Below are 57,051 nucleotides of genomic sequence, written 5' to 3' on the forward strand. Positions count from 1 at the left end.
CAGGCCCGCCGCCAGGGTCTCCAGTTCCTTGGCGGTGATCGCCAGGTTCGACACCACCTCACGCTGCTCGCTGTTAGCCAGCGCAATGCTCTGCAGGTTGCTGCTGAGCAAGGTCGCGGTGCTGCTCTGCTCCTGGGTGGCGGTGGTGATGGCGGCAAACTGCTGGCCGGCCGAGCGGCTCTGCTCGTCGATGCGCGCCAGGGCCGAAGCCACGTCGGCATTGCGCGACAGGCCTTCCTGCATCAGTACATTGCCGTGTTCCATGGTGCTGATGGCATTCCCGGTTTCCTGCTGGATGCTCTGGATCATGCCGGAAATTTCATCAGTGGCCTGGCGGGTGCGCGAGGCCAGGTTGCGCACTTCGTCAGCGACCACGGCAAAGCCACGGCCTTGCTCGCCCGCGCGGGCAGCTTCGATGGCGGCATTCAGCGCCAGCAAATTGGTCTGTTCCGCGATCGACGTAATCACGCCAACGATGCCGCCGATTTCCTGGGAACGCTGGCCCAAGGTGTTGATCACCGTCGCGGTGCTGTTCAGGGCGGTGGCGATATGTTCCAGGGACGACGAGGCCTCCTGCATCGAGGCACGCCCGATGCGGGTCTGCTGGGCATTTTCCTGGGCCAGACGCTCGGTGCTGCCCATGTTGTCAGCGATATTCAGGGAGGTGGCGCTGAACTCTTCCACCGCGCCCGCCATGCTAGTGATCTCGCCGGACTGCTGTTCCATGCCTTCATAGGCACCGCCAGACAAACCGGACAACGCCTGGGCACGGCTGTTGACCTCTTCAGCCGCCTTGCGGATGTGCGAAACCATGGTCGACAGCGCTTCGCCCATCTGGTTGAAGCTGCGCGCCAACTGGCCGATTTCATCATGGCTGGAAACATTCAGGCGTGCGCTCAGGTCGCCTGCACCGAGCGCTTCGGCTTGGCGTACCAGGTCACTCAGGGGCGCGAGCTTGCTGCGCAACAGCCACACGGTGGCGCCCACCGCCAACAGCATGGCCAGCACGCTGCCGATGACCAAGCGCAGACCGACGTCCCAGGTCACTGCACGAATCTCAGCCTTCGGCATGCTCGCCACCACCGCCCAGGGGCCGCCCTCGAACGGTACCGAAACGCTGTAGAAATCTTCGTTCTTGTCGCTCCAGAAGCGCCCTTCACCCGGCTTCTTCGCCAGGTCGAGCATCACCGGAATGGCTTGATCCAAGGCTTGTACACCGGCCGGCGGCACCAGCCAGTGCTTCTGTTCATCCAGCAACGAGAGGGAGCCGGTCTGGCCGATACGGAAGCGCTTGAGATTGTCGAACTGGGCTTTCTGCTCGTCGGTGTAGTCGAAACCGATGAACAGCACCGCAATGACTTTTCCGCTGGCGTCACGCACTGGGCTGTACTGGGTCATGTACGAGCGATCGAACAACACTGCCCGACCGATGTAGGTCTGTCCGCTGAACACACGCTGGTAGGCCGGCCCCTGGCGGTCCAGCACAGTGCCGATGGCGCGGTTGCCATCCTGCTTGGTCAGGGACGTGCTGATGCGGACAAAGTCATCGCCGCTGCGCACGAATACCGTGGCCACGCCGCCGGACATGTCCTTGAATTCATCCACTTCGCTGAAGTCGTTGTTCAGCAACTGGCTGCCCAGGTAGAGGCTCGGGGTTTGCACACCGGCCACGGCGACTGGCTCGTCTGCACGCACGCTCAAGCCGGCGCCGAAGCGCTTTTCAAACAGCCCGCTCAAACGCTGGGTGCTCTCGCGCAAGGTGCTGTGGAAGGTATTGAGTTGGTCGGCGAGCAGGCGCGCCTCGCTGGCCAGGTGTTCCTCGCGGGTGGCGAGGTTGGCGGTGTCGAGGGAGCGTAAAGCGAAAACGGTACTGCCGCTGATAACGACAGCAAGAATCACGGCCAATGCGAGGCCTAACTGGGAGGCGATCCGAGCGCGAGGTTGAGACATGACAGCTCCTGAGCCGAGGCCAGGATCATCCTGATCTCTTAGCGCTGCTCGGCGAATTATCTGGTGGGAAACGTAAGTGCACGATAGTTCCAACACCCCTACTTCGGCGGAGTTTTACAATACTTGAGCGATTCACAGGGGTATCGCGCAAACGATTGCCGTACACATGCCAAACCCTTCATTCGAGGCGGGCCACTTCGGGCAAAACCATCGCATGCACCTCGCCCTGGAGAAACTCCGCCAAACGCCGCAAGCGCTCACCACCGGGCCGGGTTTTCGGCCACACCAGGTAATAGCTTTCCCCGCTGGCGACGGCCGTTGGCCAAGGCAGGCTCAGGCGTTTCTGGGCGACGTCCTCGGCCACCATCAGCAGGTCACCCATGGACACCCCGTAACCCCGCGCGGCAGCGATCATGCCCAACTCCAGCGTGTCGAACACCTGCCCACCCTTGAGCGAAACCCGGGACGCCAGCCCCATGCGTTCCAACCAGTAACGCCAGTCGCGACGGTCCGGTGTCGGATGCAGCAGTTCGGCCGTTGCCAGCCGCGTCACGTCCCAGGGGCCGTCATCCAAGAGATTGGGCGCGCCCACCGGAATCAGCATTTCGGCAAACAGGTAACTGGCCTCCCAGTCTGCGGGAAAGTGCCCGTTACTGAGCAATACCGCGCAATCGAACGGCTCCTGGTTGAAGTCCACTTCATCGATGCTCATCCACGCACTGGTGAGCTGCACCTCATTGCCCGGCTGCAAGGCCCGAAAGCGACTCAACCGCGCCAGCAGCCAGCGCATGGTCAAGGTGGACGGCGCTTTCATACGCAAGATGTCATCTTCGGCATTCAGGGTATGGCAGGCGCGCTCCAGGGCGGCGAAACCTTCGCGCACGCCGGGCAGCAACAAGCGCGCCGCCTCCGTGAGCTGCAGGGTGCGGCCGCTGCGCTGGAAAAGCCGGCAGGCGAAATGCTCTTCGAGCGTACGAATATGCCGGCTGACCGCACTTTGGGTAATGGACAGCTCCTCTGCCGCGCGGGTAAAGGAGTGGTGACGAGACGCGGCCTCGAACGCCCGCAGGGCGTAAAGCGGAGGAAGACGACGGGACATTCTGAAAGCTCCGACAGCGCAATCCGCAAACCCTACCAGAATAGGCCAGGTATGAGTTTTAATCATGCAAACGATCGCTTTTATCCTTTTGTGCAATGCGCCCAAAGCGCCGAGAATCAGCCCTCTCCACCCCCCTGACCTGTCGAGTGTGATGATCATGCAGCATCCGGTACGTACCGAACTCTGGGCCATTCTGCGGCTGTCGGGGCCGTTGATTGCCTCACAGTTGGCGCACATGCTGATGGTGCTGACCGACACCCTGATGATGGCTCGCTTGAGCCCCGAAGCCCTGGCCGGCGGTGGCCTGGGCGCGGCGAGCTATTCGTTCGTGGCGATTTTCTGCATCGGTGTAATTGCGGCGGTGGGCACCCTGGTGGCGATCCGTCACGGCGCGGGCGACATCGACGGTGCCACCCGGCTGACCCAGTCCGGGCTGTGGCTGGCGTGGTTGATGGCCCTGGCGGCGGCGCTGCTGCTGTGGAACCTGAAGCCAGTGCTGCTGCTGTTCGGCCAGACCGAAACCAACGTGCAAGCCGCCGGGCAATTCCTGACCCTCCTGCCATTCGCCCTGCCCGGCTATCTGAGCTTCATGGCGTTGCGCGGTTTCACCAGCGCTATCGGCAAAGCCACGCCAGTGGTGGTGATCAGCTTGTGCGGCACGGTGGTCAACTACCTGCTCAACCATGCGCTGATCGAAGGCATGTTCGGCCTGCCGAAGCTCGGGCTGATGGGCATTGGCCTGGTAACGGCCATCGTCGCCAATGGCATGGCGTTGGCGCTGATGTGGTACATCCGCAGCAACCGGACCTACGCCGCCTACCCCCTGAGCACCGGCCTGCTGCGTCTCAATACCCACTATCTGCGCGAGCTGTGGCGCCTGGGCCTGCCGATCGGCGGCACCTATGCAGTGGAAGTCGGGCTGTTCGCGTTTGCGGCGCTGTGCATGGGCACCATGGGCAGTACGCAGTTGGCGGCGCACCAGATTGCCCTGCAGATTGTCTCGGTGGCGTTCATGGTCCCGGCGGGGATGTCCTACGCGGTGACCATGCGTATCGGCCAGCACTATGGCGCCGGGCGGTTGTTGAGCGCGCGCCTGGCCGGGCGGGTCGGCATAGGGTTCGGCGCCATGGTGATGCTGGGGTTTGCCGTGGTGTTCTGGCTGTTTTCCGACCCGCTGATCGGGCTGTTCCTCGACCATGACGACCCGGCCTTTCACGAGGTGATCGTGCTCGCAGTCAGCCTGCTGGCCGTTGCGGCCTGGTTTGAGCTGTTCGACGGTGTGCAGACCATTGCCATGGGCTGCATCCGTGGCCTCAAGGATGCCAAGACCACCTTCCTGGTGGGACTCGGTTGTTACTGGCTGATCGGCGCGCCATCGGCCTGGTTGATGGCGTTCACGTTAGGCTGGGGGCCGACCGGCGTGTGGTGGGGCCTGGCGCTGGGCCTTGCCTGCGCGGCGGTGAGCCTGACGTGGGCGTTTGAGGCGAAGATGAAGCGGATGATTCGACAGGAGCCGGAAAGACAAGCTGGTTTCCAGACCGCACAGACGCACTAAGGTCCCACATTTTTAGATTGTGGTTTATTCAGCCCAACAACGCCTGCTGGCCCTTGCCAAACGTCAGGTACTCCACCAGCTCGGCCAATGGCAACGGTTTACTGATCAAGTAGCCCTGGGCTTGATCGCAACCAAACAGCCTCAAAAGCGCAAGCTGCTCAGCGGTCTCCACGCCTTCGGCCACCACTTCCAGGTTGAGGTTGTGGGCCAGGTTGATCATGGCGTGAACCAGCTTGCGATTTTCTTCGCGCTCTTCCATGCCGCCGACGAAGCTCTTGTCGATCTTCAACAAGGCAATCGGCAGGCTGTTGAGGTGCACGAACGATGAGAAACCGGTGCCGAAGTCATCCAGGGAAAACCGCACGCCAAGGCGGCCGAGGGCGTCCATGGTCTGTTTGACCAGGTCGCTGCGACGCATCACGGCGGTTTCGGTCAACTCGAACTCCAGCCATTGCGCTTCCACGCCACGCTCGGCAATCAGCCGACTGAGTGTCGAGAGCAGTTGGCTGTCCTGAAACTGGCGAAACGACAGGTTGACCGCCATATGCAACGCCGGCAGGCCACGTTCGCGCAGGTCCTGCATGTCGCGCAGGGCGCGGGAAATCACCCAATACCCCAACGGCACGATCAGGCCACTCTGCTCGGCCAGGGGCACGAACTCGCTCGGTGGCAGCAGGCCACGCTCGCCGTGGCGCCAACGCACCAAGGCTTCCAGGCCAACGATATGCCCATCGTCCAGGTCCAGGCGCGGCTGGTAGTGCAGCTCCAGCTCATCGCGGCGCAGCGCACGGCGCAATTCGCTTTCCAGGTCGGCCAGGCTGCGCGCGTTGCGGTTGATGCGTTCGTTGAAGATATGAAAGGTACAGCCCTGGGTGCTTTTGGCCTGCTGCATGGCGATATGGGCGTGCCACATCAACGGGTCGGCCCCGGCACGGGCGCGGGCATGCGCCACGCCCAGGCTGCAGCCGATCAGCAGGCTTTCACCGTCCACCCAGTAAGGCTCGGCCATGACTTCGGTGATGCGCTCGGCCATCCACTCGGCGCGCTGGGGCGCACGGCGGGTGTCGATCAGCAGCGCGAACTCATCGCTGCCCAGGCGCGCCAATTGGTCACCGGCTTCAAGCTGGCTCTTGAGCCGCGATACCACCTGCAGGATCAAGCGGTCGCCGGCCTGATGACCGAGGGCATCGTTGGCGTGACGGAAATTGTCCAAGTCCAGGTGACCGAGGGCCAGGCCGCGACCTTCGTTATCCGCCAACCGCGCCGCCAGCAAGGTCTGGAAACCCTGGCGGTTGGCGATACCGGTGAGCGGGTCCTGTTCGGCCAGGCGCTGCAACGTGTTCTCCAGTACGCCACGCTCGCGCACATGGCGCAGGCAGCGGCGCAAGGTATCGGCGTCAAGCGCGCAATGGACCAGCCAATCGCTGACACCGAGCGGCGCAACCAATGGTTCCTGTTCCAGCAACAATACACACGGCAAGCTGCACCGGCCCGGGCCGGGTTGCAGAGGGGGCGTGGTCAAGAGCACCGCACCGTGGTCGTCGTCGAACAGACGACTCACCGAGTCCCAGTTGGGCGCGCTGATCAGCACAGCCCCGTCGCCCATCGGCGCCAGGCACTCGCGCAACAACGCTGCCCACTCAGGCTCATCGGCCAGCAGCAGCAAACGCAAGGGTTCGACAGGCGTAGACAAGCTAGCTCCCTAGACTCTGCAAGAATTCGTTGGCGGTGGCATTATGACGTGCGGTCTGACAATGACCAATGCCTGACAAATGATAGGTGCTATCAAACACGCAGACTGTGAAAAATAGTCGCAATACCCCGCACATCCTGCGGCAAAGTAGCAAAACCGGCAAATTTAGATCGAGTGGTACGTCACACCGTCGATCCAGGGCAGCAGAAACTTGCCAGCCTGTTAAAATGCCCGCCCTTTTGAACGACGACTCCCCGAACTCTGTATGTCCCGACTCAATCCCCGGCAGCAAGAAGCCGTGAACTACGTCGGCGGCCCTCTATTGGTGCTCGCCGGTGCTGGCTCCGGCAAGACCAGCGTGATCACCCGCAAGATCGCGCACCTGATCCAGAACTGCGGCATCCGCGCCCAGTACATCGTCGCCATGACTTTCACCAACAAGGCGGCGCGGGAAATGAAAGAGCGCGTCGGCACCCTGCTCAAGGGTGGCGAAGGCCGTGGCCTCACCGTGTGTACCTTCCACAACCTCGGGCTGAACATCATCCGCAAGGAACATGCGCGGCTGGGCTACAAGCCGGGCTTTTCGATCTTCGACGAGGCCGACGTCAAAGCCCTGATGACCGACATCATGCAGAAGGAATACGCGGGCGACGACGGCGTCGACGAGATCAAGAACATGATCGGCGCCTGGAAAAACGACCTGGTCCTGCCCGCCGAAGCCCTGGAAGCCGCACGCAACCCCAAGGAACAGACCGCCGCCATCGTCTACACCCACTATCAGCGCACGCTCAAGGCGTTCAATGCGGTGGACTTCGACGACCTGATCCTGCTGCCGGTCAAACTGTTCCAGGAACACAAGGACATCCTGGAAAAGTGGCAGAACAAGGTGCGCTACCTGCTGGTGGACGAATACCAGGACACCAACGCCAGCCAATACCTGCTGGTGAAACTGCTGATCGGTACACGCAACCAGTTCACCGTGGTGGGCGACGACGACCAGTCGATCTACGCCTGGCGCGGTGCGCGCCCGGAAAACCTGATGCTGCTCAAGGATGACTACCCGTCTTTGAAAGTGGTGATGCTGGAGCAGAACTACCGCTCCACCAGCCGTATACTGCGCTGCGCCAACGTGCTGATCTCGAACAACCCCCACGAGTTTGAAAAACAACTGTGGAGCGAGATGGGCCATGGCGACGAGATTCGCGTGATCCGCTGCCGCAACGAAGACGCCGAAGCCGAGCGCGTGGCCGTGGAAATCCTCAGCCTGCACCTGCGCACCGACCGGCCTTACAGCGACTTTGCGATCCTGTATCGCGGTAACTACCAGGCCAAGCTGATCGAGCTGAAACTGCAGCACCACCAGGTGCCGTATCGCCTGTCGGGCGGCAACAGCTTTTTCGGGCGCCAGGAAGTGAAAGACCTGATGGCCTACTTCCGTCTGATCGTGAACCCGGACGACGATAATGCCTTCCTGCGCGTGATCAACGTTCCACGTCGGGAAATCGGTTCGACGACCCTGGAAAAGCTTGGCAACTACGCCACTGAACGCAAGATCTCGATGTACGCCGCCACCGACGAAATCGGCCTGGGCGAACATCTGGACACGCGCTTCACCGACCGCCTGTCGCGCTTCAAACGCTTCATGGACAAGGTACGCGAGCAGTGCGCCGGTGAAGACCCGATCAGCGCCCTGCGCAGCATGGTCATGGACATCGACTACGAAAACTGGCTGCGCACCAACAGTTCCAGCGACAAGGCCGCGGACTACCGCATGGGCAACGTCTGGTTCCTGATCGAAGCCCTGAAGAACACCCTGGAAAAAGACGAAGACGGTGAAATGACCGTTGAGGACGCCATCGGCAAGCTGGTGCTGCGCGACATGCTCGAGCGCCAGCAGGAAGAGGAAGACGGCGCCGAAGGTGTGCAGATGATGACGTTGCACGCGTCCAAGGGACTGGAGTTTCCCTACGTGTTCATCATGGGCATGGAAGAGGAAATCCTCCCGCATCGCTCCAGCATCGAAGCCGACACCATCGAGGAAGAACGGCGCCTGGCCTACGTGGGCATTACCCGTGCGCGTCAGACACTGGCCTTCACCTTCGCCGCCAAGCGTAAGCAATACGGCGAGATCATCGATTGTGCCCCCAGCCGCTTCCTCGATGAGCTGCCGCCGGATGACCTGGCCTGGGAAGGCAACGACGACACCCCGACCGAGGTGAAGGCCGTTCGCGGCAACAGCGCCTTGGCTGATATACGCGCGATGTTAAAGCGCTAGAATCGACTACTTTTTAATCTACTTTCGGCGCCTGTTGCGCTAACAGAGGAAGCTTTCCGTGGAAGCACTGCACAAGAAAATTCGCGAAGAAGGCATCGTGCTTTCCGATCAGGTACTCAAGGTTGATGCCTTTCTGAACCACCAGATCGATCCGGCGCTGATGAAACTGATCGGCGACGAATTCGCCGCGCTGTTCAAGGACTCGGGCATCACCAAGATCGTCACCATCGAAGCCTCGGGCATCGCCCCGGCGATCATGACCGGCCTGAACCTGGGCGTGCCGGTGATCTTCGCACGCAAGCAGCAGTCCCTGACGCTGACCGAAAACCTGCTGTCGGCGACGGTGTATTCCTTCACCAAGAAAACCGAAAGCACCGTGGCAATTTCCCCACGCCACCTGACCAGCAGCGACCGCGTGCTGGTCATCGATGACTTCCTGGCCAACGGCAAGGCCTCCCAGGCGCTGATTTCGATCATCAAGCAAGCCGGCGCGACCGTCGCAGGCCTGGGCATCGTTATCGAGAAGTCGTTCCAGGGTGGCCGTGCGGAACTCGATGCCCAGGGTTATCGGGTTGAATCGCTGGCGCGGGTGAAGTCGCTGGCGGGTGGGGTTGTGACCTTTATCTGATTCAACACAGCTCAAAATGTGGGAGGGGGCTTGCTCCCGATGGCAGTGGGTCAGCCAACCTTTTTGGTGACTGATACACCGCTATCGGGGGCAAGCCCCCTTGTGTCTTGAGTCAGGATTAGACTGAGGGTGAGAGCGGTGAGTAGCAAGCTGAATGCCCCGAGTGCTTAAAGCACGTGTGGGAGCCCACGCTGCTACTCACCTCTCCGCTCTGGACATGAGCCCGAACAGTTGAACGAGCCCACCTCGAACAGTTACAAGCGTGGGCCAAGCCAGAGCGCTCTCACTCTAAGTGTAAGAGGATTTGGCCATGTTTTCCTGTTCTGCAGGCATTGATGTTTCCAAAGACAGTCTTGAGGTTCGGATTCATTCACTTGAGGCTGGGGTAAGCTGTTCCAACACTGAAAGAGAGTTACCGGCGTTGATCGGTTGGCTAATGCTTTACCAGGTTAATCGCGTGTTGGTGGAAGCCACGGGCGGCTACGAGCGCAAAGTCGTCAAAGCGGCCCAGGCTGCCGGCCTTGAGGTTATGTGCGTTAACCCCCGTCGCGCCAAAGAGTTTTCCAGAGCGATGGGTCAAAAAGCCAAAACCGACCCGATAGACGCAAAGTCTCTGGCGCACTATGCAGCCATTCTAGACTCGCCAAGTGCCCGAATCACAAGCCCGGAACACGACAAGCTGCGCGCGTTGGTCCAGCAGCGGGAACATTTTGTTCAGCAAAGAGATGACGACAGACGACGCCTGAAAACTGCTTCCTGCGATGCGGTAAAGCCTGCATTGCAGAGCCATATCGACTATTTGAACACGGCAGTGGAGGCGATAGATCAACTAATTCGTCAAAGTGCGAACGAGCTAGATAGCGAAAAGGTGGCTCGACTGTGTTCAGTCAAAGGCATCGGGTTGGTTACTGCCACCAGTCTTATGGCTTACCTGCCCGAGCTGGGAGAAATTGGCGGACGCCCTATCGCAGCATTAGCGGGACTCGCTCCGTACAACAACGACAGCGGAAGGCATAAAGGTGCACGTCATATCAGTGGCGGAAGGTTTTCAGCTCGTCGCTCACTTTACATGGCCTGTTGGGTGGTCATCCGGGACCAGCCAGAATTCGGGACTCGATATAAGGCGCTACGTGATAAAGGGAAATGCGCCAAAGTCGCGTTGATCGCCTGTATGCGCGTTTTGTTGGTACGCCTGAACGCGATGCTGCGCGACCGTACTGAATGGATAGAGCGCACCGCTTAGCGCGGTAGCAGCTATTTCGTTCAACATCGCACGGCCAAAGGCTGTGGGAGCTTTGCTGCCTATGAGAAATGACTTCTGAATTGAATCCATTAAGACAGTTGCTCCCACATTTTGTCTGATGTTGGCTTTTAGTGCGCGGTGGCCTGAAGGCCGGCGAGTAACAGGCGCTGATACAGATCCTCTTTCAACCCCTCCGGCTGATCCAACCGCATCCGCTTCAAATGTTCGGGAAACGCTTCCGGCTCCGGCGCATCCAGCGCCGCCTTGCCCAGTTCCAGTATCTCCGTGAGCTTGAATTTGCTCTTGAGCCAATTCAGAGCACGCAACAGGTCCCGCTCCTCATCCGTGAAATCACTGCCCAACGGGTATTCCGGGAACAGCCGTCGATGCTTGGCTTGAATCGCCTGGAGCCGCTGCGGTGTGTTGTCGGCAAAACGCGGGGCCAGCTTGAAATCCTTGGGCAGCTTGCCGGCTTTTTGCGCCTGTTCGATCAAGCCTTCCTGGAAGCGCGAGTCCGTGATATTGAGCAACGCCTCGATCACCTGGGCATCCGTCTGACCGCGCAAATCGGCAATCCCGTACTCGGTAATGACGATATCCCGCAGGTGCCGGGGAATGGTGCAATGGCCGTACTCCCAGACGATATTCGAACTGACCTCCCCGCCGACTCGCGCCAGCTGCGCAGGATCAGCACCGAGCGCGCGCCTTCCAGCGCATGGCCCTGGGCAACGAAGTTGTACTGCCCGCCCACGCCGCTGAGCACGCGGCCATCTTCCAATTGGTCGGCCACACCGGCGCCGAGCAAGGTGACCATGATCGCGCTGTTGATAAACCGTGCGTCCTGGCGCTGTAAACGCTTGAGCTCTTCCTGGCCGTACAGCTCGTTGATATAGCTGATGCGGGTCATGTTGAATGCCAGCCGCCTGGCGTGGCTCATCTCCTGCAAGCGCTGGTAGAAACTGCGCGGGCCGAGGAAGAAACCGCCATGGATCGAGATGCCATCGGGCTGCGCCGCATCGTCGAGCAGCCCGGCGTTGGCCTGCTCCTGGGTTGCCACATCCGGGTACACCTTGCGCCGGATGATTCCGGCATCGGCCAGCACCAGCAAGCCGTTGACGAACATTTCGCTGCAACCGTAAAGGCCACGGGCGAATGGCTCAACGCCGCCCTCACGGCTGATCAAGGGCGCCCATTGATACACATCCAGGTCGGTCAGCAACAATCGATAGGCTTCATTATCGGCCTGGCGCGCCAGTAATGCGGCGGTCAGCGCGTCGCCCATGGAGCCGATACCGATCTGCAAGGTGCCGCCATCACGCACCAGCGTGCTGGCATGCAGGCCGATAAAGTGGTCCTGGAAGCCCACCGGCATGTTTGGCGTGGAGAACAGCGTGGTGCTGTCTTTCTCATCGAGCAGGTAATCGAAGGCGTCCATGCCCAACTCGGCATCGCCGGGCATGTAGGGCAAGTCGCTATGGACCTGGCCGACGATCAGGATCGTCTCACCCGCTGCGCGCCGCTTGGCGATCATCGGCAGCAGGTCAAGGGTGATATCCGGGTTGCAGCTCAGGCTCAGGCGGTCGGGGTGCTCGGCGCTGCTGGCAACCAGTTGCGCCACCAGGTTCAGGCCAGCGGCGTTGATGTCCCGCGCGGCATGGCTGTAGTTGCTGCTGACGTAGTCCTGCTGCGCCGCAGCGCTGTGGAGCAGGCTGCCGGGCTGCATGAAGAACTGCTGCACACGAATATTCTTCGGCAGGCTGTCTGCGTGCAGGTCAGCGAGAAAATCCAGCTCGGGGTAATCGCCAAATACTCGCTCGATAAAAGGTTCGAGAAAGCGCTTCTGCAACCCGTCGCCTATCGTCGGCCGGCCCAGACTCAATGCGGTGTAGATCGTCAGCGCGCGCTCGGGCAGCTTGGCGATACGCCGGTAGAGCGCATTGGCGAAGAGGTTGGGTTTGCCCAAACCCAGGGGCATGCCCATGTGGATATGCGCCGGCAAGCGCGCCAGTACGTCGTCAACTGCTTGCTCGATTGAACACAACTGCACCATCCGACTGCTCCCGAACATTCCATGAATTGGGGTTGGACCGAGCTTGCCGGGTCTTTGCTGCAATGAACAGCCACGAAACGCAAATCGCGGGCACAAAAAAGCCGCCCGTGAGCGGCCTTTTTGGCGAAGATCGACGGGTTAGAGCCCGGACATCTTCTTGATCGCACCCTTCAGATCGTCATCCGAGCAGTCAGCGCAGGTGCCCTTGGGCGGCATGGCATTGATGCCCGTGATCGCCTTGGCGAGGATGCCGTCAAGGCCGCCCTGGTGATCGGCGCGCTCTTTCCAGGCGGCGGTATCGCCAACTTTCGGCGCTCCCAACAAGCCGGTGCCGTGGCAAGCATTGCAGTGCTTGGCGATGATGTCGTCCGGGGTTCTCGCCCCACCGCCGCCCGCCGCTACGGCGACCTCCATGCCCTTGCATTCCTGGCCCTGGACACACACCTGGCCCACAGGCTCCAGGCGCTTGGCGATGTCATCGTTGGTCGCCGCTTGAGCGCTGACGGCCCATAGGGCCAGTACGGTTGCTGGTGCAGCCAGCATTTTCATAATTAGGTTCACGCGTTCACCCTCAATGGTGGCTATTCACGCCTGCGGCCACGGTTTCACAGGCGGCGAAAGTATAGCGGTTAGCCCGCCCGGCCGAAACAACCCTATTAAATAAAGGGAGATTCGGCCTCACGGTGTACAGCTGCGCGAACCTCTGCAACGCTGGCAGGGCGCCTCTGTTTTAAAAGTTCGCGGGTGTGGCTGCGCTGATAAGTCGCGCCGGCACGTCGAACGGATTACGAAAACGATGGGGCTTGGTACTTTCAAAGTAGTAGCTATCGCCTGCTTCAAGCACAAAAGTTTCAAGACCGACCACCAGTTCCAAGCGCCCTTCCACCAGAATTCCGGTTTCTTCGCCTTCGTGGGTGAGCATTTCTTCGCCCGTGTCGGCGCCTGGCGGGTAGATTTCGTTGAGGAACGCGATGGCCCGGCTCGGGTGCGCTCGGCCTACCAGCTTCATGGTGACTGCACCGTCAGAGATGTCGATCAGCTCATTGGCTTTATAGACGATCTGCGTCGGTATTTCCTGGAGGATCTCTTCGGAAAAGAACTCGACCATGGACATGGGAATGCCGCCCAGGACCTTGCGCAGGGAACTGATCGAAGGGCTGACGCTGTTTTTCTCGATCATCGAAATGGTGCTGTTGGTGACGCCCGCACGCTTGGCAAGCTCGCGCTGGGAAAGACCTTTGAGTTTACGGATGGATTGCAGTCGTTCGCCGACGTCCAATGCAGGAGCCTCCTAGGATTCAGGCTTTGTTGTAATTGAGCGTTATCATGGCGACAGCGTTCAGTATTTACAACACTTGGGCCTAAATCCCGGACAGCTGTATTCGTACCGGGCGATCAAGCGCCGCAATAGAGCCTTGGCACCCGGCGCAGGTTGCAGAAGATCTGGTAAGGGATGGTATCGGCAGCGGTCGCGACTTCGCTGGCGAGGATGTGCTTGCCCCACAATTCCACCGTGGAACCCAGGCCCGCCTGGGGCACATCCGTCAGGTCGACGCAGAGCATGTCCATGGACACCCGGCCCAGCAACTGGCTGCGCTGGCCGGCGACCAGCACCGGCGTGCCCGTAGGCGCGTGGCGCGGGTAGCCATCGGCGTAGCCCATGGCAACCACGCCGATACGCATCGGCTTGGGTGTGACGAACCTGGCGCCGTAGCCTACCGGCTCGCCGGCTGGCAGTTCGCGCACACAAATGATCTTGGACTCCAGGGTCATCACCGGTTGCAAGCGGGCAGCGATGGCCTGGTCGTCACCAAAGGGCGTGGCGCCGTACAGCATGATGCCTGGGCGCACCCAGTCGCTGGGCACACTCGGCCACCCCAGGACGGACGGTGAATTGCGCAGGCTCACCTCCGCCGCCAGCCCTTGGCGGGCCGCTTCGAATACCGCCACTTGTTCGTTGCTGCTCACGCAATCGAGCTCATCGGCGCGGGCGAAGTGGCTCATCAACACGATCTTTGCGACGTTGCCGCTGGCCAGCAGGCGCTTATACGCCTCCTGGAAATCCTTGGGATGCAGGCCGACACGGTGCATGCCCGAGTCCAGCTTGAGCCAGAGGGTCAACGGTTGGCTCAGCGTGGCCTGCTCGATCGCCTCGAGTTGCCACAGCGAATGCACCACGCACCACAGGTTTTGCTCGACGATCAGCGGCAGCTCGTCGGCTTCGAAAAAACCTTCCAGCAGCAGCACCGGCGCACGTATGCCGGCGGCGCGTAGTTCCAGGGCCTCTTCGATGCACGCTACCGCGAACCCGTCAGCCTCGGCCTCCAGCGCCTGGGCCACGGGCACCGCGCCATGCCCGTAAGCATCCGCCTTGATCACGGCGAGGGCTTTGGCCCCGCTGACTTCGCGGGCCAGTTGGTAGTTGTGGCGCAGGGCTTGAAGATCGATCAGGGCACGGGCAGGACGCATGGCGGCAGGCTTCTAGGCGGCAGAGTAAAAAAACCGGTGCCGACCAACAACGTCGGCGCCGGGAGAGGGATTCAGGTTAAGGCAGCGCAGCCACGACGGACAGCTCTACCAGAATGTTCGGCTCACACAATTTGGCTTCAACCGTAGCGCGAGCGGGCGCGGCGCCTTTGGGCAGCCACGTGTCCCACACCGCGTTCATACCGGCGAAGTCGGCATCGATGTCCTTCAAATAGATGGTTACCGACAGCAACCGGGTCTTGTCGGTGCCGGCCAGGTCCAGCAGACGCTCGATGTTGGCCAGGGTTTCACGGGTTTGCTGCTCGATGCCGGCATTCATGTCGTCGCCGACCTGGCCTGCCAGGTACACGGTGCCGCTGTGAACAACGATCTGGCTCATGCGCTCATTGGTGAGCTGGCGCTGGATTGACATGTCTTGCAGACTCCTGGTGGTTGCCGTAACGGGAAATAGCGAGGCCTTCGGCGCTGATCTGCGGGGTTTTCTTCGCCATCAGGTCGGCCAGCAAACGGCCGGAGCCGCATGCCATGGTCCAGCCGAGGGTGCCGTGGCCGGTATTCAGGAACAGGTTCTTGAATGGGGTGCCGCCGACAATAGGTGTGCCATCGGGCGTGGTCGGGCGCAGGCCGGTCCAGAAACTGGCTTGGGCCAAATCGCCGCCCTGAGGATAAAGGTCGTTGACGATCATCTCCAGGGTTTCACGTCGGCGCGGGTTGAGCGACAGGTCAAAACCGGCTATCTCAGCCATGCCGCCGACGCGGATGCGGTTGTCGAAACGGGTGATCGCGACTTTGTAGGTTTCGTCGAGGATCGTCGAGGTAGGCGCCATTGCCGGGTTGGTGATCGGCACCGTCAGTGAATAGCCCTTGAGAGGGTACACAGGCGCCTTGATCCCCAGCGGCTTGAGCAGCTTCGGCGAATAACTGCCGAGGGCCAGCACGTAGCGGTCGGCGGTTTCCAACTTGCCGTCGATCCACACGCCATTGATGCGGTCGCCTGCATGATCGAGGCGCTGGATGTCCTGTTCGAAACGAAACTCAACGCCCAACTGCTCACACATCTGCGCCAGGCGCGTGGTGAACATCTGGCAGTCGCCGGTCTGGTCGTTGGGCAGGCGCAGGGCACCGGCGAGAATATCGGTGACGCTGGCCAGGGCTGGCTCGACCCGAGCGATGCCGGCACGGTCAAGCAACTCGAAGGGCACGCCGGACTCCTGCAACACGGCGATGTCCTTGGCCGCACCATCGAGCTGGGCCTGGGTGCGGAATACTTGGGTCGTCCCCAGGCTGCGCCCTTCGTAGGCAATCCCGGTTTCAGCGCGCAATTCGTCAAGGCAATCGCGGCTGTACTCAGAGAGGCGGACCATACGCTCCTTGTTCACCGCATACCGGCTGGCGGTGCAGTTGCGCAGCATCTGTGCCATCCACAGGTATTGGTCGATATCGGCAGTGGCCTTGATTGCCAGCGGCGCATGGCGCTGCAGCAGCCACTTGATCGCCTTGAGCGGCACGCCCGGCGCGGCCCATGGCGACGCATAGCCTGGGGATACCTGGCCGGCGTTGGCGAAACTGGTTTCCATGGCGGCAGCGGGTTGGCGGTCGACCACGACGACTTCAAAGCCGGCCCGCGCCAAATAATAGGCACTGGTCACCCCAATGACGCCGCTACCCAAGACCAGAACGCGCATTTTTATATCCTCACCACGGGCTGAGCCGCTGACGTGTGTTATTCGAGCAATGATGGACGCAGTGTAAAAAACAATCGCCAGTGCATTTCACTATATAAATGCCTATATTTGGCGACAATTCTCGGCACAAACCGTTTTAACAGAGGCGTATCCCCTATGCGTACCAACACCCAGACCAAGCGGGAGCTGGACAAGATCGACCGCAATATCCTGCGCATCCTGCAAACCGATGGGCGCATTTCGTTCACGGAACTGGGCGAGAAGGTTGGGCTGTCGACGACGCCGTGCACCGAGCGGGTACGCCGGCTGGAGCGCGAGGGGATCATCATGGGCTACAACGCGCGGCTCAATCCGCAGCATTTGAAGGGGAGTTTGCTGGTATTTGTCGAGATCAGCCTGGATTACAAGTCTGGCGATACGTTCGAAGAGTTTCGCCGCGCCGTGCTCAAACTGCCCCATGTGCTGGAGTGTCACCTGGTGTCCGGGGACTTTGACTACCTGGTGAAAGCGCGGATTTCCGAAATGGCTTCGTACCGCAAATTACTCGGCGATATCCTGCTCAAGTTGCCCCATGTGCGCGAATCCAAGAGCTATATCGTGATGGAAGAAGTGAAGGAAAGCCTGAACCTGCCGATTCCGGACTGACTGGCACAACTCATTCAAATGTGGGAGGGGGCTTGCTCCCGATAGCGGTGGTTCAGCCAGCCTGTGTGTGCCTGGTGTATCGCAATCGGGGGCAAGCCCCCTCCCACATGGTTAGACCAGTACTTGCCGGGTGCTCGCCATGTACTCATGGATCTGCTTTTCCACCCGTGGGTGAATCAGCTCCACGGGGCGCCGACCATTCGGGCATGGCAGGGTCTTGGTGGTGCCAAACAGCCTGCAGATCAACGGGCGCTCGTCGTAAACCGTGCAACCGTTCGGCCCCAGGTGCACACAGTTCAGCTCCTCCATCGCAGCTTCCTGCTCGGCGGCCGTCTTGCGTGGCAGGCGCGACATTTCCTCGGGCGAGGTGGTGACCGGCCCACAGCAGTCGTGGCAGCCAGGGACACACTCGAACGAAGGAATCTGTCGGCGCAAGGCGCTGACTTTCTGACTGTTGCAACTCATCGACACCTACACCCCACCGCGAACAGGCCTGGATTCTGCCGTAAAACGGCGCGCACAGACAGCTCCGTCGGACCGTTGTATCCTGCGTCAAATTTTCCAAACAGGGAGGCCCCCATGACCGCCAGCGCCCGGCACACCGCGTCCTACTACGCCGCCAGCAGCGTGCCGCACCCCGATTACCCGGCGTTGACGGGCGAGGTGCGCGCCGATGTCTGCGTGATCGGCGGGGGGTATTCCGGGCTCAATACCGCCCTGGAACTGGCCGAGCGCGGCTTCAGCGTGGTGCTGCTGGAAGCGCGCAAAATCGGCTGGGGCGCCAGCGGGCGTAACGGCGGGCAATTGATTCGCGGCGTCGGCCATGGCCTTGACCAGTTCGCCAATGTGATCGGCACCGACGGCGTGCGCCAGATGAAACTGATGGGCCTGGAAGCGGTGGAGATCGTGCGCGAGCGTGTCGAACGCTTCCAGATCCCCTGCGACCTGACCTGGGGCTACTGCGACCTGGCCAACAAACCCCGCGACCTGCAGGGCCTCGCCGAAGACGCCGAAGAGCTGCGCAGCCTGGGTTATCGCCATGAAGTGCGCCTGCTGCAAGCCAGCGAAATGGCCAGCGTGATCGGCTCCGACCGCTATGTGGGCGGGATGATCGACATGGGTTCCGGGCACCTGCATCCGCTGAACCTCGCCCTGGGTGAAGCCGGCGCGGCGCAGCAGCTGGGCGTGCAGTTATTCGAGCAGTCGCAAGTGACGCGCATCGACTACGGCTCGCAGGTCAAGGTGCACACCGCCCAGGGCCAGGTACAGGCCAAGACCCTGGTACTGGCTTGTAACGCCTACCTCAACGACCTCAACCCACACTTGAGCGGCAAAATATTGCCCGCAGGCAGCTACATCATCGCCACCGAGCCCTTGAGTGAAGCGCAAGCCGCCCGCCTGTTGCCGCAGAACATGGCGGTGTGTGACCAGCGGGTAACGGTGGACTATTTCCGCCTGTCCGCCGACCGCCGCCTGTTGTTCGGCGGCGCCTGCCACTATTCCGGGCGCGACCCGAAAGACATCGGCGCCTACATGCGGCCAAAGATGCTGCAGGTATTCCCGGAACTGGCCGATGTGAAGATCGACTACCAATGGGGCGGCATGATCGGCATCGGTGCCAACCGGTTGCCGCAGATCGGACGCCTGGCGGATCAACCCAATGTGTATTACGCCCAGGCCTATGCCGGCCATGGTCTCAACGCCACACACCTGGCGGGCAGGTTGCTGGCCGAAGCCATCAGCGGCCAGCAGCAAGGGCGCTTCGACCTGTTCGCCCAGGTGCCGCACATGACTTTCCCTGGCGGCAAATACCTGCGCTCGCCGCTGCTGGCCCTAGGGATGCTCTGGCACCGCCTCAAGGAACTGGCCTGATCAATCGCGCCAGAACGGTTTCAAGCCTTCATGGCGCGCCTGTTCTGCCGTCAGGCCCACGTCGCGCAACTGCTCGCGGGTCAGCGTCAGCAACGCCTTGCGGGTATGACGGCGGCGCCAGAACAGGCTCCAGCGATTGTCGGCAGGCATCGACAACGTCCGCTCCTGCGCTGCTTCCAGTTCCTGGCCATGTAATGCCAGCCGTACATCGCTCATGCCGTTCATTCACTGTCCCCTCGTTAGCGTGCCGCCTTGAGTGACTAGAATGAGCGCGCGGGCAAAACCAATACAGATTCAGCCTCCCTTTATTAAACCCATACAGATGCTGCTATTAACGGCTGAATCCTGTATTTTCCTCCTATCTGTATTGGTCTCCTGGGAGTGACCGTCGTGACTCTGTACGTCAACCTCGCCGAATTACTGGGCACCCGCATCGAACAAGGCTTCTACCGCCCCGGCGACCGACTGCCCTCCGTGCGGGCCTTGAGCGTGGAGCATGGGGTCAGCCTGAGCACCGTGCAGCAAGCCTATCGATTGCTAGAGGACAACGGCCTGGCGATGCCCAAGCCCAAGTCCGGCTATTTTGTACCGGTGGGCCGTGAACTGCCGGCGCTGCCCGAGGTAGGTCGCCCCGCCCAGCGGCCGGTGGAAATTTCCCAGTGGGACCAGGTGCTGGAGTTGATCCGTGCCGTGCCGCGCAAGGACGTCATACAGTTGGGCCGTGGCATGCCGGATGTATTGTCGCCGACTATCAAGCCATTGCTTCGCAGCCTGGCCCGCGTCAGTCGCCGCCAGGATCTGCCGGGACTGTATTACGACAACATCCTTGGCTGTATGGAATTGCGCGAGCAGATTGCGCGACTGTCATTGGATTCCGGTTGCCAACTGACTGCCGAAGACATCGTCATTACCACAGGCTGCCACGAGGCCCTTTCCACCAGCATCCGCGCCATTTGTGCGCCCGGCGATATCGTTGCGGTGGATTCACCGAGTTTTCACGGCGCCATGCAGACCCTCAAGGGCCTGGGCATGAAAGCCTTGGAAATCCCCACCGACCCGATCACCGGCATCAGCCTTGAAGCCCTGGAACTGGCGCTGGAACAGTGGCCGATCAAAATCATCCAGCTCACCCCCAACTGCAACAACCCCTTGGGCTACATCATGCCGGAGGCGCGCAAGCGCGCACTGCTGACCCTGGCCCAGCGCTTTGACGTGGCGATCATCGAAGACGATGTGTATGGCGAACTGGCCTACAGCTACCCGCGCCCGCGCACGATCAAATCCTTCGACGAGGACGGCCGGGTGCTGTTGTGCAGCTCGTTTTCCAAAACCCTGGCGCCTGGGCTGCGCATTGGCTGGGTCGCGCCGGGGCGCTACCTGGAACGGGTGCTGCACATGAAATACATCAGCACGGGCTCTACCGCCACGCAGCCGCAGATTGCGATAGCCGAATTTCTCAAAGGCGGGCATTTCGAGCCTCATTTGCGCAGGATGCGTACGCAATACCAGCGCAATCGCGACCTGATGCTCGACTGGGTCAGCCGCTACTTCCCCGTCGGCACGCGCGCCAGCCGGCCTCAGGGTAGTTTCATGCTGTGGATAGAATTGCCGGAGGGCTTCGATACCCTGAAGCTCAACCGCGTGCTGGTGGAACAGGGCGTACAGGTGGCGGTAGGCAGCATTTTTTCTGCATCCGGCAAGTACCGTAATTGCCTGCGCATGAACTACGCTGCCAAACCGACCCCACAGATTGAAGAGGCCGTGCGCAAGGTCGGCGCCGCTGCGCGCACCCTGCTGGCCGAATCGGCGGACTGACCTTTTCCGAGCAATTGCCGTCATATGCCGACAACCGCCCTGACCTGGATGGCGCTTCCTTGATGACTCAACGGCTTTTATCGCTTTTCCTGTTGGGAGCGCTGGCACTGGCTGGCTGCGCGACGGCCCCCACACCGCGTGTGCCCAGTGATGCCCTGCCCGCGGCACAGTCTTCCTTCGGCCGCTCGATCCAGGCCCAGGCGGCGCCGTATCAGGGCCGTTCGGGCTTTCGTTTGCTGCCCAACAGCAGCGAAGCCTTCATGGCCCGCGCCGAGTTGATCCGCAACGCCCAGACCAGCCTCGACCTGCAGTACTACATCGTGCATGACGGCATCAGCACGCGCATGCTGGTGGATGAACTGCTCAAGGCCGCCGACCGCGGCGTGCGTGTGCGCATCCTGCTGGATGACACCACCAGCGACGGGCTCGACCAGATCATCGCGACCCTTGCCGCCCATCCCAAGATCGAAATTCGCCTGTTCAACCCGCTGCATCTGGGCCGCAGCACGGGCGTGACGCGCGCCATGGGGCGCCTGTTCAACCTGTCGCTGCAACACCGGCGCATGCATAACAAACTCTGGCTGGCAGACAACAGCGTCGCGATCGTGGGCGGGCGCAACCTGGGGGATGAATATTTCGACGCCGAACCCAACCTGAATTTCACCGATATCGACATGCTCAGCGTCGGGCCGGTGGCTGAGCAACTGGGCCACAGTTTCGATCAGTACTGGAACAGCGCGCTGAGCAAACCTATCGATGAGTTTGTCGCAACCATGCCCTCCAAGGTCGACCTGGCTGTCGCACGCGGACGCCTGGAGACGTCACTGGCCCAATCGCGCCAACAGAACCACGCCTTGTATAACCGCCTGCGCACCTACCAGACCCAGCCACGCATGGATATCTGGCGTCGCGAGTTGATCTGGGCCTGGAACCAGGCGCTGTGGGATGCGCCGAGCAAGGTGCTGGCCAAGGCCGACCCGGACCCGCAATTGCTGCTCACCACGCAACTGGCGCCGCAGTTGGCAGGCGTCAGCCGTGAGCTGATCATGATTTCGGCGTACTTCGTTCCGGGCCCGCCTGGGCTGGTGTACCTGACCGGCCGCGCCGACGCGGGCGTGTCGGTGAGTCTGCTGACCAATTCCCTCGAAGCCACTGATGTACCGGCGGTGCACGGCGGCTACGCACCCTATCGCAAGGCGCTGCTGGAGCATGGCGTGAAACTCTATGAACTGCGTCGACAACCGGGCGACCCCAGCGCAAGCAGCGGTCCGCACCTGTTTCGTCGAGGCAGCTTGCGCGGTTCCGACTCCAGCCTGCACAGCAAGGCGATGATTTTCGATCGGGAGAAGTCGTTTATCGGCTCGTTCAATTTCGATCCACGCTCAGTGCTATGGAACACCGAAGTCGGCGTGCTGGTGGACAGCCCGGAACTGGCGGAGCATGTGCGTAACCTGGCGCTGCAAGGTATGGCGCCGGCGTTGAGCTACGAGGCGAAGCTGCAGGACGGGCAGATCGTGTGGGTGACCGAAGATAACGGCCAGCTGCACACCCTGACCCGGGAACAGGGCAGTTGGTGGCGCCGGTTCAATGCCTGGTTCGCCACCAGCGTCGGCCTGGAGCGCATGCTCTAAAACGTGTGGGAGGGGGCTTGCTCCCGATTGCGGTGTATCAGTCACCAGATGCAGCGACTGACACTAAGCTATCGGGAGCAAGCCCCCTCCCACATTTGTTAGAGCTTGATCCAGGTCGCCTTCAGCTCGGTGTATTTGTCGAACGCATGTAGCGATTTATCGCGACCGTTACCCGACTGTTTGAAGCCACCGAACGGTGCGGTCATGTCGCCGCCATCGTACTGGTTGACCCACACACTGCCCGCACGCAGAGCCTTGGCGGTCAGATGGGCCTTGGAGATATCCGCCGTCCACACCGCTGCGGCCAGGCCATATTGGGTGTCGTTGGCGATGGCGATGGCTTCTTCGGCGCTGTCGAACGTGATCACCGACAGGACCGGGCCGAAGATCTCTTCCTGGGCAATCTTCATGGCGTTGGTCACGCCGTCGAAAATGGTCGGCTCGACGTAAGTGCCACCGGTTTCTTCCAGGGTGCGCTTGCCACCGGCGACCAGCTTGGCGCCATCGGCATGGCCCGATTCGATGTACGACAGCACGTTGTTCATCTGCTGGGTGTCCACCAGCGCGCCCACGTTGGTGGCAGGGTCCAGTGGGTTACCTGGCTTCCACACCTTGAGCGCCTCGATCACCAGCGGCAGGAAAGTGTCCTTGATCGAACGTTCCACCAGCAGGCGCGAACCGGCGGTGCAGACTTCGCCCTGGTTGAAAGCAATGGCACTGGCGGCGGACTCGGCGGCGGTTTGCAGGTTCGGCGCATCGGCAAACACGATGTTCGGGCTCTTGCCGCCGGCTTCCAGCCACACGCGCTTCATGTTCGATTCGCCGGAACGGATCAACAGCTGCTTGGCGATTTTGGTGGAACCGGTAAACACCAGGGTATCCACGTCCATGTGCACCGCCAGCGCGTTACCCACGGTGTGGCCGTAGCCTGGCAGCACGTTGAACACGCCTTTTGGAATGCCGGCTTCAACGGCCAGGGCAGCGATGCGGATGGCGGTCAGCGGAGACTTTTCGGACGGCTTGAGGATGACCGAGTTACCGGTCGACAGCGCCGGGCCGAGTTTCCAGCAGGCCATCATCAGCGGGAAGTTCCACGGCACGATCGCACCGACCACGCCCACGGGCTCACGGGTCACCAGACCCAGTTGGTCATGGGGAGTGGCCGCCACTTCATCGTAGATCTTGTCGATGGCCTCGCCGCTCCAGCTCAGCGCCTGCGCCGCGCCGGGTACGTCGATGTTCAGGGAGTCGCTGATCGGCTTGCCCATGTCCAGGGTTTCAAGCAGGGCCAGCTCTTCGGCATTGGCCTTGAGCAGCGCAGCGAAACGGATCATGACGGACTTGCGCTTGGCCGGCGCCAGGCGCGACCAGACACCGGAATTGAAGGTGGCACGGGCATTTTCCACGGCGCGCTGGGCGTCGGCGGCGTCACAGCTGGCTACGGTGGCGAGCAAACGGCCATCGACCGGGCTGATGCACTCGAAGGTGTCACCGGAAGCGGCGGCGGTGTATTCGCCATTGATGTAGGCGCGGCCTTCGATCTTCAGGTCCTTGGCGCGTTGTTCCCAGTCGGCACGGGTCAGGGTGGTCATGCAAGTGTCCTCCTCTTATTTGGATACAAGGGCCTGGGAGATTTGATCCCGGCGCCTCCACGAATTCTTGCCTGGCCAGCCTGCTGTTCGGCTCAAGGCACTTGCCACCCTAAACCAGCGACTGGGGAAGTTTCAATATATTTGACATAACGGCGGAAAACGCCCTTGCGATGTTCATTTTAATAAACATAGACTTTGAGCTTTCCAACCGCAGGCCCGACGGGATAAGCCCATGAGCATCCAGGACATCGTTGATTTCAGCCAAGCCAACACCGCCCCCGAACGCTATCGCCCTGCCGCCGAAAAAATCCTCAAGGGCGATCCCGAACAGACGATCTACAACCACTACAACAGCCCATGCGGACAAATGAACGCAGGCGTCTGGGAAGGCGAAGTCGGGCAGTGGACAGTCAATTACACCGAACATGAATACTGCGAGATCGTGCAGGGGGTGTCCGTACTGCGCGATGCCGAGGGAAATGCCAAAACCTTGCGCGCCGGCGACCGCTTCGTGATCCCGGCCGGCTTCAGCGGCACCTGGGAAGTACTGCAAGCGTGCCGCAAGATCTATGTGGTGTTCGAACAGAAAGCCTGATCAGTGAACAGCGGGACGCGGAGCGTCCGAGGCGGCGTTACCACGCAGAGCGTGGGAACGATCATCGCAGGCAAAAAAAAGCCCGTATCGTGAGATACGGGCTTTTTTTCACAAGGAAGGAAATCAATTACTTGATTTTGCCTTCTTTGTAGATCACGTGCTTGCGAACGCGCGGGTCGAACATTTTCTTTTCGAGCTTGTCCGGGGTAGTACGCTTGTTCTTGTCGGTAGTGTAGAAGTGACCAGTACCGGCGCTAGAGATCATTCGAATCAATTCACGCATGATAGAGCTCCTTAGATCTTGCCGGCGGCGCGGATTTCGGCCAGCACGACAGTGATGCCACGCTTGTCGATGATACGCATGCCTTTGGCAGATACACGCAGGCGAACAAAACGTTTCTCTTCTTCAACCCAGAAGCGGTGATGCTGCAGGTTCGGCAGGAAACGACGACGGGTTTTGTTATTTGCGTGGGAAATGTTATTCCCAGTCACCGGACCCTTACCGGTAACTTGACAGACTCTCGACATGCCTCAGCCCTCTAAAACCACATGCCCAACCCGGCATGGGTTGGCCGCTTAATCTCTCAGTCATTTGGCGCCAGGCGCCGCGTTTCTTTAGGGTCTTACCGGCTACACCTACAAGCGAAGGAACCGGGCCCCTAGAAAAGAGCGCTGCTTTATACCAGAAAGACCCAGGTGCAACAACAGCGAGTGTGTTTTTACCTGGGTAAATCTCGGCTATTGGCGCCTGAACCGTTGCCAGGAGGGGCCGCTACAACAGCCGACCGCTCGTCGCACAGAATGATTTTCAGCGCCCGCAAGTACTCGGACCTGCAAGGTGAAACGCGCTGAGGCGCCATCAAAACAGCATTTGAGCCAAAAGCACAGGCAAAAATAGGCTAGTCATTTAACCAACAGGCCACTACGGTAGGCCTTTTCCAGACTGCACTTGCAGATGGGCCTTCGATTTGCACAGGAAACCTAATATGCGCCTCGCTGCCCTACCGCTATTGCTAGCCCCCCTCTTGATCGCGCCGACGATGGCCGTTGCCGCCACCAATCTGAGCGTTTGCACCGAGGCCAGCCCCGAAGGGTTCGACGTGGTGCAGTACAACTCGTTGACCACCACCAACGCCTCGGCGGATGTGCTGATGAACCGTCTGGTGGACTACGACGCAACCGGCGCAAAACTGGTGCCGAGTCTGGCGGACAGTTGGGACGTCTCGCCAGACGGCCTGACGTACACCTTCAAGCTGCACCCGAACGTGAAATTCCATCGCACCGAGTATTTCACCCCGAGCCGTACCCTGACCGCCGAAGATGTGCGCTTCAGCTTCGAACGCATGCTCGACCCAGCCAACCCGTGGCACAAGATCGCCCAGAGCGGCTTTCCTCACGCGCAATCCCTGCAATTGCCCACGCTGATCAAGAAGATCGACGCACTCGACCCGCTGACCGTGCGCTTCACCCTCGATCACGCCGATTCCACGTTTCTTGCCGCATTGAGCATGGGCTTTGCCTCGATCTACCCGGCCGAATATGCCGAAAAACTGCTCAAGGCCGGCACCCCGGAAAAACTCAACAGCCAGCCCATTGGTACCGGGCCCTTCGTTTTTGTGCGATTCCAGAAGGATGCGGTGGTGCGCTACAAGGCCAACCCGGACTACTTCGCCGGCAAACCGACGGTGGACAACCTGATCTTCGCGATCACGCCGGATGCCAATGTGCGCCTGCAGAAACTGCATCGCGATGAATGCCAGATCGCCCTGTCGCCCAAACCCCTGGATGTGGGCGAGGCCGAAAAAGACCCGGCCCTGAAGGTGGAAAAAACCGCAGCCTTCATGACCGCGTTCGTCGCCATCAACAGCCAGCATCCGCCGCTGGACAAGCCCGAAGTACGCCAGGCGATCAACCTGGCCTTCGACAAAGGCAGCTACCTCAAGGCCGTATTCGAAGGCACCGCCGAAGCGGCCAACGGTGTTTACCCACCCAATACCTGGAGCTACGCCAAAGAGCTGTCGGGTTACCCACAGGACCTGGCCAAAGCCAAGGCGCTGCTCAACCGCGCCGGCCTCAAGGATGGCTTCAAGACCACTATCTGGACCCGCCCGACCGGCAGCCTGTTGAACCCCAACCCAAATCTTGGCGCTCAACTGTTGCAGGCCGACCTGGCCAAGGTCGGCATCCAGGCCGACATCCGTGTGATCGAATGGGGCGAGTTGATTCGCCGCGCCAAAGCCGGCGAGCATGACCTGCTCTTCATGGGCTGGGCCGGTGACAATGGCGACCCGGATAACTTCCTCACCCCGCAATTTTCCTGCGCGGCAGTCAAGTCCGGCACCAACTTCGCCCGCTACTGCGACCCTGCGCTGGACAAGCTGATCAGCGCTGGCAAGACCACCAGCGAACAAGGCGTGCGCAGCAAGCTTTACCAGCAGGCGCAGGCGCAGATCCAGCAGCAGGCCCTGTGGCTGCCCTTGGCGCACCCCATGGCGTTTGCCCTGACACGCAAAAATGTCGACGGCTACCAGGTGAGTCCGTTTGGTCGCCAGGATTATTCCAAAGTCAGCGTCAAGCCTTAAGCTGCAAGCTGCAAGCTGCAAGCCGATTTGTGGCTTGCAGCTGCCCCTCTACATCCATCCATATTCCGCCATCGACAATGGATCACCATCACCCACGATGATGTGATCCAGCACCCGCACGTCCACCATTTCCAGGGCCTTCTGGAGAATTTTGGTCAACTTTCGATCAGCGGCGCTTGGATCCGCGCTTCCCGAAGGATGGTTGTGGCACAGGATCAATGCCGCCGCGTTGTACGCCAGCGCGCGCTTGACCACTTGCCGGGGATAGACCACAGCGGTATCGATAGTGCCCTGGGACAGCGCTTCGAAACCCAGCACCCGATGTTTGGAGTCGAGAAACAGGCAGCCAAACACCTCGTGAGTTTCATGACGCAGCAGCGCCTTGAGGTATTCGCGCACGGCCAGCGGACTCTCCAGCACCGAATCGTTGCGCAGGCGCTCGGCCATATGGCGCCGGGACATTTCCAGCACCGCCTGCAACTGGGCAAACTTCGCCGGCCCCAGGCCCAACTGCTGATTGAACAACGCCTGGCTGGCTTCCAGCAGCGGGCGCAGGCCACCGAATTGCGCCAATAAATGGCGCGCCAGGTCCACCGCACTCCTGCCAGACACTCCGGTGCGCAGGAAGATCGCCAGCAATTCGGCATCGGACAGACTGGCCGCGCCCCACTCCAAAAGCTTCTCTCGCGGCCGCTCGGCAGCAGGCCAATCGCGAATACTCATCCCACCTCCTCTCCATGATGTACGCCGCATGCGCCGCTGTTGCCAGACGGACGCTGTGTTATCGTAGGCCCTCTTTTTTGCATGCGATTTCACCTGGGGAGGGGTCATCGCAGGCGTCACTGAACTGGCTTCACTGAACTGGAAAGGCAAACCAATGCAGCGTCTGTATCGGAAACGCATCGTTCTCGGCGTCGGCGGCGGCATTGCCGCCTACAAGAGCGCAGAGCTGGTTCGCAGGCTCCTGGACCAAGGCGCCGAAGTGCGCGTGGTCATGACCCGTGGTGGCAGTGAGTTCATCACCCCGCTGACCATGCAGGCCTTGTCCGGCCACCCGGTTCACCTGGACCTGCTGGACCCGGCGGCCGAAGCCGCCATGGGCCATATCGAACTGGCCAAATGGGCCGACCTTGTACTGATCGCGCCGGCCACCGCCGACCTGATCGCGCGCCTGGCCCAGGGCATCGCCGATGACCTGCTGACCACCCTGGTACTGGCCACCGACGCCACCGTCGCCATCGCCCCGGCGATGAACCAGGCCATGTGGCGCGACCCGGCCACCCAGGCCAACACCCAGCTTTTGCAAAGCCGTGGCCTCAAGGTCTTCGGCCCGGCGTCCGGCAGCCAGGCCTGCGGCGACGTCGGCATGGGCCGCATGCTCGAGGCCACCGACCTGGCGCTGTGCGCTGCCGAGTGCTTCCAGCACCTGGCCCTGACCGGCAAACATGTACTGATCACCGCTGGCCCGACCCAGGAAAACATCGACCCAGTGCGCTACATCACCAACCATAGCTCAGGAAAAATGGGCTTTGCCCTGGCTGAAGCTGCGGTTGAGGCAGGCGCACGTGTCACCCTGATCACCGGCCCGGTGCATCTGCCGACGCCTGATCGGGTGACGCGAATCGACGTAGTCAGCGCCCGGGACATGCTGGCGGCCTGTGAGGCTGCCATTCCGTGCGACCTGTTCATCGCCTCGGCAGCGGTTGCAGACTACCGACCGGAAGTCGTTGCGCCGCAAAAGCTCAAGAAAGACCCTACAAGCGGTGATGGCCTGCTCCTGCAAATGGTGCGCAACCCGGACATCCTGGCCACCATCGCCACCCGTTCGGATCGTCCGTTCAGCGTCGGTTTTGCCGCCGAGACCGAACATTTACTGGACTACGCCGCACGCAAATTGAAAGACAAAAACCTCGATCTGATCGTTGCCAATGATGTCGCCAACCCGAGCATCGGCTTCAACAGCGAGGAAAATGCCATCAGCGTGATCGACCGCGAGTTGCACGCCACCGTTTTCGCCCAGACCAGCAAGGGCAAGATTGCCCGCCAACTGATCTCTTTTATCGCCCAACGGCTGAACCAGGTTTAATATCCATGCACGCTTTGCAAGCCAAGATCCTCGACCCCCGCATCGGTAGCGAATTTCCACTGCCGGCCTACGCTACCCCAGGCTCCGCTGGCCTGGACCTGCGCGCCATGCTCAAGCAAGACACTGTCCTCGATCCGGGCCAGACCCTTCTGATCCCCACCGGCCTGTCGATCTACGTCGGCGACCCGGGCCTGGCAGCCCTGATCCTGCCGCGCTCCGGCCTGGGCCACAAACACGGCATCGTGCTGGGCAATCTGGTGGGCCTGATCGACTCCGACTACCAGGGCGAGTTGATGGTGTCGTGCTGGAACCGCGGCCAGACCGCGTTCAACATTGCTGTCGGCGAGCGTATTGCCCAACTGGTGCTGGTGCCGGTGGTACAGGCACATTTCGAACTGGTGCAGGAATTCGACGAAACCCAGCGTGGCGCCGGCGGTTTCGGGCATTCCGGCAGCCACTGACTAAGCTGAACCTGGCCGGATGCGATTGTCCGGCCAGACGCCACCGCCCGGCTTTTCAGGATGAAGAATACGCACACGGCATCAGCGATTTTTCTACAATAAAATCAAAGGATTACGTACAAATAAGCACGCCGCCGAAGCGCCGATGGCACTTTTACACCACGAACTCTCTGCCGAAAACGCCGTCATACCCTTCAGTTTGAGCCTGCCGGCCAGCCACACCAGGCCAGCCTTGCCCCCTTTCAGATGGAGTTCTTCCCGCGATGAGTACCGCAGCCCGTGTAGCCCCGACTTTTCCCGACAGCATCTTTCGTGCCTACGACATTCGTGGCGTGGTGCCCAAAACCCTGACCGCCGAAACCGCCTACTGGATCGGCCGCGCCATCGGTGCGCAGAGCCTGGCCCAGGGCGAGCCAAATGTTTCGGTGGGCCGTGACGGCCGCCTGTCCGGCCCGGAGCTGGTGGAGCAACTGATCCAGGGCTTGGCAGACAGCGGTTGCCATGTCAGCGACGTCGGGCTGGTGCCCACGCCTGCGTTGTACTACGCCGCCAACGTGCTGGCCGGTAAATCCGGCGTCATGCTTACCGGCAGCCACAACCCGTCGGACTACAACGGTTTCAAGATCGTGATCGCCGGCGATACCCTCGCCAACGAACAGATCCAGGCCCTGCACACGCGCCTGAAAACCAACGATCTGACCAGCGGCACCGGCAGTATTACCAAGGTCGATATCCTGCAGCGCTACTCTGACGAAATCACCCGCGACGTCAAGCTCGACCGCCGCCTGAAAGTGGTGGTGGACTGCGGCAACGGCGCGGCTGGCGTGATCGCACCGCAATTGCTCGAAGCCCTGAACTGTGAAGTGATCCCGCTGTTCTGCGACGTCGACGGCAACTTCCCCAACCATCACCCGGACCCAGGCAAGCCTGAAAACCTGGTGGACCTGATCGCCAAGGTCAAGGAAGTGGGCGCCGACGTGGGCCTGGCCTTCGACGGCGACGGCGACCGTGTAGGGGTGGTGACCGAAACCGGCGAGATCGTGTACCCGGACCGCCTGTTGATGCTGTTTGCCCGTGACGTGGTGGCGCGCAATGCCAACGCCGAAATCATCTTCGACGTTAAGTGCACCCGCCGCCTCACGCCGCTGATCAAGGAATACGGCGGTCGTCCGCTGATGTGGAAGACCGGACATTCGTTGATCAAAAAGAAAATGAAGGAAACCGGCGCCTTGCTGGCCGGCGAAATGAGCGGTCACGTGTTCTTCAAGGAGCGCTGGTTCGGTTTCGACGACGGCATTTACAGCGCTGCGCGCCTGCTGGAGATCCTCAGCAAGGAAAATCCACGGCGCAAGAGCTGTTTCAGACTTTCCCCAACGATATTTCTACGCCAGAGATCAATATCCATGTGACCGAGGAGAGCAAATTCAGCATCATTGACGCACTGCACGATGCGCAATGGGGTGAAGGCGCCAACCTGACCACCATTGATGGTGTGCGAGTCGATTACGCCAAAGGCTGGGGCCTGGTTCGCGCGTCCAACACCACGCCGGTGCTGGTGCTGCGCTTCGAGGCGGATACCGAGGCTGAGTTGCAGCGCATCAAGGACGTCTTCCACGTCCAGTTGAAACGTGTTGCCCCTGATCTCCAATTACCGTTCTGATTTTTTACCGGAGCCCTGAATGACCCTCGAACGCGAAGCCGCTGCCAACACCGCCAAGGTCCTGTCCGAAGCGTTGCCTTACATTCGACGCTACGTCGGCAAGACGCTGGTGATCAAGTACGGCGGCAATGCCATGGAAAGCGACGAGCTGAAAACCGGCTTTGCCCGCGACATCGTGATGATGAAAGCCGTGGGGATCAACCCGGTTGTCGTCCACGGTGGTGGACCGCAAATCGGCGACCTGCTCAAGCGCTTGTCGATCGAGAGTCACTTCATCGATGGCATGCGCGTCACTGACGCGCAGACCATGGACGTGGTGGAGATGGTGCTCGGTGGCCAGGTCAACAAAGACATCGTCAACCTAATCAACCGCCACGGCGGCAGCGCCATCGGCCTGACCGGCAAGGATGCGGAACTGATCCGCGCGAAAAAACTGACCGTGACCCGTCAGACCCCGGAGATGACCCAGCCGGAAATCATCGACATCGGCCAGGTGGGCGAAGTGATCGGCATCAACACCGATCTGCTCAACCTGCTGGTCAAGGGTGACTTCATCCCGGTGATCGCGCCCATCGGCGTGGGCGTCAACGGCGAGTCCTATAACATCAACGCCGACCTGGTAGCGGGCAAGGTGGCAGAGGCACTGAAAGCTGAAAAGCTGATGCTGCTGACCAACATCGCCGGCCTGATGGACAAGCAAGGCAAGGTGTTGACCGGCCTGACTACGCAACAAGTCGACGAACTGATCGCCGATGGCACCATCTATGGCGGCATGCTGCCGAAAATCCGCTGCGCGCTGGAAGCTGTACAGGGCGGCGTCGGCAGCTCGCTGATCCTCGACGGCCGGGTGCCAAATGCGATCCTGCTGGAAATCTTCACCGATACCGGTGTGGGTACATTGATCAGCAATCGCAAACGTTCTTAGGTTTCAGAAAACAAAAAGGCCCCGCTCAATCTGATTGAGCGGGGCTTTTTGCATAGATCTTGAAAACATCGAAGATCAAATGTGGGAGGGGGCTTGCCCCCGATAGCGGTGGGTCAGTGCTGAATTAATCAACTGATACACCGCCATCGGGAGCAAGCCCCCTCCCACATGAGCCCTCACCTGCATGAAGATCTGTGTCAGACGCCAAACTGCTCGCGATACGCCCGCACCGCCGGCAAGTGCTGCTTAAGCTGCGGATCATCTTCCAGGAACTGCAACACCTGGTTCAACGACACAATGCTCACCACCGGAATGCCGAAATCACGCTCCACTTCCTGGATCGCCGACAACTCGCCGTTGCCACGCTCCTGGCGGTTCAGTGCGATCAGCACACCCGCCGCCTTGGCGCCGTCCTGGGAAGCGATGATCTGCATCACTTCACGGATAGCCGTACCGGCCGTAATCACGTCATCGATGATCAATACATCGCCGGTCAGCGGCGCACCCACCAGGCTGCCGCCTTCGCCGTGGGCCTTGGCTTCCTTGCGGTTGAAGCACCACGGCAGGTCCTGCCCATGATGTTCCGCCAGCGCCACCGCAGTAGCCGCAGCCAGGGGAATGCCCTTGTAGGCCGGGCCAAACAGTACGTCGAAGGAAATACCGCTTTCAACAATGGCCGCCGCGTAGAAACGCCCCAGTTGAGCCAGGGCCGAACCCGAGTTGAACAGGCCAGCATTGAAGAAATACGGACTGGTGCGCCCGGATTTGAGGGTGAACTCACCGAAGCGCAAAACCCCGCGATCGATGGCAAAACGAATGAAATCGCGTTGATACGCCTGCATGAAAAAAGCCTCAGATACCACGGATTTAGCTAATTAGGTAGACGGCGTGTATCATACACGCACGCGATTTTTGGGGCCATTTATGCGGATCATCAGTGTGAACGTTAATGGTATTCAGGCTGCAGTCGAGCGTGGTTTGCTCAGTTGGCTGCAAGCACAGAATGCCGACGTCATCTGCCTGCAGGACACCCGCGCCTCCGCCTTTGAACTGGACGACCCAGCCTTCCAACTGGATGGCTACTTCCTTTATGCCTGCGATGCCGAAGTACCCACCCAAGGTGGCGTGGCTTTGTACTCGCGGTTGCAACCCAAGGCGGTCATCAGCGGCCTCGGCTTCGAGACAGCCGACCGCTACGGGCGCTACCTGCAAGCCGATTTCGACAAGGTCAGCATCGCGACCTTGCTGCTTCCTTCGGGGCAGAACGGCGATGAAGACTTGAACCAGAAATTCAAGCTAATGGACGACTTCGCCCGTTATCTGGATAAACAGCGACGCAAACGTCGCGAGTACATTTATTGTGGCTCGCTGTACGTGGCGCAACAGAAGCTGGATATCAAGAACTGGCGCGACAGCCAGCAATCCCCTGGCTTCCTGGCGCCGGAACGGGCCTGGATGGACGAGATTGTCGGCAACATGGGCTATGTCGACGCCCTGCGCGAAGTCAGCCGCGAAGGCGACCAGTACAGCTGGTGGCCGGATAACGAACAGGCTGAAATGCTCAACCTGGGTTGGCGTTTCGACTACCAGCTGCTGACCCCGGGTCTGCGCCGGTTCGTACGCAGTGCCCGCTTGCCGCGCCAGCCGCGCTTCTCGCAGCACGCGCCACTGATCGTGGACTACGACTGGACCTTGACCATCTGAGGTCTTTTTCCAGGCACAAAAAAACCGACAGCGATGTCGGTTTTTTTGTGGATGGCTATTATTTGACCAGACGCCAGGTCAGAGGATAGCGATAGGCGATCCCCTTGTTGGCCTTGATACTGCCGATGATGGTCAGCACCACCGTGGCAATCGCCAGGGCAATCATCAGGAAGAAACCAATCACTGCGAAGGCCAGCACGATGCAAGCGATCCAGGCGATGGCGACGGTGATCTGGAAATTCAGGGCTTCCTTGCCCTGATCATCAATAAACGCATCCTGCTCCTTCTTCATCTGCCACAGGATCAGTGGCCCCACAACGCTGCCGAAGGGGAACACGAATCCCAGAAACGCCGCGAGATGGCACAACATTGCCCCCTGCCGCACTTCATAGGAAGGCGCAGGCACCGGCATTTGGCTGTTGTCATTCATGGCGTTTCTCCTTGAGACCGGCTCAGTCAGCCAGTGCGGCGTTCTGCAGTTCGAAAATTTCGTTCATGCCTTTCTGCGCCAGGGCCAGCATGGCGTTCAGTTCAGCTGGCTGGAATGGCGCGCCTTCGGCGGTGCCCTGCACTTCGATGAAACCACCGGTGCTGGTCATGACCACGTTCAGGTCGGTCTCGGCGGCCGAGTCTTCCAGGTAGTCCAGATCCAACACCGGCTCGCCCTGGTACATGCCCACCGAGACGGCGGCGATCATTTGCTTGAGCGGGTCGCCGCCTTTGAGGCCGCCACGCTTCTTGATCACTTTCAGTGCGTCAACCAGGGCCACCATGGCGCCGGTGATCGAGGCGGTGCGGGTGCCGCCGTCGGCCTGGATCACGTCGCAATCGACGTACAGGGTCACGTCGCCCAGCTTGGTCATGTCCAGGGCCGCGCGCAGGGAGCGGCCGATCAGGCGCTGGATTTCCAGGGTACGCCCGCCTTGCTTGCCACGGCTGGCTTCACGCTGGTTACGTTCGCCGGTGGCGCGCGGCAGCATGCCGTATTCAGCGGTCAACCAACCCTGGCCCTGGCCTTTGAGGAAGCGCGGCACGCCGTTCTCGACGCTGACGGTGCAGATGACCTTGGTATCGCCAAACTCGACCAGTACGGATCCCTCGGCGTGTTTGGTGTAGTTGCGGGTGATGCGGATCGAGCGGAGCTGATCGGCAGCGCGACCACTTGGACGTTTCATAGGGAATACCTGTACTGAGGACGAAAAACTGCCGAGCATTATAGAGCCGCCAACCGATTCGGGGCACTTCTTAAAATCCGGTTACGAATAGTCGGGTTTGGGCGCGCTCGTCCCACTGCGCTACAATCCGGCGCCTTCTTAACCATCAGCCCGTGTTTGCGGGACTGTAACGCGAGGTACCTCCATGGTGCACAGCATGACCGCCTTCGCCCGCGTCGAAAAAGCCGGCGTACAAGGCACCCTGAGCTGGGAACTGCGCTCGGTCAACAGCCGCTACCTGGAGCCGCATCTGCGCCTGCCGGAGTCGTTCCGCGACCTCGAGGGCGCCGTGCGTGAAGCGCTGCGCCAGGGCATTTCCCGCGGCAAGCTGGAATGCACCCTGCGCTTTACCGAAGAAACCACCGGCAAACCCTTGCAGGTCGACCGCGACCGCGCCGCGCAACTGGTGGCCGCCGCTGAAACCATCGCCAGCCTGATCAAACAGCCGGCCGCGCTGAACCCCCTGGAAGTGCTGGCCTGGCCGGGCGTGCTGGTGGCCGACGCCACCGACCCGCAAGCCCTCAACGCCGAGGCCCTGGCCCTGTTCAACCTGGGCCTCAAGGAGCTCAAGGCCGGCCGCGAGCGTGAAGGCGCCGAGCTGGCGCGGTTGATCAGCGAGCGCTTGAGCTCAATCGAAGAAGACGTCGTCACCCTGCGTGAGCTGGTGCCGCAAATGCTCGCCACCCAGCGCCAGAAGGTCCTGGATCGCTTCGCCGACATGAAGGCCGACCTCGACCCCGTGCGTCTGGAGCAGGAAATGGTCCTGCTGGCACAAAAGAGCGACGTCGCCGAAGAGCTCGATCGCCTGAGCACCCACATCCTCGAAGTGCGCCGCGTGCTCAAGTCCGGTGGTGCCGCCGGTCGGCGCCTGGACTTCCTGATGCAGGAACTCAACCGCGAAGCCAATACACTGGGCTCCAAAGCGTTCGATCCGCGCAGCACCACGGCTGCGGTCAACCTCAAAGTGTTGATTGAGCAAATGCGCGAACAAGTACAGAATATTGAGTAAGGCACCCTCCATGACCCACAGCACCGGCACCCTTTACATCATTTCCGCCCCTTCGGGCGCGGGCAAGAGCAGCTTGGTCAAGGCCCTGACCGACGCTGACGAGCAGATCCGCATCTCGGTTTCCCACACCACGCGCGCCATGCGCCCGGGTGAAGTGAACGGCGTGCACTATCACTTCGTCGAGCGTACCGAGTTCGTCAAGATGATCGAGCACGGTGACTTCCTGGAGCGCGCCGAAGTATTCGGCAACCTCTATGGCACCTCGCAAAGCCATCTGCAGCAGACGCTGGATGAAGGCCATGACCTGATTCTGGAAATCGACTGGCAGGGCGCCGAACAAGTGCGCCAGCTGATGCCCAAGGCGCGTTCGATCTTCATCCTGCCGCCCTCGCTTGAAGCCCTGCACCAGCGCCTGACCAACCGCGGCCAGGACAGCGACGAGATCATCGAAGGCCGCATGCGTGAAGCCGTCAGCGAAATGAGCCACTACGTCGACTACGACTACCTGATCATCAACGACGATTTTGCCCACGCGCTGGATGATTTAAAGGCGATTTTCCGCGCCAACCAGCTGCAGCAAAAGCGTCAACAACAGCGTTTCGGCAAATTACTCGCCGAACTGCTCGGCTGATTGGCCCTTCCCAAAACCGCTGCGAGGGCTTTACATTGGCACTTGCAGCGGTTTTGCCAGGGTCTGCGAAAAATCAGCGCTTCCCTAAACGCTGGTGATTTTTTAAACTGCTCAGTCCGCTCGCCCAACCGGGCAGCGCGCATCTTGCATTCGCTCCGAGGAATACCATGGCCCGCGTAACCGTTGAAGACTGCCTAGAACACGTGGATAACCGCTTTGAGCTGGTCATGCTCTCTACCAAGCGTGCCCGTCAACTGGCCACTGGCGGCAAAGAGCCCCTGGTCCAGTGGGAAAACGACAAGCCTACCGTTGTAGCCCTGCGTGAAATCGCAGAAGGCCTGATGAGCTATGAGTTCATCGCCAACGCTGAAATCGTTGAAGACGAACCGCTGTTCGCAGCGTTCGAGGACGAGTCCAACGAGGCCGTCTAAGCCTATGCCTGGTCGACGTAGCACGGCGCGGGGTCACAGCCTTCGGCAGGAGTTCACACTTTGCCGAGCATAGACGCCCTCGCCGATCGCTTATCGGCCTACCTCGGCCCCGACCAGGTCAACCTGGTCCGCCGAGCGTATTTCTACGCCGAGCAAGCTCACGACGGCCAACGCCGTCGTAGTGGCGAGGCGTATGTCACCCATCCTCTTGCGGTGGCAAATATCCTGGCCGACATGCACATGGACCATCAGAGCCTGATGGCCGCGATGCTGCATGACGTGATCGAAGACACCGGCATCGCCAAGGAAGCGCTCAGCGCGCAATTTGGCGAAACCGTGGCCGAGCTGGTCGACGGGGTCAGCAAACTGACCCAGATGAACTTCGAGACCAAGGCCGAAGCCCAGGCGGAAAACTTCCAGAAGATGGCCATGGCCATGGCCCGCGATATCCGCGTGATCCTGGTCAAGCTGGCCGACCGACTGCACAACATGCGCACGCTGGAAGTGCTCTCCGGCGAAAAACGCCGGCGAATCGCCAAGGAAACCCTGGAAATCTACGCGCCCATCGCCAACCGGCTGGGCATGCATGCCATTCGTATCGAGTTCGAAGACCTCGGTTTCAAGGCCATGCACCCGATGCGCTCGGCGCGCATCTACCAGGCGGTCAAGCGCGCCCGGGGCAACCGCAAGGAAATCGTCAACAAGATCGAAGAGTCCCTGAGCCATTGCCTGGCGATCGACGAGATCGAAGGCGAAGTCAGCGGACGGCAGAAACACATCTACGGCATCTACAAGAAGATGCGCGGCAAGCGTCGGGCCTTCAACGAGATCATGGACGTGTATGCGTTCCGGATCATCGTCGACAAGGTCGACACCTGCTACCGCGTACTGGGCGCTGTACATAATTTGTACAAACCGTTGCCGGGGCGCTTCAAGGATTACATCGCGATTCCCAAGGCCAACGGCTACCAGTCGCTGCATACCACGCTGTTCGGTATGCACGGCGTGCCGATCGAGATCCAGATCCGCACCCGCGAAATGGAAGAGATGGCCAACAACGGCATCGCTGCCCATTGGCTGTACAAATCCAGCGGCGATGAGCAGCCCAAAGGCACCCATGCCCGTGCCCGCCAGTGGGTCAAGGGCGTGCTGGAGATGCAGCAACGTGCCGGCAACTCCCTGGAATTCATCGAAAGCGTGAAGATCGACCTGTTCCCGGACGAGGTCTACGTGTTCACGCCCAAAGGCCGGATCATGGAGCTGCCCAAAGGCTCCACGGCGGTCGACTTTGCCTACGCCGTGCACACCGACGTGGGCAACAGCTGCATCGCTTGTCGGATCAATCGTCGTCTCGCGCCGCTGTCCGAACCGCTGCAAAGCGGCTCCACGGTGGAGATCGTCAGTGCCCCAGGCGCGCGGCCGAATCCAGCCTGGCTCAACTTCGTGGTGACCGGCAAGGCGCGTACGCATATCCGCCACGCTTTGAAACTGCAGCGGCGTTCCGAATCGATCAGCCTGGGCGAACGCCTGCTGAACAAGGTGCTCAACGGTTTTGACAGCGCCTTGGACAAGGTCCCGCAGGAGCGCGTGCAAGCGATGCTTCACGAGTACCGCCAGGAAACCATCGAGGACCTGCTCGAAGACATCGGCCTGGGCAACCGCATGGCCTACGTGGTTGCACGCCGCCTGCTCGGCGAAGGCGAACAGCTGCCGAGCCCCGAAGGCCCGCTGGCGATTCGCGGCACCGAGGGCCTGGTGCTCAGCTATGCCAAATGCTGCACACCGATCCCGGGCGACCCGATTGTCGGCCATCTGTCGGCGGGCAAAGGCATGGTGGTGCACCTGGACAACTGCCGCAATATCAGCGAAATCCGGCACAACCCGGAAAAATGCATCCAGCTTTCGTGGGCCAAGGATGTCACCGGCGAATTCAATGTCGAGCTGCGCGTAGAGCTGGAGCACCAGCGTGGCTTGATCGCGCTGCTGGCCAGCAGCGTCAACGCGGCCGACGGCAATATTGAGAAAATCAGCATGGACGAACGCGATGGGCGCATCAGCGTGGTCCAGCTGGTGGTCAGCGTGCACGACCGCGTGCACCTGGCCCGTGTGATCAAGAAACTGCGTGCCTTGACCGGGGTGATTCGCATCACCCGCATGCGTGCGTAGTTCTTCAAACAAGCCATCGCCTATTACAAGGAGTCATTCATGACCAAGACAGTAATCACCAGTGACAAAGCCCCGGCCGCCATCGGTACTTATTCCCAGGCGATCAAGGCGGGCAATACCGTCTACATGTCCGGCCAGATCCCGCTGGACCCAAAGACCATGGAACTGGTGGAAGGCTTTGAAGCACAGACCGTACAGGTCTTCGAAAACCTCAAGTCCGTGGCTGAAGCGGCTGGCGGTTCGTTCAAGGACATCGTCAAGCTGAACATCTTCCTGACCGACCTGAGCCACTTCGCCAAGGTCAACGAGATCATGGGCAAGTACTTCGAACAGCCGTACCCAGCCCGCGCCGCCATCGGCGTCGCTGCCCTGCCAAAGGGCGCGCAGGTTGAAATGGACGCGATTCTGGTCATCGAGTAAAAGCACCCGGCGCAGCCTCAACCGCTGCGCCGACTTTGTTTCAGAAGGATTTAGTCATGCGCAAAGCGCTTATTGCCTCTTCGTTGCTCGCCTTGCTGCTCGGCGGCTGTGCCAGCAACCCTGCCAATCTGGATGTGAGCGGTACCTGGATCAACCAGGCCGCCATCGATGCGGCAGCCAAGGGCGGCCCTTTGCGTGAAGCCTTGCAGACCTTTGGCCCGAACCTCGAATGGGAGGTCAACACCAAGGCCTTGCAGGCACGCTACTACAACGGTTTTGAAGTGGCGGAAGGCAAGTTGCTGGCGCAAAAGCCCGGCGCCTGGAGCGTGGACTTCTACGGCAGCTCTGCCACCGAGCTCAAGCGTAGAGGCAAAAAGCTGCTGCAGGTGGCCAACGACAACGAGCCTGAGCAACTGTTCACGCGCTCCCAGGACCCGGCTCCGGAGGGCGCGCCACTGGGCGCCAACTTCGAGCGGGCGCTTTATGCGGCGTACCTGGGCGGAGACTGGAAGATCACCGACGGTGTCGGTAATGGCGCCACGGTACAGTTCCAGGCCAACGGCAAAGTCGCCGGCCTGCCTGGCGCTGATCAGTATTCGCTGTGCCTGGCCGGGGATTGCGCCTCCATGAGCGGCGGCTACGACAGCCTTTGGCTGCAGGAGAATGGCGTGGGCAACCCGTGGATCTTTGCGCGCAAAGGCAAGCAGCTGGAAATCTTCCAGGCGATCAACACCGCGCAGGCGGATGAAGTGCCTCAGTTCACGCCGGGCCCGCGCCAATGGCTGCTTGAAAAACAATAACCGCTGCGACACAGATCCAAATGTGGGAGGGGGCTTGCCCCCGATAGCGTTTCTTCAGTCAACCTCTCTTTGGCTGACACACCGTTATCGGGGGCAAGCCCCCTCCCACATTTTGTCCGTCGTTCAACCTTTCAAAATGGCGGCATAGCCTTCGCGATAAGTCGGATAGGTCGGCTTCCAGCCCAGCGCCTTGATGCGCGCATTGCTGCACTGCTTGCTGCCCGCACGCCGCACACTGGCGTCCTCGGACCACTCCGTCACGCCCAGATACTCGCGCAACCAACCCACCACCTCGGCCAATGGCGCCGGCGCATCGTCGACCCCGATATACACCTTGTCCAGCGAACCGCCCTGCTCCACATGCCGCAACAAAAACGCCAACACGCCCGCAGCGTCATCGGCGTGAATCCGGTTGCCATATAAAGGCGGGTCGACGGCTACGCGATAACCCTGCCGAACCTGTGTCAGCAGCCACTCGCGGCCTGGACCATAAATGCCGGTCAGCCGCACGACGCTCGCGGGGATGCCACTATTGAGTGCCACTTGCTCGGCTTCGAGCATGACTTGGCCGGAATAACCCTTCGCCTGAGTTTCAGAGGTTTCGTCGACCCACTCGCCATTCTGCTGCCCATATACGCTGCTGCTGGACACAAACAGCAAATGCCTGGGCGTCTGGCCGTAATCGCCCAGCCACTCCAGCACATGCTGCAACCCCTGCACGTAGGCAGCGCGGTAACCAGCCTCATCGTGGTCGGTGGCCGCAGCGCAGTACACCAGGTAATCCACCCCGCCGATCGGCCAGGTATCGGGACAGGCTTTATCGAACAGATCACCGGCGATGCCGATCACGCCGACGGGAAGGCGCGAAATATCGCGGCGCAGGCCATGCACCTCCCATCCTGCGGCCAGCAATTGGCTAGCCAGCCGACTACCCACATCGCCGCAACCGGCAATCACAACAGAAGGCGCAGACATCATAAAACTCCATTCTCAAAGGCGCAGATTAGCCGCGCGAGAGGATCAACGGCCAGTAAAAAGCGAAATAAAGTAACAGTGCCACTTTAGTTAACAAGAATTACTTGCAATAATAACCGCCCATTTGTCCTCGACCCACAGGGGTCTGGCAGGACGATCACCCATTATTTTCTCTCAGGTCCGGCCAGCATGACATGTCATACAAACCCCGCTTCGCCAACCAAGCCTCACAGCCCATCCCGCGCCTGGCGTGCGATTGCTGCGATGCTGTTCAGCGTACTGCTGGCGCCGACCGCCGCCTTCGCTGATGCCACCGCACCTGCCGCGCCAGCCGCTGCCGAGCAGAATACCGCCACCCCGGCTGCGCCTGCCGCCGCGCCAACCGACCCGGCCCAGGCTGCAGCTCCTGCCGACGGCACTGGGGTAGTGCTGGAAGAAGACAACACCCTGGGCATGGCCCATGACCTGTCCCCGTGGGGCATGTACCAGAACGCCGACGTGGTGGTGAAAGCCGTGATGATCGGCCTGGCTATCGCCTCCATCATTACCTGGACCATCTGGATCGCCAAAGGCTTCGAGCTGCTGGGCGCCAAGCGTCGTCTGCGCACTGAAATCGTCCACTTGAAAAAGGCCGCCACCCTCAAGGAAGCGAGTGAAACCGCCACCAAGAAGGGCACCCTGGCCAACCTGCTAGTGCATGACGCCCTGGAAGAAATGCGCCTGTCGGCCAACACTCGCGAAAAAGAAGGCATCAAGGAACGCGTCAGCTTCCGCCTGGAGCGCTTGGTGGCCGCGTGCGGTCGCAACATGAGCAGCGGCACCGGCGTGCTGGCGACCATCGGTTCCACCGCCCCCTTCGTCGGCCTGTTCGGTACCGTGTGGGGCATCATGAACAGCTTCATCGGCATCGCCAAAACCCAGACCACCAACCTCGCCGTGGTTGCTCCCGGCATCGCCGAAGCCTTGCTGGCTACGGCCCTGGGCCTGGTTGCCGCGATCCCAGCGGTGGTGATCTACAACGTCTTCGCCCGTTCGATCGCCGGCTACAAGGCCCAGGTATCGGACGCGTCGGCAGAAGTCCTGCTGCTGGTCAGCCGCGACCTCGATCACCTGCCTAACGAGCGCAGCTCGCAACCGCACATGGTGAAAGTGGGGTAATCGGCCATGGGCCTGCATTTGAATCAAGGCGACGACGAGCTCGTCGAGAATCACGAAATCAACGTCACGCCGTTTATCGACGTGATGCTGGTGCTGCTGATCATCTTCATGGTGGCGGCACCATTGGCTACCGTGGACATCAAGGTTGACCTTCCCGCGTCCAGCGCCAAGCCGGCGCCACGCCCGGAGAAGCCGATTTTTCTCAGCGTGAAGGCCGACCAGCGCCTGTTCCTGGGCGAAGAAGAAGTCAAGGCTGAAACCCTGGGGCCGGTGCTCGATGCCAAGACCCAAGGCAAAAAAGACACGACCATCTTCTTCCAGGCCGACAAGGGCGTGGATTACGGCGACCTGATGAGCGTGATGGACGCCTTGCGGGCAGCCGGCTACCTCAAGGTAGGCCTGGTCGGACTTGAGACGGCAGCCAAGAAATGATCACGACGCGCCACAAACTGACGCGTTATGGCAGCAGCCTCGCAGTCGTGCTGGGCGTGCACGCCGTCGCGATCATCATCGCGCTTAAATGGTCCGCGCCCCAGGCGATCCCGTTGCCTCCGGCCGCGATGGTCATCGACCTGGCGCCGCTGCCGGCGCCACCGCCGCCGCCTGCACCGCCCAAGGTCGTTGCGCCACCGCCACCACCGGTCGAAGAGCTGCCGCTGCCGAAGTTGGCAGAGGCGCCCAAGCCGACGATCCAGGTGCCTAAGCCGGTCAAGCCCAAACCCAAGCCACAACCGCCCAAGCCGGTGGAGAAAAAGCCCGAGCCGCCCAAGGAGAAACCTTCCGAGGAGCCACCGAGCGACACGCCGCCGAGCAACGCGCCTGCGCAGAAATCCGCCCAGCCCGCTCCCGGCCCGTCGGCGCAACAGCTTGCCGCCCAGGCCTCCTGGCAAAGCACCCTGCTGGCGCACCTGCAGAAGTACAAGAAGTACCCGCCGGGCGCCCAGCAACGTGGCAAGGAAGGCATGAACCGCTTGCGCTTCGTGGTCGACGGCGAAGGCAATGTGCTGTCCTACGAGCTGGAGGGCCGCTCCGGCAACGCCGACCTGGATCGCGCCACGCTGGAGATGATCCGCAAGGCTCAGCCCCTGCCCAAACCACCGGCCGACCTGTTGAAAAACGGCAGTGTGGAGCTCGTCGCACCGTTCGTTTACAACATCGATAAACGTCGCCGCTAGCAGGGCAATGTGGAAGGGGGCTGGCTCCTTTCCACATTCAGCGGCAGCGAATCAGCAAAATTACCGACAGTCCTCGCTCAATCCCCAGCAAAGTTCTGATAACGTGCGTCTATCGATTGCAGCCGGTATGCTTGGCCCGCAACCTCATGGACGCCCGCTATGACTCTTACAGAATTACGCTACATCGTGACCCTCGCCCAAGAACAGCACTTCGGCCACGCGGCCGAGCGTTGCCACGTCAGCCAGCCGACGCTGTCGGTGGGCGTGAAAAAGCTCGAAGACGAACTCGGTGTGCTGATTTTCGAGCGCAGCAAGAGCGCCGTGCGCCTCACCCCGGTGGGCGAAGGCATCGTTGCCCAGGCCCAGAAGGTGCTGGAACAAGCGCAAAGCATTCGCGAGCTGGCCCAGGCCGGCAAGAACCAGCTGACCGCACCGCTCAAGGTCGGCGCCATCTACACCGTCGGCCCGTACCTGTTTCCCCATCTGATCCCGCAACTGCACCGCGTCGCGCCGCAGATGCCGCTGTATATCGAAGAAAACTTCACCCACGTGCTGCGCGACAAACTGCGCAACGGCGAGCTGGACGCGATCATCATCGCCTTGCCGTTCAACGAGGCGGACGTGCTGACCCTGCCGCTCTACGACGAGCCGTTCTACGTACTGATGCCCGCCTCGCACCCGTGGACCCAGAAGGAAACCATCGACGCCGGCCTGCTCAATGACAAGAGCCTGCTGCTGCTCGGCGAAGGCCACTGCTTCCGCGACCAAGTGCTGGAAGCCTGCCCGACCCTGACCAAAGGCAACGACGGCGCCAAGCACACCACGGTGGAATCCAGCTCCCTGGAGACTATTCGCCACATGGTCGCGTCCGGCCTGGGTATTTCGATCCTGCCGTTGTCGGCGGTAGACAGCCATCACTACGCCCCCGGCGTAATCGAAGTGCGCCCACTTACGCCGCCGGTGCCCTTCCGTACCGTGGCAATCGCCTGGCGCGCCAGCTTTCCACGGCCAAAAGCCATCGAGATCCTCGCCGACTCGATCCGCCTGTGCTCGGTGGCCAAACCGTCTGCTGCGAGCTGAGTAACGGTATGACTGAGCTGTCGCAGGTGCCGGTGACGGCACTCAAGGGTGTCGGTGAGGCCATGGCCGAGAAACTCGCCAAGGTCGGCCTGGAAAACCTTCAGGACGTGCTGTTCCACCTGCCGCTGCGCTATCAGGATCGCACCCGCGTCGTGCCCATCGGCCACTTGCGTCCCGGCCAGGACGCGGTGATCGAAGGCACCGTCAGCGGCGCCGACGTGGTGATGGGCAAGCGCCGCAGCCTGGTGGTGCGCCTGCAGGACGGCACCGGTGGCCTGAGTCTGCGCTTCTACCATTTCAGCAATGCGCAGAAAGAAGGCCTCAAGCGCGGCACCCGCGTGCGTTGCTACGGCGAAGCGCGTCCGGGGGCCTCGGGCCTGGAGATCTACCACCCGGAGTACCGCGCCATTACCGGCGATGAACCGCCGCCGGTGGACACCACCCTCACGCCAATCTACCCACTGACCGAAGGCCTCACCCAGCAACGCCTGCGCCAGTTGTGCATGCAAACCCTGACGATGCTCGGCCCGCAAAGCCTGCCCGACTGGTTGCCGCTGGAGCTGGCCCGCGATTATCAACTGGCGCCTCTGGCGGATGCGATTCGCTACCTGCATCACCCACCGGCCGACGCCGATGTCGACGAACTCGCCCTCGGCCATCACTGGGCGCAGCATCGCCTGGCCTTCGAAGAACTGCTGACCCATCAACTGTCCCAGCAGCGCCTGCGCGAAAGCATGCGCTCGCTGCGCGCACCGGCGATGCCCAAAGCCACGCGCCTGCCCGCGCAATACCTGGCCAACCTGGGCTTCGCACCGACCGGCGCGCAGCAACGCGTCGGCAACGAAATCGCCTACGACCTCAGCCAGCAGGAACCGATGCTGCGCCTGATCCAGGGCGATGTGGGCGCGGGCAAGACCGTGGTCGCCGCCCTCGCCGCCTTGCAGGCCCTGGAAGCCGGTTATCAGGTCGCGTTGATGGCGCCCACGGAAATTCTCGCTGAGCAACACTTCATCACCTTCAAACGCTGGCTCGAGCCGCTGGGCCTGGAAGTCGCGTGGCTGGCCGGCAAGCTCAAGGGCAAGACGCGCGCAGCGGCGCTGGAGCAGATTGCCGGCGGCGCACCGATGGTGGTGGGCACCCATGCGCTGTTCCAGGATGAAGTGCAGTTCAAGAACCTGGCCCTGGTGATCATCGACGAACAGCACCGCTTCGGCGTGCAACAGCGCCTGGCCCTGCGCCAGAAAGGCGTGGGTGGGCGCATGAACCCGCACCAGCTGATCATGACCGCCACGCCCATCCCACGCACCCTGGCGATGAGTGCCTACGCCGACCTCGACACCTCGATCCTCGACGAACTGCCCCCCGGCCGTACGCCGGTCAACACCGTGCTGGTCACCGACACGCGCCGCGTCGAAGTGATCGAACGCGTGCGCGGCGCCTGCGCCGAAGGCCGCCAGGCGTACTGGGTGTGTACGCTGATCGAAGAGTCCGAGGAGCTGACCTGCCAGGCTGCCGAAACCACCTATGAAGACCTCACCAGTGCCCTCGGCGAGCTCAAGGTCGGGCTGATCCACGGCCGTATGAAACCTGCCGAAAAAGCCGCAGTGATGGCCGAGTTCAAGGCCGGTAACCTGCAATTGCTCGTGGCCACTACCGTGATCGAAGTCGGCGTGGACGTGCCCAACGCCAGCCTGATGATCATCGAGAACCCCGAACGCCTGGGCCTGGCCCAACTGCATCAATTGCGCGGCCGCGTCGGCCGAGGCAGCGCCGCCAGCCATTGCGTGCTGCTGTATCACCCGCCGCTGTCGCAGATCGGCCGCCAACGGCTGGGCATCATGCGCGAAACCAACGACGGCTTTGTCATCGCCGAAAAAGACCTCGAGCTGCGCGGCCCGGGAGAAATGCTCGGTACCCGCCAAACCGGTTTGCTGCAATTCAAGGTCGCCGACCTGATGCGCGACGCTGACCTGTTGCCCGCAGTGCGCGATGCGGCGCAGGCGCTGCTGGAACGCTGGCCTGAGCATGTCAGCCCGCTGCTCAACCGCTGGCTGCGGCACGGGCAGCAATACGGCCAAGTGTGACAGCCGACTCACTTATCCGACCTACACCTCTACCAAGCTGGTTATACTCCAATGAATGAAAAAAATTGGATCAGGCCATGTCAGAAGTTGCCCTCGCTACCGCCCCACTGACCGCCCCGCCGGTCATTCGGGCGTTGCTCGCAAAGCTCGCCATCCCCTACACGGAAGTCGCCGAACAGACGGGCCTGAACCCTGCGCGAAAGGTCCAGGCGGTACTGCTCGAAGATGCCGTTGGCGCGCTCATGGTGCTGTTCCCCCAAAGCCAGTTGCTTGACCTCAACCGCCTTACCGAGCTCACCGGGCGCCGCCTCACCGCTGTGGCGCCGGAGCGCGTCGAGCGCATGCTGGGCAAGCATGAGCTGAACCTGCTGCCGGGCCTGCCGCCGCTCACCAGTTCGCCGTGCCTGTATGAAGGCAGCCTGCTCAACGAGCCGAGTCTATTGGTGCATTCGGGTGAAGCCGGGTTGCTGCTGGAAATCGCCAGCGAGCACTTCAAGACCATGCTGACCAAGGCCAGTGCGGCTCAGTTCGGCGAGCCCCTGAGCAACATTCGCCCCAACCTCGACCGCCCCAATGATGACCGTGAGGAAATCACCCAGGCGATGCAGGCATTCACTGCCCGCCGTATTCAGCAACGCCTGGAAGCGACCATCGAGATTCCGCCGCTGGCCGACACCGCGCAGAAGATCATCAAGCTGCGCGTCGACCCCAACGCCACCATCGACGACATCACCGGCGTGGTGGAAACCGACCCAGCCCTGGCCGCCCAGGTGGTGAGTTGGGCGGCGTCGCCCTACTACGCTTCGCCGGGCAAGATCCGCTCGGTGGAAGACGCCATCGTGCGCGTGCTGGGCTTCGATCTGGTGATCAACCTGGCGCTGGGCCTGGCCCTGGGTAAAACCCTGAGCCTGCCCAAGGACCGCCCGCATCCGTCCACGCCGTACTGGCACCAGTCGATCTACACCGCCGCCGTGATCGAAGGCCTGACCCGCGCCATGCCCCGCGCCCAGCGCCCGGAAGCCGGCCTGACCTACCTGGCAGGGTTGCTGCACAACTTTGGTTACCTGCTGCTGGCCCATGTGTTCCCGCCGCACTTTTCGCTGATCTGCCGCCACCTGGAGGTCAACCCGCACCTGTGCCACAGCTACGTGGAACAACACCTGCTGGGCATCAGCCGCGAGCAGATCGGCGCCTGGCTGATGCGTTACTGGGACATGCCGGACGAACTGTCCACCGCCCTGCGCTTCCAGCACGACCCGAGCTATGACGGGCAGTACGCCGAATACCCGAACCTGGTGTGCCTGGCCGTGCGCCTGTTGCGCAGCCGGGGAATCGGTTCCGGGCCGGATGAAACCATCCCGGATGCACTGCTCGAGCGTCTGGGCTTGAGCCGGGAAAAGGCTGAAGACGTGGTTGGCAAGGTGCTGGATGCCGAAGTGTTGTTGCGCGAACTGGCCTCGCAGTTCAGCCAGCACTGAATCTGTCGACAGTCACACTGCTATCGGGGGCAAGCCCCCTCCCACACTTAACCGAGTTCCAGCTGTGGAATGCCGCCGAATGTGGGAGGGGGCTTGCCCCCGATGAATCCACCTCGGTTTAACTGAACGCTTACTTCTTTTTCTTCGGCTTGGCTGGCGCAAAGCCAAACAACTGTCCGTTCGGCTAGAAACAGAAACGTCTTACAAGGCGTTGAGGTTGCCGCTAGGACACTCAATCTCTAGTCTCAGTGCACCGTTGCACAATCAGCGGTCGGGCGTCGCGGCCCGTATTTCTTCAGACGCAAAAGCGTCATCGTGTCCTTTCAGTTGGCGCTTTTTTGTCGTCTACTGTGCGGCGCTATGGCGGCTGTGCGCGGGATACCTTCGGGTATGCCGATGTTCTGGAGAGTCGGTCCGCGAACCTGCGTACAGCTGCCACCCCCATCGCGTCGCGGCGATCAATGGCAGCTCCTTTAATATCTCCGGAGTTTCACCATGATCAAACCCACCCCAAATCCCCCAATCGATCCAGCACCTAGCGTGCTATTCACCGTGAAAGACGGCATCCCCACGCAAGACCTACTGGTCAACCTCAGCGAAACACTGGCCTCGGCCAATGCGTTGAGTTGCGACCTGGCCTTTGACCTTGAAGGGCCGAAACGAGAGGAACTGCTGGGCGTTACGCAGTTAATCGAACTGGCACAGTTGCTGGCTGATCGAGTACTCACTGTCTCGGGGCAAGTAAACCCATGAGATGTCGGGCAGTACGCCGAATACCCGAACCTGGTGTGCCTGGCCGTGCGCCGGGAAAAGGCTGAGGAAGTAGTCTGCAAAGTACTCGATGCGCAAGTGCTGTTGCGGGAGCTGGCATCGCAGTTCAACCAGCACTGAATCTGTCGACTGTCAGGCCGCTATCGGGGGCAAGCCCCCTCCCACACTTAACCGGGTTCCAGCCTTGGAATGCGGTCGAATGTGAGAGGGGGCTTGCCCCCGATGAATCCACCTCGGTTTAACTGAATGCCTACTTCTTTTTCTTCGGCTTCAAATACTTGGTCAACCCCTGGAACCAGATCACCAGCGCCGGGTTGCCCTTGATCTGGATCGACTTGTCCTGAATCCCCGTCATGAACGCCAGTTGCTTGTTCTTCGCCTGCATCGTGGCGAAGCCGTAGGCGGCGTCTTTGAAGGCAATCGCAAACGCCGGCTCAGGGTGTACACCCGAGCGGCTGGTGATGCGCTGGTCTTTGACGATGAAGTGGCGGGCAACCTTGCCGTCGAGGGTCTGCAACTGGAAGGCCAGGTCTTTGTCACCTAGCTGCTGCTGGAAGGCGGGGTTGGTGCGGCTGGCTTTGCCCATCATCAGGCCCAGCACCCACAGGAGAAGACGAAATTTCATGCACACGGCCTCGGTGTAATTATTGAGTGGCCGCAGCAGTGTAACGATTCGCAAATAGAACGCCACCGATCTCGCGCTTTAGTGGGAGATCGGTTGACGTTTAACGCTTATAGCAACAGGTTACTTAAACGTTAGGGCAAGGAACCGGCGCCCAGTCGGCCAGGTTTGGATCGCGGCAGCTGCCTTCGAGCTGAGCCTTGCCGGAGCTGGCGACCTGCTTGCTTTCAGCCTGCTTGGCCTGAACGGTCTGGATGCTCTTCTCGGTGGTCACCGCTTCTTTCGGCACGGTCGGGAGCACGGGTTTCTTGGCCGGCTTCACGGCTTTCTTGCCTTTGGCCGGAGTGACCACAGGCGTGGTGTCGGCGGTGGCCACGGTCACCACGTCGCTACGCTGCACGCCAACCTGCTGCAGGTCTTTCTCATAGGCCTGGGTGTAGTTGCTGAGGTCTTCGCTGGCTTTGCCGTTGACTGCAACGATCAGGTCATTGGACTCCTTCAGGCCCGCAACGATTTCCGCCAGGCGCTTGCGGCCCTCGGTGTCGTTGACGGTCTTGGCCTTGCGGTCTGCGACCAGCTTGGTGAATGCGCTCTGGTAGCACTGTTGCGACGCCTTGGCATAGGCGGTGCTGCGGTCGATGTCCGAGGCGCTTTTGTTGAAGTCGGTGGAGTAGGAAGCGATGCGCTGGTTGTCATCGCTGATCTGCTTCTGACGCTCGGTGTAGTAACCCGCCGCGCCACCCGCCAGGGCGCCGCCCGCTGCGCCGATAGCGGCGTTACGGCCGCGCTTTTCCTTGTCGCCGGTCAGGGCGCCCAGCAAGGCACCGCCGGCCGCGCCGATGGCTGCGCCGGTCACCACCGACTTGGTCATGTTCGAATCGGTAGCACGCAGGTGCTGCACCGGCTCGTAGCAGTTGGGGTAGTACTCAACCTTGGTGCTCGACGCGACCTTGGACGCAGGCGACGTTGCGCAACCGGTCAACACGGTGCTGAAACCGGCCGCAATCAGCAGCAGGTGACGCTTGGAAACCGTCTTACGGGAAAAAAGCATAGGTGTGATCTCTATTAAGTTTGACTTGCCCAGCACGGCCCACCGCCGCCTGAGTCCCTTCCAAGCTCGCTAGACAGCCAACGATCAAGACCGCTGACCGCTCGCTGCGAGCAATTCCTTCAAGATCGTCGCCGGGTCGGCCCGCTGTTGCTTGCGGTAGTTGCCGACATGGCGAACGAACAGTGTCGCGCGCGTCACCAGGCTCTTGCCGAGCACCGGCTTGCGGTCCAACTCTTCCTTGATTCGTTGAAACTGGGCCTGGATCACCGCATCGGTATAGCGCGTGCCGGTAGCCAGGTTGTCGATGTAGATCGCCACGGCGCCGTCCAGCGCGCTGCGCCCATTGGCGATGGCCATGTCGAACAGCTGCGCGCTGGCCTGGTCTTTGTTATCCACGGCCTGCTGGCGACTCTTCTGCAGGTTGGCCAGGCGGATGTTGTAGTTGCTGATGGTCTCGGCCACCAACGCAGCGGACTGGATCAGGTTGCCTGCCGCTTCCTCGCGCTGCTGGGCGATCAGCGAAACGTTGCGCTTGAGCTCTTCGTTGACCAGCCCCAGTTCGGCTTGCAGCTTGGGGTCGACGCTGGCGGCGATGATGCTGTCCAGGCGCTTGGTCGGGTCCTGGGCGTCGTCGATGGCGTCGGTCAACGACGCCAGGCGGCCTTCTTTCTGCCACTGCGCAAACAGCTCCTTGTAGCGCGAGCGCGGCGCCGACAGCGCGCCAATCGCCACGCGAAACCCGGTGGTCTCGTTGCTTTGCTCGGTGCCATCGGCGGCAAACAGCGGGTACTCACGGCGCATGCCGGTGAACAAGGTGCCTTCGCCCTCCAGGTAATTGCCGCCCTTGACCACGAAGCCGCCATAGGTGCCCTGGCGGCGCCCGGCGTGCACCAGTTGGAAGGATTCCTGGACCATTTCCGCAGCGTTGCCGATCACATCGAACATCCCGATCGGGTTGGGCAGCTTGGTGCCGATAGGCATCAGCCGTGCCGCCTGGCCGGTGCCGCCGGCGACCTGGTTGAACACCGCGTAATCGCTCAGTGGCCCGTCGTTTTCACTGCCCTCGACGCGGCGCGGAAACAGACGGCCTTCCAGGTCCTGGCGACTCACTGCCTGGCCACCGCGCGCGGCGAATTCCCATTCCACTTCGGTGGGCAAGCGCACAAAGCCCAGGCCGCCGTCTTCGGCCGAGGCCCCGCGCCCACTCACCGGCAGCAACTCGCGGTGGTATTTCATCAGCCAGGCGCTGTACACCGCCGAGAAGCGCTCGGCTTCAAAGCGCGACAGTTTCACTTTGGGCAAGCGCCCGGCCATACCCTCAGGCGCATCACAGGCCGGCGCCGGCTCGCCGCTGGCCAGCGACTGCGCCTGGGACATCACTTGGGCGTACTGGCGGGCGGTCACTTCGTACTTGCCGATGAAGTACAGCATGGGCTTGAGCGGGGTCTTGGCGTCGGTCTTCGGCATCAGCGGCGCGATGACGGTGTTCCAGTCCTTGGGCAGATCCTTGAGGGTGAACTGACCGTTGATGAAGTCGCGCCGGTAACCGGAGATAAACGATTGCTGGTAGCCTGCCTCGCCTTCGGCAAAGGGATAGCCGAGGCTCACCTCACGGTCGTCGAGGGTGCCCTGGGCCAGCACATAGGCGTAGCGGAACACCATATTGCCGTCGCATGGCAGCGGCAGGCTCACGTCGTCCGGCAACGGCTTGGGGTTGTCGAGCTTGTCGCTTGCCTCATCGGCCCAGGCCAGCGAGGCCAGGCTCAGCGCCACACAGGCGCCCAGTAACTTAAACATCTCTGATTCCTTCAGAAGCCTGGATACGCGCCACTCGCCAACCGCCACATGCCGCCGCCACGGCGCTGACGCCGAGCACAGCCGCCAGGGCCAAGCCGTAGTGACGCGCCAACAGATGGCTGGCGTATTCGCCCGGCACCTGCACGAATAATCGGTTCAAACCCGCCTCGGCCAGGCCATACAGCCCGGCACTGAGCACGGCGGCAAAACTTGCGCTGTACAGCGCCTGCATCACGACGAACAGCAACAGCGCACCGGTGGAAAAGCCCAGCAAGCGCAACACCGACAACTCCCGACGCTTACGCGCCACCGCCGCCAACGCCCCGGCGAAGGTCGCCGCAAACGCACCGGCCAATGCCAACCCGCAGATGATCCAGAATACGAGCGACAGATTGCGACTCAACGACTGCACCTGGGCGATGGTTTGCGCCTGGGTCGACACCAGCACGTTCTGCCCGGCGAAATACAGCCGCAGCCGTTCCACATCGCTGAGCGTGCGCGCATACAAACGAAACGCCGGGTACATCCGCTGCTCGCCCACACCCGCCGCCTCACCTTCCCATTGCAACGCCGGCACAGCGCGGCCATCGCGATAATCTTCCACCGCCTCCAGCAACGCCAGGTCAGCAAACAGCCCGTCACGGGCGAAGGCTTCCAACGGCAATACTGCCTGCACCTGCACCCGCGTGCGCTGCGCCTCGACGCGCCCTGCCAGTTGCCGCGCAAAGCGGGGCTCCAGCCAGTCGCCGGGCCGCGCCGCGAGCTTCTCGGCGGCGGTATGGCTGAGCACGATCTGGTCCAGGCCCTTCGGCATCGGCAAGCCAGCCAACAACGGGTCGCCCGCAGCGGTCGGCAGCATCTCCAATACCACTGCGCCCACCTGCGCGGTCGCCGCAATCTGCCGCGTACGCGGGATGGCAAACGCCACATCACTACGCTGGGCAAGCTGCTCGACAAGGGCGCTGCTGAATCGACCGCCGCCCAACGGAATAATTTCACGGGTGGCGGGGTCGGTCTCCAAGCGTTGGGTCAAACTGCTAACCAGTCCAAACTTCAGGCCAAATAACACCAGCAATGGCGCGATGACCGCCACCAGCGCCAGCACCGAACAGGCCGACAGCCACGCATCGTTGCGATAGTCCTGCCAAGCGAGCGACGAGACCAGGCCGATGCGCATCAGCACGCCTCCCCAAGCGTCGCCGTGACGCCGCCGTCCGCATCGCGACGGCAGCCGATGCGGCGCACTTGCAAACCACTGGCGCGGGCCAAGGGTTCATCATGGGTGGCAATCACACAGGCGGCGCGGTGTTCACGGGCCTGGGCCAGCAGCGCCTGCATCACGCGCTCGGCATTGAGCGGGTCGAGGGATGCGGTCGGCTCATCGGCCAGCACCAATTGCGGCGTATGGGCCAAGGCGCGGGCACAGCTCACGCGCTGGCGCTGGCCCACCGACAACGCGGCCGGACGCTTGTCCAACTGGTCACTGATTTCCAGCTGCTCGGCCAGGCGCGCCACGCTGCCGTCGTCCTTTAACCCCAGCAACTGGCGGGACAAGGCGATATTGCCGCGCACATCGAGGAACCCCAGCAGCCCGCCGGTCTGCAGCACATAGCCCAAATGCCGGCTGCGCATCTGGGCCAAGGTGGTTTGGCTGTCTGCGCGCCAAAGCCCGCCGATGTCGAACTGGTTGAACTCAAACTGGCCGATCCGATCCGGCGCCAACACCAGCGCCAACATATCCAGCAAGGTGCTCTTGCCGCAGCCGCTGGGCCCGACAATCGCCAGTTGTTCACCTGCGCGCAGCTGCAGCGCCGGAATCACCAGGCTATAGCGCTGGCTGCCGACGCCCCGGCTCTTGTGCACCGCGTTCAGGCTCAGCATCACGGCAGCGTCGACAACGGCACGCGGTACAACGCATCGCCCGGTTCGGCATCGCCGAAACGCACCCAATTGGCCAGGTCATTGTGGAAGGTCTCGTAGAGGCGGATTTTCGAATCCAGCTCGTCGATAAAGTCTTCCTGCTCGGCCACGCTCAATGACAACCACAGGTCCTGGGTCATGTTCAGCGACTTGCTGCGATACGGCAGGCCTTCCAGGTATTCGCCCAGCAGGCCGCCGTCGGCCAGGTTGCCGCCCTTGCGCAGGGCTTGCGGGTCGCGGCTCATATAGGCCGAGGCGCTGGCGATTTCCTGGAAGAAGTCCTTGGGTGAGCTTTGGGTTTTGCGCGCCGCATCGACGATCAGTTTCAGCGACTGCTGCAGGTCGTTCAATTGCAGCTTGGTCAGCATCACGCACACCTGGAACGCCGGCAGCGCCGGGTTGGTCAGGTCGCGGTCGGCAGTCCAGGCGCTGACCAGCTGGGGCGCCTGGCTCGCGGTTTTGCGACCAAGGAAATCCATGTGCATCGCATAACCGACCGCGGCGGATTTATCCGCCAGGCTCGGCGTGGCACTGAGCAGCGGCACCGGCTGCGGCGTGTTGCTGCGCACCTGATGCACGAGGTTGGCGAACACCGTGCCAATCTCGTCGACGCGCTCACCGAGCTTGTGCACGTCACCACCGGGCACCGGCGTGTACAGGTCGCCGATTCGTGGGTTGGCGTCGGCGGTCAGGATGCGGTACTGGCTTTCGGCGCCGGCATGGGTTTTCTTGCCGGCGTCGGTGCGCAGATGCAGCGCGTAGATTTTGATCTGCTTGCCCAACGCCGCCTGGCGCACTTCGGCTTCGTTCATCTGGGTGGCGGCGAACGGGTCGTTCTTGCGCAACGCACCGGCATCGGAGACCAGCAGGATGATGCGCCCGCCGTAGCCGGACCAATCCATGCCGTCCACCGCCTGCATCACCCCGGCAAACGCGTCTTCGTTGAACGAATGGCTGGACACCGTCGAGGCCTTGACCTGCCGCGCCATGTCGAGAAAGCGTTGCGGATCGCGGCCCTGGTCGAGGGTGATCAGGGTCTTGGCCACGTATTCCAGGCCGGGGGTTTTCTTGATGCTGTTGCGAAAGCCCACCAGGCCGAAGCTGACACTGTCCAGCTCGCCGCGCTCGGCAATACGGGTTTGCAGCTCGTGTACTACGTCGCGCACTTGATCGATATACGGCTGCATCGACACGGTGGTATCGACCACCAGCACCACCGCCGTGCGGAAGGCGTCGGCATTGGCACTGGTCACAGGCGTCGCCGGCTTGGCGACCGCGCTGCTGCCAGGGTCGATGGAGGCGACATTGAGCAGCTGCACCGGCTGGCCGTTTTCGTCGAAGCTCTCTTTGGCATCGAAGATCGGCAACAGGTAGAACTGGTTCTGCGGTACCGCGCTGGCGGTGGGCTCCAGGGCCAGCACTTGCTGATTGTCTTCGCGGTTGTTCTGCGCCTTGGCTAACACAGCTTTCGCCGCAGCCGGATCGGCCAGCAGTTTTTCCACCTCAGCGGACTGGCGCAGGAACATCACCGGCGCCCGGCCTGAGCGCTCGGTGAATTTGAGCACCAGGCTTTGCTTCCAGTCACTGACCTGCGAGGCCGGCAACCAACCCTCACTGCGACCGTCGGTGGCCGCGCCGACGCGCACCCAGGGGCTGCCGTCGACCTCTTTGCGCTGGTACACATAAAGCACGGAAAACGCCGGCAAGACTTTGCCCGGTGCACTGCCCGCATCGGCAGACAGTTTGGCGCCGGGCTTGCTGAGCACGCGCTGGAACAGGGTTTTCTTGCCCGCCATCAGCAACGGCCGTTGACCACCGTCCACTTCAGCGACGGCTGCGGGCGGCGTCACCTTGGGAACTACGGCAGCTGGTGGTTGGGCAGGCTCATCGCTACTGCTCAACCACCAATAGCTGGCACCACCAATGGCCAGTGCCACCGCAACCGCCACGGCGGCCAATGCCAACACCGGCCCACGGCGCTGTTCGGACGGGGCATTGTGCTGCGTTGGCGTCACGACCGGTTGGCGCACTATCGG

General features: G+C 61.4%; 51 protein-coding genes and 2 pseudogenes (2 of these 53 only partly in view). 28 read left to right on the top strand and 25 right to left on the bottom strand.

What is annotated here, in order from left to right; translation table 11 throughout:
• Together C4J93_RS26130 and C4J93_RS26135 are read right to left on the bottom strand one after the other, a co-directional pair.
• Positions 1 to 1,950: the 5' portion of a methyl-accepting chemotaxis protein gene (locus C4J93_RS26130; protein ID WP_124430774.1), read on the bottom strand. 27 nt of this gene lie to the left of the window's left edge; only the first 1,950 of its 1,977 coding nucleotides appear in the window; the start codon lies at positions 1,948 to 1,950; its stop codon lies beyond the left edge, outside the window.
• Positions 1,951 to 2,128: 178 nt separating this feature from the next.
• The gene (locus C4J93_RS26135) at positions 2,129 to 3,049 is read right to left on the bottom strand and encodes a LysR substrate-binding domain-containing protein (RefSeq protein WP_124364954.1); all 921 of its coding nucleotides are present in this window, start codon (positions 3,047 to 3,049) and stop codon (positions 2,129 to 2,131) included.
• A 151-nt stretch (positions 3,050 to 3,200) separates the two neighbouring features.
• On the opposite strand from C4J93_RS26135, the gene C4J93_RS26140 reads away from it, so the two are divergent.
• Positions 3,201 to 4,604, top strand: coding sequence for a NorM family multidrug efflux MATE transporter (locus C4J93_RS26140; protein ID WP_124430775.1), 1,404 nt, complete (start codon positions 3,201 to 3,203; stop codon positions 4,602 to 4,604).
• 28 nt (positions 4,605 to 4,632) lie between these two features.
• On the opposite strand, the gene C4J93_RS26145 is transcribed toward C4J93_RS26140, so the two are convergent.
• Complete coding sequence (locus C4J93_RS26145) at positions 4,633 to 6,297, bottom strand: bifunctional diguanylate cyclase/phosphodiesterase (protein WP_124405653.1); 1,665 nt, start codon at positions 6,295 to 6,297, stop codon at positions 4,633 to 4,635.
• A gap of 265 nt (positions 6,298 to 6,562) precedes the next feature.
• Here C4J93_RS26145 and rep point away from each other — a divergent pair, with 265 nt between their 5' ends.
• From rep to C4J93_RS26160, 3 genes are all read left to right on the top strand, one after another.
• Positions 6,563 to 8,572 carry a DNA helicase Rep gene (rep, locus tag C4J93_RS26150; protein ID WP_124364957.1) on the top strand — a complete coding sequence of 670 codons (2,010 nt, stop codon included), beginning with the start codon at positions 6,563 to 6,565 and terminating at the stop codon, positions 8,570 to 8,572.
• A 58-nt stretch (positions 8,573 to 8,630) separates the two neighbouring features.
• Entirely contained in the window at positions 8,631 to 9,200 is a 570-nt protein-coding gene (locus C4J93_RS26155) for a xanthine phosphoribosyltransferase (RefSeq protein WP_003176890.1), read from the top strand.
• Between the two features lie 310 nt (positions 9,201 to 9,510).
• Complete coding sequence (locus C4J93_RS26160; RefSeq protein ID WP_124369104.1) at positions 9,511 to 10,443, top strand: transposase; 933 nt, start codon at positions 9,511 to 9,513, stop codon at positions 10,441 to 10,443.
• Between the two features lie 128 nt (positions 10,444 to 10,571).
• Here C4J93_RS26160 and C4J93_RS26165 read toward each other — a convergent pair.
• From C4J93_RS26165 to dadA, 6 genes and pseudogenes are all read right to left on the bottom strand, one after another.
• Positions 10,572 to 12,511: pseudogene (locus tag C4J93_RS26165) on the bottom strand (acetyl-CoA hydrolase/transferase C-terminal domain-containing protein).
• Between the two features lie 120 nt (positions 12,512 to 12,631).
• Positions 12,632 to 13,042 (bottom strand): cytochrome c5 family protein, encoded by a 411-nt coding sequence (locus C4J93_RS26170; protein ID WP_124369032.1) that lies wholly within the window; start codon positions 13,040 to 13,042, stop codon positions 12,632 to 12,634.
• A gap of 181 nt (positions 13,043 to 13,223) precedes the next feature.
• Positions 13,224 to 13,772 (bottom strand): cupin domain-containing protein, encoded by a 549-nt coding sequence (locus C4J93_RS26175; protein WP_003176893.1) that lies wholly within the window; start codon positions 13,770 to 13,772, stop codon positions 13,224 to 13,226.
• Positions 13,773 to 13,888: 116 nt separating this feature from the next.
• Positions 13,889 to 14,962 carry an alanine racemase gene (gene alr / locus C4J93_RS26180; RefSeq protein WP_124430776.1) on the bottom strand — a complete coding sequence of 358 codons (1,074 nt, stop codon included), beginning with the start codon at positions 14,960 to 14,962 and terminating at the stop codon, positions 13,889 to 13,891.
• A 76-nt stretch (positions 14,963 to 15,038) separates the two neighbouring features.
• Entirely contained in the window at positions 15,039 to 15,392 is a 354-nt protein-coding gene (locus C4J93_RS26185) for a RidA family protein (protein ID WP_124364960.1), read from the bottom strand.
• Positions 15,364 to 16,665 carry a D-amino acid dehydrogenase gene (dadA, locus tag C4J93_RS26190; RefSeq protein WP_124368810.1) on the bottom strand — a complete coding sequence of 434 codons (1,302 nt, stop codon included), beginning with the start codon at positions 16,663 to 16,665 and terminating at the stop codon, positions 15,364 to 15,366. The genes C4J93_RS26185 and dadA overlap by 29 nt, the downstream gene beginning before the upstream one ends.
• A 156-nt stretch (positions 16,666 to 16,821) precedes the next feature.
• Here dadA and C4J93_RS26195 point away from each other — a divergent pair, with 156 nt between their 5' ends.
• Positions 16,822 to 17,310 (top strand): Lrp/AsnC ligand binding domain-containing protein, encoded by a 489-nt coding sequence (locus C4J93_RS26195; protein ID WP_003176896.1) that lies wholly within the window; start codon positions 16,822 to 16,824, stop codon positions 17,308 to 17,310.
• 111 nt (positions 17,311 to 17,421) lie between these two features.
• Here C4J93_RS26195 and C4J93_RS26200 read toward each other — a convergent pair whose 3' ends face one another.
• Entirely contained in the window at positions 17,422 to 17,775 is a 354-nt protein-coding gene (locus C4J93_RS26200; RefSeq protein ID WP_124430777.1) for a YkgJ family cysteine cluster protein, read from the bottom strand.
• Between the two features lie 114 nt (positions 17,776 to 17,889).
• Between C4J93_RS26200 and C4J93_RS26205 the strand changes: the two genes are divergently transcribed.
• On the top strand, positions 17,890 to 19,182 hold the full coding sequence (locus C4J93_RS26205) for an FAD-binding oxidoreductase (RefSeq protein WP_124430778.1): 1,293 nt from the start codon (positions 17,890 to 17,892) through the stop codon (positions 19,180 to 19,182).
• Here the strand turns inward: C4J93_RS26205 and C4J93_RS26210 are convergent, their stop codons facing one another.
• On the bottom strand, positions 19,183 to 19,407 hold the full coding sequence (locus C4J93_RS26210; protein ID WP_124368811.1) for a DUF1127 domain-containing protein: 225 nt from the start codon (positions 19,405 to 19,407) through the stop codon (positions 19,183 to 19,185).
• 165 nt (positions 19,408 to 19,572) lie between these two features.
• Between C4J93_RS26210 and C4J93_RS26215 the strand changes: the two genes are divergently transcribed.
• Together C4J93_RS26215 and C4J93_RS26220 are read left to right on the top strand one after the other, a co-directional pair.
• The gene (locus C4J93_RS26215) at positions 19,573 to 20,997 is read left to right on the top strand and encodes a PLP-dependent aminotransferase family protein (RefSeq protein WP_124372277.1); all 1,425 of its coding nucleotides are present in this window, start codon (positions 19,573 to 19,575) and stop codon (positions 20,995 to 20,997) included.
• 62 nt (positions 20,998 to 21,059) lie between these two features.
• Complete coding sequence (locus C4J93_RS26220) at positions 21,060 to 22,628, top strand: phospholipase D family protein (RefSeq protein WP_124372278.1); 1,569 nt, start codon at positions 21,060 to 21,062, stop codon at positions 22,626 to 22,628.
• A 98-nt stretch (positions 22,629 to 22,726) separates the two neighbouring features.
• Here C4J93_RS26220 and C4J93_RS26230 read toward each other — a convergent pair whose 3' ends face one another.
• A complete protein-coding gene (locus C4J93_RS26230; RefSeq protein ID WP_124372279.1) occupies positions 22,727 to 24,220 on the bottom strand; it encodes an aldehyde dehydrogenase in 1,494 nt (497 codons plus the stop codon).
• Between the two features lie 232 nt (positions 24,221 to 24,452).
• Here C4J93_RS26230 and C4J93_RS26235 point away from each other — a divergent pair, with 232 nt between their 5' ends.
• Entirely contained in the window at positions 24,453 to 24,815 is a 363-nt protein-coding gene (locus tag C4J93_RS26235; RefSeq protein ID WP_124372280.1) for a cupin domain-containing protein, read from the top strand.
• A gap of 127 nt (positions 24,816 to 24,942) precedes the next feature.
• Here C4J93_RS26235 and rpmG read toward each other — a convergent pair whose 3' ends face one another.
• Entirely contained in the window at positions 24,943 to 25,098 is a 156-nt protein-coding gene (gene rpmG / locus C4J93_RS26240) for a 50S ribosomal protein L33 (protein ID WP_003176906.1), read from the bottom strand.
• A gap of 11 nt (positions 25,099 to 25,109) precedes the next feature.
• Positions 25,110 to 25,343 carry a 50S ribosomal protein L28 gene (gene rpmB, locus C4J93_RS26245; RefSeq protein ID WP_003176907.1) on the bottom strand — a complete coding sequence of 78 codons (234 nt, stop codon included), beginning with the start codon at positions 25,341 to 25,343 and terminating at the stop codon, positions 25,110 to 25,112.
• A gap of 458 nt (positions 25,344 to 25,801) precedes the next feature.
• Here rpmB and C4J93_RS26250 point away from each other — a divergent pair, with 458 nt between their 5' ends.
• Complete coding sequence (locus tag C4J93_RS26250) at positions 25,802 to 27,397, top strand: ABC transporter substrate-binding protein (RefSeq protein WP_124372281.1); 1,596 nt, start codon at positions 25,802 to 25,804, stop codon at positions 27,395 to 27,397.
• Positions 27,398 to 27,445: 48 nt separating this feature from the next.
• Here the strand turns inward: C4J93_RS26250 and radC are convergent, their stop codons facing one another.
• Positions 27,446 to 28,120 (bottom strand): DNA repair protein RadC, encoded by a 675-nt coding sequence (radC, locus tag C4J93_RS26255; RefSeq protein WP_124430779.1) that lies wholly within the window; start codon positions 28,118 to 28,120, stop codon positions 27,446 to 27,448.
• Between the two features lie 154 nt (positions 28,121 to 28,274).
• Between radC and coaBC the strand changes: the two genes are divergently transcribed.
• From coaBC to argB, 4 genes and pseudogenes are all read left to right on the top strand, one after another.
• Positions 28,275 to 29,483, top strand: coding sequence for a bifunctional phosphopantothenoylcysteine decarboxylase/phosphopantothenate--cysteine ligase CoaBC (gene coaBC / locus C4J93_RS26260; RefSeq protein ID WP_124372283.1), 1,209 nt, complete (start codon positions 28,275 to 28,277; stop codon positions 29,481 to 29,483).
• Positions 29,484 to 29,488: 5 nt separating this feature from the next.
• Positions 29,489 to 29,944, top strand: a complete 456-nt coding sequence (gene dut, locus C4J93_RS26265) for a dUTP diphosphatase (protein ID WP_124372284.1) — start codon at positions 29,489 to 29,491, stop codon at positions 29,942 to 29,944.
• Positions 29,945 to 30,201: 257 nt separating this feature from the next.
• Positions 30,202 to 31,604: pseudogene (locus C4J93_RS26275) on the top strand (phosphomannomutase/phosphoglucomutase); the annotation flags it as partial.
• Between the two features lie 19 nt (positions 31,605 to 31,623).
• Complete coding sequence (argB, locus tag C4J93_RS26280; protein ID WP_124372285.1) at positions 31,624 to 32,529, top strand: acetylglutamate kinase; 906 nt, start codon at positions 31,624 to 31,626, stop codon at positions 32,527 to 32,529.
• A 197-nt stretch (positions 32,530 to 32,726) separates the two neighbouring features.
• Here the strand turns inward: argB and pyrE are convergent, their stop codons facing one another.
• A complete protein-coding gene (pyrE, locus tag C4J93_RS26285) occupies positions 32,727 to 33,371 on the bottom strand; it encodes an orotate phosphoribosyltransferase (RefSeq protein WP_003195489.1) in 645 nt (214 codons plus the stop codon).
• A gap of 82 nt (positions 33,372 to 33,453) precedes the next feature.
• Here pyrE and C4J93_RS26290 point away from each other — a divergent pair, with 82 nt between their 5' ends.
• Entirely contained in the window at positions 33,454 to 34,233 is a 780-nt protein-coding gene (locus C4J93_RS26290) for an exodeoxyribonuclease III (RefSeq protein WP_003195493.1), read from the top strand.
• Positions 34,234 to 34,291: 58 nt separating this feature from the next.
• On the opposite strand, the gene C4J93_RS26295 is transcribed toward C4J93_RS26290, so the two are convergent.
• Both C4J93_RS26295 and rph read right to left on the bottom strand, forming a co-directional pair.
• Positions 34,292 to 34,663: a DUF4870 domain-containing protein gene (locus C4J93_RS26295; protein WP_124364976.1), complete on the bottom strand. Its 372-nt coding sequence runs from the start codon at positions 34,661 to 34,663 to the stop codon at positions 34,292 to 34,294.
• 22 nt (positions 34,664 to 34,685) lie between these two features.
• Positions 34,686 to 35,408, bottom strand: a complete 723-nt coding sequence (gene rph, locus C4J93_RS26300) for a ribonuclease PH (RefSeq protein ID WP_124368821.1) — start codon at positions 35,406 to 35,408, stop codon at positions 34,686 to 34,688.
• 184 nt (positions 35,409 to 35,592) lie between these two features.
• Here rph and C4J93_RS26305 point away from each other — a divergent pair, with 184 nt between their 5' ends.
• The 6 genes from C4J93_RS26305 (at position 35,593) to C4J93_RS26330 (ending at position 40,904) form a co-directional block, all read left to right on the top strand.
• A complete protein-coding gene (locus C4J93_RS26305) occupies positions 35,593 to 36,456 on the top strand; it encodes a YicC/YloC family endoribonuclease (protein ID WP_124372286.1) in 864 nt (287 codons plus the stop codon).
• 10 nt (positions 36,457 to 36,466) lie between these two features.
• Positions 36,467 to 37,087, top strand: a complete 621-nt coding sequence (gmk, locus tag C4J93_RS26310) for a guanylate kinase (RefSeq protein WP_003213284.1) — start codon at positions 36,467 to 36,469, stop codon at positions 37,085 to 37,087.
• Between the two features lie 167 nt (positions 37,088 to 37,254).
• On the top strand, positions 37,255 to 37,518 hold the full coding sequence (gene rpoZ / locus C4J93_RS26315; RefSeq protein WP_003176920.1) for a DNA-directed RNA polymerase subunit omega: 264 nt from the start codon (positions 37,255 to 37,257) through the stop codon (positions 37,516 to 37,518).
• Positions 37,519 to 37,578: 60 nt separating this feature from the next.
• Positions 37,579 to 39,684 (top strand): bifunctional GTP diphosphokinase/guanosine-3',5'-bis pyrophosphate 3'-pyrophosphohydrolase, encoded by a 2,106-nt coding sequence (spoT, locus tag C4J93_RS26320; RefSeq protein ID WP_124364979.1) that lies wholly within the window; start codon positions 37,579 to 37,581, stop codon positions 39,682 to 39,684.
• A 39-nt stretch (positions 39,685 to 39,723) separates the two neighbouring features.
• Positions 39,724 to 40,104, top strand: a complete 381-nt coding sequence (locus C4J93_RS26325) for a RidA family protein (RefSeq protein ID WP_003176922.1) — start codon at positions 39,724 to 39,726, stop codon at positions 40,102 to 40,104.
• Positions 40,105 to 40,160: 56 nt separating this feature from the next.
• Complete coding sequence (locus tag C4J93_RS26330) at positions 40,161 to 40,904, top strand: hypothetical protein (RefSeq protein ID WP_124372287.1); 744 nt, start codon at positions 40,161 to 40,163, stop codon at positions 40,902 to 40,904.
• 123 nt (positions 40,905 to 41,027) lie between these two features.
• Here C4J93_RS26330 and C4J93_RS26335 read toward each other — a convergent pair whose 3' ends face one another.
• On the bottom strand, positions 41,028 to 41,879 hold the full coding sequence (locus C4J93_RS26335) for an SDR family oxidoreductase (protein WP_124372288.1): 852 nt from the start codon (positions 41,877 to 41,879) through the stop codon (positions 41,028 to 41,030).
• Between the two features lie 189 nt (positions 41,880 to 42,068).
• Here C4J93_RS26335 and exbB point away from each other — a divergent pair, with 189 nt between their 5' ends.
• The 7 genes from exbB to C4J93_RS26375 all read left to right on the top strand — a co-directional run bounded on the left by exbB (position 42,069) and on the right by C4J93_RS26375 (position 49,607).
• Complete coding sequence (gene exbB, locus C4J93_RS26340) at positions 42,069 to 43,037, top strand: tonB-system energizer ExbB (protein ID WP_124372289.1); 969 nt, start codon at positions 42,069 to 42,071, stop codon at positions 43,035 to 43,037.
• 6 nt (positions 43,038 to 43,043) lie between these two features.
• Positions 43,044 to 43,469, top strand: coding sequence for a TonB system transport protein ExbD (exbD, locus tag C4J93_RS26345; RefSeq protein WP_003195519.1), 426 nt, complete (start codon positions 43,044 to 43,046; stop codon positions 43,467 to 43,469).
• Positions 43,466 to 44,212 (top strand): energy transducer TonB, encoded by a 747-nt coding sequence (locus tag C4J93_RS26350; protein ID WP_124364984.1) that lies wholly within the window; start codon positions 43,466 to 43,468, stop codon positions 44,210 to 44,212. Before exbD ends, C4J93_RS26350 begins: the two co-directional genes overlap by 4 nt.
• 159 nt (positions 44,213 to 44,371) lie before the next feature.
• Complete coding sequence (locus C4J93_RS26355) at positions 44,372 to 45,292, top strand: hydrogen peroxide-inducible genes activator (protein ID WP_124368827.1); 921 nt, start codon at positions 44,372 to 44,374, stop codon at positions 45,290 to 45,292.
• Between the two features lie 8 nt (positions 45,293 to 45,300).
• Positions 45,301 to 47,376 (top strand): ATP-dependent DNA helicase RecG, encoded by a 2,076-nt coding sequence (gene recG, locus C4J93_RS26360; RefSeq protein WP_124368828.1) that lies wholly within the window; start codon positions 45,301 to 45,303, stop codon positions 47,374 to 47,376.
• Between the two features lie 77 nt (positions 47,377 to 47,453).
• Positions 47,454 to 48,854 carry an aminoacyl-tRNA deacylase and HDOD domain-containing protein gene (locus C4J93_RS26365; RefSeq protein ID WP_124368829.1) on the top strand — a complete coding sequence of 467 codons (1,401 nt, stop codon included), beginning with the start codon at positions 47,454 to 47,456 and terminating at the stop codon, positions 48,852 to 48,854.
• 495 nt (positions 48,855 to 49,349) lie between these two features.
• Positions 49,350 to 49,607 carry a DUF6124 family protein gene (locus tag C4J93_RS26375; RefSeq protein ID WP_124368831.1) on the top strand — a complete coding sequence of 86 codons (258 nt, stop codon included), beginning with the start codon at positions 49,350 to 49,352 and terminating at the stop codon, positions 49,605 to 49,607.
• 268 nt (positions 49,608 to 49,875) lie between these two features.
• On the opposite strand, the gene C4J93_RS26380 is transcribed toward C4J93_RS26375, so the two are convergent.
• The 6 genes from C4J93_RS26380 to C4J93_RS26405 all read right to left on the bottom strand — a co-directional run.
• Positions 49,876 to 50,250, bottom strand: coding sequence for a hypothetical protein (locus tag C4J93_RS26380; RefSeq protein WP_032803751.1), 375 nt, complete (start codon positions 50,248 to 50,250; stop codon positions 49,876 to 49,878).
• A gap of 124 nt (positions 50,251 to 50,374) precedes the next feature.
• Positions 50,375 to 51,298, bottom strand: a complete 924-nt coding sequence (gene tagQ, locus C4J93_RS26385) for a type VI secretion system-associated lipoprotein TagQ (protein ID WP_124372290.1) — start codon at positions 51,296 to 51,298, stop codon at positions 50,375 to 50,377.
• An 84-nt stretch (positions 51,299 to 51,382) separates the two neighbouring features.
• Complete coding sequence (locus C4J93_RS26390) at positions 51,383 to 53,095, bottom strand: SUMF1/EgtB/PvdO family nonheme iron enzyme (RefSeq protein WP_124372291.1); 1,713 nt, start codon at positions 53,093 to 53,095, stop codon at positions 51,383 to 51,385.
• A complete protein-coding gene (locus tag C4J93_RS26395) occupies positions 53,088 to 54,272 on the bottom strand; it encodes an ABC transporter permease (RefSeq protein ID WP_124430780.1) in 1,185 nt (394 codons plus the stop codon). The genes C4J93_RS26390 and C4J93_RS26395 overlap by 8 nt, the downstream gene beginning before the upstream one ends.
• Positions 54,272 to 54,976, bottom strand: a complete 705-nt coding sequence (locus C4J93_RS26400) for an ABC transporter ATP-binding protein (protein ID WP_124430931.1) — start codon at positions 54,974 to 54,976, stop codon at positions 54,272 to 54,274. The genes C4J93_RS26395 and C4J93_RS26400 overlap by 1 nt, the downstream gene beginning before the upstream one ends.
• On the bottom strand, positions 54,976 to 57,051 hold the 3' portion of the coding sequence (locus C4J93_RS26405) for a serine/threonine-protein kinase (protein WP_124372294.1). 903 nt of this gene lie beyond the right edge of the window; 2,076 of the gene's 2,979 nt are visible here — the last part of the coding sequence; its start codon lies off the right edge, out of view; it ends in the stop codon at positions 54,976 to 54,978. Before C4J93_RS26405 ends, C4J93_RS26400 begins: the two co-directional genes overlap by 1 nt.

The organism is Pseudomonas sp. R2-37-08W (genome assembly GCF_003851705.1).
Classification (GTDB): domain Bacteria; phylum Pseudomonadota; class Gammaproteobacteria; order Pseudomonadales; family Pseudomonadaceae; genus Aquipseudomonas.

Excerpts from the sequence above, each read along its gene's own strand:
- C4J93_RS26305 (WP_124372286.1), top strand. The coding sequence starts at position 35,593 with ATGGTGCACAGCATGACCGCCTTCGCCCGCGTCGAAAAAGCCGGCGTA.
- C4J93_RS26380 (WP_032803751.1), bottom strand. The coding sequence starts at position 50,250 with ATGAAATTTCGTCTTCTCCTGTGGGTGCTGGGCCTGATGATGGGCAAA.
- C4J93_RS26250 (WP_124372281.1), top strand. The coding sequence starts at position 25,802 with ATGCGCCTCGCTGCCCTACCGCTATTGCTAGCCCCCCTCTTGATCGCG.
- C4J93_RS26390 (WP_124372291.1), bottom strand. The coding sequence starts at position 53,095 with ATGTTTAAGTTACTGGGCGCCTGTGTGGCGCTGAGCCTGGCCTCGCTG.
- C4J93_RS26335 (WP_124372288.1), bottom strand. The coding sequence starts at position 41,879 with ATGTCTGCGCCTTCTGTTGTGATTGCCGGTTGCGGCGATGTGGGTAGT.
- C4J93_RS26290 (WP_003195493.1), top strand. The coding sequence starts at position 33,454 with ATGCGGATCATCAGTGTGAACGTTAATGGTATTCAGGCTGCAGTCGAG.
- alr (WP_124430776.1), bottom strand. The coding sequence starts at position 14,962 with ATGCGTCCTGCCCGTGCCCTGATCGATCTTCAAGCCCTGCGCCACAAC.
- C4J93_RS26350 (WP_124364984.1), top strand. The coding sequence starts at position 43,466 with ATGATCACGACGCGCCACAAACTGACGCGTTATGGCAGCAGCCTCGCA.
- C4J93_RS26355 (WP_124368827.1), top strand. The coding sequence starts at position 44,372 with ATGACTCTTACAGAATTACGCTACATCGTGACCCTCGCCCAAGAACAG.
- dut (WP_124372284.1), top strand. The coding sequence starts at position 29,489 with ATGCACGCTTTGCAAGCCAAGATCCTCGACCCCCGCATCGGTAGCGAA.
- C4J93_RS26230 (WP_124372279.1), bottom strand. The coding sequence starts at position 24,220 with ATGACCACCCTGACCCGTGCCGACTGGGAACAACGCGCCAAGGACCTG.
- C4J93_RS26235 (WP_124372280.1), top strand. The coding sequence starts at position 24,453 with ATGAGCATCCAGGACATCGTTGATTTCAGCCAAGCCAACACCGCCCCC.
- C4J93_RS26395 (WP_124430780.1), bottom strand. The coding sequence starts at position 54,272 with ATGCGCATCGGCCTGGTCTCGTCGCTCGCTTGGCAGGACTATCGCAAC.
- dadA (WP_124368810.1), bottom strand. The coding sequence starts at position 16,665 with ATGCGCGTTCTGGTCTTGGGTAGCGGCGTCATTGGGGTGACCAGTGCC.
- exbB (WP_124372289.1), top strand. The coding sequence starts at position 42,069 with ATGACATGTCATACAAACCCCGCTTCGCCAACCAAGCCTCACAGCCCA.
- tagQ (WP_124372290.1), bottom strand. The coding sequence starts at position 51,298 with ATGCTTTTTTCCCGTAAGACGGTTTCCAAGCGTCACCTGCTGCTGATT.
- rpmG (WP_003176906.1), bottom strand. The coding sequence starts at position 25,098 with ATGCGTGAATTGATTCGAATGATCTCTAGCGCCGGTACTGGTCACTTC.
- C4J93_RS26185 (WP_124364960.1), bottom strand. The coding sequence starts at position 15,392 with ATGTCAATCCAGCGCCAGCTCACCAATGAGCGCATGAGCCAGATCGTT.
- C4J93_RS26210 (WP_124368811.1), bottom strand. The coding sequence starts at position 19,407 with ATGAACGGCATGAGCGATGTACGGCTGGCATTACATGGCCAGGAACTG.
- C4J93_RS26135 (WP_124364954.1), bottom strand. The coding sequence starts at position 3,049 with ATGTCCCGTCGTCTTCCTCCGCTTTACGCCCTGCGGGCGTTCGAGGCC.
- argB (WP_124372285.1), top strand. The coding sequence starts at position 31,624 with ATGACCCTCGAACGCGAAGCCGCTGCCAACACCGCCAAGGTCCTGTCC.
- C4J93_RS26140 (WP_124430775.1), top strand. The coding sequence starts at position 3,201 with ATGATCATGCAGCATCCGGTACGTACCGAACTCTGGGCCATTCTGCGG.
- C4J93_RS26160 (WP_124369104.1), top strand. The coding sequence starts at position 9,511 with ATGTTTTCCTGTTCTGCAGGCATTGATGTTTCCAAAGACAGTCTTGAG.
- rpmB (WP_003176907.1), bottom strand. The coding sequence starts at position 25,343 with ATGTCGAGAGTCTGTCAAGTTACCGGTAAGGGTCCGGTGACTGGGAAT.
- C4J93_RS26365 (WP_124368829.1), top strand. The coding sequence starts at position 47,454 with ATGTCAGAAGTTGCCCTCGCTACCGCCCCACTGACCGCCCCGCCGGTC.
- C4J93_RS26200 (WP_124430777.1), bottom strand. The coding sequence starts at position 17,775 with ATGAGTTGCAACAGTCAGAAAGTCAGCGCCTTGCGCCGACAGATTCCT.
- exbD (WP_003195519.1), top strand. The coding sequence starts at position 43,044 with ATGGGCCTGCATTTGAATCAAGGCGACGACGAGCTCGTCGAGAATCAC.
- rpoZ (WP_003176920.1), top strand. The coding sequence starts at position 37,255 with ATGGCCCGCGTAACCGTTGAAGACTGCCTAGAACACGTGGATAACCGC.
- radC (WP_124430779.1), bottom strand. The coding sequence starts at position 28,120 with ATGAGTATTCGCGATTGGCCTGCTGCCGAGCGGCCGCGAGAGAAGCTT.
- pyrE (WP_003195489.1), bottom strand. The coding sequence starts at position 33,371 with ATGCAGGCGTATCAACGCGATTTCATTCGTTTTGCCATCGATCGCGGG.
- gmk (WP_003213284.1), top strand. The coding sequence starts at position 36,467 with ATGACCCACAGCACCGGCACCCTTTACATCATTTCCGCCCCTTCGGGC.
- C4J93_RS26400 (WP_124430931.1), bottom strand. The coding sequence starts at position 54,976 with ATGCTGAGCCTGAACGCGGTGCACAAGAGCCGGGGCGTCGGCAGCCAG.
- C4J93_RS26195 (WP_003176896.1), top strand. The coding sequence starts at position 16,822 with ATGCGTACCAACACCCAGACCAAGCGGGAGCTGGACAAGATCGACCGC.
- recG (WP_124368828.1), top strand. The coding sequence starts at position 45,301 with ATGACTGAGCTGTCGCAGGTGCCGGTGACGGCACTCAAGGGTGTCGGT.
- coaBC (WP_124372283.1), top strand. The coding sequence starts at position 28,275 with ATGCAGCGTCTGTATCGGAAACGCATCGTTCTCGGCGTCGGCGGCGGC.
- rep (WP_124364957.1), top strand. The coding sequence starts at position 6,563 with ATGTCCCGACTCAATCCCCGGCAGCAAGAAGCCGTGAACTACGTCGGC.
- C4J93_RS26375 (WP_124368831.1), top strand. The coding sequence starts at position 49,350 with ATGATCAAACCCACCCCAAATCCCCCAATCGATCCAGCACCTAGCGTG.
- C4J93_RS26325 (WP_003176922.1), top strand. The coding sequence starts at position 39,724 with ATGACCAAGACAGTAATCACCAGTGACAAAGCCCCGGCCGCCATCGGT.
- C4J93_RS26205 (WP_124430778.1), top strand. The coding sequence starts at position 17,890 with ATGACCGCCAGCGCCCGGCACACCGCGTCCTACTACGCCGCCAGCAGC.
- C4J93_RS26220 (WP_124372278.1), top strand. The coding sequence starts at position 21,060 with ATGACTCAACGGCTTTTATCGCTTTTCCTGTTGGGAGCGCTGGCACTG.
- C4J93_RS26170 (WP_124369032.1), bottom strand. The coding sequence starts at position 13,042 with ATGAAAATGCTGGCTGCACCAGCAACCGTACTGGCCCTATGGGCCGTC.
- C4J93_RS26295 (WP_124364976.1), bottom strand. The coding sequence starts at position 34,663 with ATGAATGACAACAGCCAAATGCCGGTGCCTGCGCCTTCCTATGAAGTG.
- rph (WP_124368821.1), bottom strand. The coding sequence starts at position 35,408 with ATGAAACGTCCAAGTGGTCGCGCTGCCGATCAGCTCCGCTCGATCCGC.
- C4J93_RS26330 (WP_124372287.1), top strand. The coding sequence starts at position 40,161 with ATGCGCAAAGCGCTTATTGCCTCTTCGTTGCTCGCCTTGCTGCTCGGC.